Source organism: Micromonospora sp. NPDC005197, assembly GCF_040608295.1.
In the GTDB taxonomy this organism is placed as follows: Bacteria; Actinomycetota; Actinomycetes; order Mycobacteriales; family Micromonosporaceae; genus Micromonospora.
The window spans coordinates 57,026-113,467 of record NZ_JBEXHY010000003.1; the positions used below are offsets into that span (position 1 = coordinate 57,026).

Annotated in this window: 52 protein-coding genes (2 of these 52 only partly in view); 22 read left to right on the forward strand and 30 right to left on the reverse strand. The window is 71.6% G+C overall.

Annotated features, from left to right (window positions below; translation table 11 throughout):
- Both ABZU46_RS02270 and ABZU46_RS02275 read right to left on the reverse strand, forming a co-directional pair.
- A protein-coding gene (locus ABZU46_RS02270) for a hypothetical protein (protein WP_354854400.1) crosses the window boundary here: on the reverse strand, positions 1-543 show its 5' portion. Its footprint begins 483 nt before the window's first position; the window shows 543 of its 1,026 coding nt (coding positions 1-543); the start codon lies at positions 541-543; its stop codon lies off the left edge, out of view.
- A 316-nt stretch (positions 544-859) separates the two neighbouring features.
- Complete coding sequence (locus ABZU46_RS02275) at positions 860-1,303, reverse strand: hypothetical protein (RefSeq protein ID WP_354854402.1); 444 nt, start codon at positions 1,301-1,303, stop codon at positions 860-862.
- 241 nt (positions 1,304-1,544) lie between these two features.
- Between ABZU46_RS02275 and ABZU46_RS02280 the strand changes: the two genes are divergently transcribed.
- Positions 1,545-1,961, forward strand: coding sequence for a helix-turn-helix transcriptional regulator (locus tag ABZU46_RS02280; RefSeq protein WP_354854403.1), 417 nt, complete (start codon positions 1,545-1,547; stop codon positions 1,959-1,961).
- A gap of 137 nt (positions 1,962-2,098) precedes the next feature.
- Here the strand turns inward: ABZU46_RS02280 and ABZU46_RS02285 are convergent, their stop codons facing one another.
- The 4 genes from ABZU46_RS02285 to ABZU46_RS02300 all read right to left on the reverse strand — a co-directional run bounded on the left by ABZU46_RS02285 (position 2,099) and on the right by ABZU46_RS02300 (position 7,296).
- A complete protein-coding gene (locus tag ABZU46_RS02285) occupies positions 2,099-3,034 on the reverse strand; it encodes a hypothetical protein (RefSeq protein WP_354854405.1) in 936 nt (311 codons plus the stop codon).
- The gene (locus ABZU46_RS02290) at positions 3,027-3,257 is read right to left on the reverse strand and encodes a heavy metal-associated domain-containing protein (protein WP_354854407.1); all 231 of its coding nucleotides are present in this window, start codon (positions 3,255-3,257) and stop codon (positions 3,027-3,029) included. The genes ABZU46_RS02285 and ABZU46_RS02290 overlap by 8 nt, the downstream gene beginning before the upstream one ends.
- 133 nt (positions 3,258-3,390) lie before the next feature.
- On the reverse strand, positions 3,391-5,520 hold the full coding sequence (locus ABZU46_RS02295) for a DEAD/DEAH box helicase (protein WP_354854409.1): 2,130 nt from the start codon (positions 5,518-5,520) through the stop codon (positions 3,391-3,393).
- 9 nt (positions 5,521-5,529) lie between these two features.
- On the reverse strand, positions 5,530-7,296 hold the full coding sequence (locus ABZU46_RS02300; protein ID WP_354854411.1) for a BTAD domain-containing putative transcriptional regulator: 1,767 nt from the start codon (positions 7,294-7,296) through the stop codon (positions 5,530-5,532).
- 142 nt (positions 7,297-7,438) lie between these two features.
- Between ABZU46_RS02300 and ABZU46_RS02305 the strand changes: the two genes are divergently transcribed.
- On the forward strand, positions 7,439-8,260 hold the full coding sequence (locus ABZU46_RS02305; RefSeq protein WP_354854412.1) for a hypothetical protein: 822 nt from the start codon (positions 7,439-7,441) through the stop codon (positions 8,258-8,260).
- A 226-nt stretch (positions 8,261-8,486) separates the two neighbouring features.
- Here the strand turns inward: ABZU46_RS02305 and ABZU46_RS02310 are convergent, their stop codons facing one another.
- The 6 genes from ABZU46_RS02310 to ABZU46_RS02335 form a co-directional block, all read right to left on the reverse strand.
- The gene (locus ABZU46_RS02310) at positions 8,487-9,590 is read right to left on the reverse strand and encodes a branched-chain amino acid ABC transporter permease (RefSeq protein ID WP_354854414.1); all 1,104 of its coding nucleotides are present in this window, start codon (positions 9,588-9,590) and stop codon (positions 8,487-8,489) included.
- Entirely contained in the window at positions 9,587-10,477 is an 891-nt protein-coding gene (locus ABZU46_RS02315; RefSeq protein ID WP_354854416.1) for a branched-chain amino acid ABC transporter permease, read from the reverse strand. The genes ABZU46_RS02310 and ABZU46_RS02315 overlap by 4 nt, the downstream gene beginning before the upstream one ends.
- Positions 10,477-11,202, reverse strand: coding sequence for an ABC transporter ATP-binding protein (locus tag ABZU46_RS02320; RefSeq protein ID WP_354854418.1), 726 nt, complete (start codon positions 11,200-11,202; stop codon positions 10,477-10,479). The genes ABZU46_RS02315 and ABZU46_RS02320 overlap by 1 nt, the downstream gene beginning before the upstream one ends.
- Positions 11,202-11,945, reverse strand: a complete 744-nt coding sequence (locus ABZU46_RS02325; RefSeq protein WP_354854420.1) for an ABC transporter ATP-binding protein — start codon at positions 11,943-11,945, stop codon at positions 11,202-11,204. Before ABZU46_RS02325 ends, ABZU46_RS02320 begins: the two co-directional genes overlap by 1 nt.
- A gap of 3 nt (positions 11,946-11,948) precedes the next feature.
- A complete protein-coding gene (locus tag ABZU46_RS02330; protein ID WP_266246453.1) occupies positions 11,949-13,148 on the reverse strand; it encodes a substrate-binding domain-containing protein in 1,200 nt (399 codons plus the stop codon).
- A gap of 209 nt (positions 13,149-13,357) precedes the next feature.
- Positions 13,358-13,603 carry a hypothetical protein gene (locus ABZU46_RS02335; RefSeq protein WP_354854422.1) on the reverse strand — a complete coding sequence of 82 codons (246 nt, stop codon included), beginning with the start codon at positions 13,601-13,603 and terminating at the stop codon, positions 13,358-13,360.
- Between the two features lie 290 nt (positions 13,604-13,893).
- On the opposite strand from ABZU46_RS02335, the gene ABZU46_RS02340 reads away from it, so the two are divergent.
- Positions 13,894-14,124: a winged helix-turn-helix domain-containing protein gene (locus tag ABZU46_RS02340; protein ID WP_139586398.1), complete on the forward strand. Its 231-nt coding sequence runs from the start codon at positions 13,894-13,896 to the stop codon at positions 14,122-14,124.
- Between the two features lie 581 nt (positions 14,125-14,705).
- Here the strand turns inward: ABZU46_RS02340 and ABZU46_RS02345 are convergent.
- A complete protein-coding gene (locus ABZU46_RS02345) occupies positions 14,706-15,836 on the reverse strand; it encodes a glycerophosphodiester phosphodiesterase (RefSeq protein WP_354854423.1) in 1,131 nt (376 codons plus the stop codon).
- Between the two features lie 142 nt (positions 15,837-15,978).
- Between ABZU46_RS02345 and ABZU46_RS02350 the strand changes: the two genes are divergently transcribed.
- Together ABZU46_RS02350 and ABZU46_RS02355 are read left to right on the forward strand one after the other, a co-directional pair.
- On the forward strand, positions 15,979-17,313 hold the full coding sequence (locus ABZU46_RS02350) for a potassium transporter TrkG (protein WP_354854425.1): 1,335 nt from the start codon (positions 15,979-15,981) through the stop codon (positions 17,311-17,313).
- A 17-nt stretch (positions 17,314-17,330) separates the two neighbouring features.
- Positions 17,331-17,999 carry a TrkA family potassium uptake protein gene (locus tag ABZU46_RS02355; protein WP_354854427.1) on the forward strand — a complete coding sequence of 223 codons (669 nt, stop codon included), beginning with the start codon at positions 17,331-17,333 and terminating at the stop codon, positions 17,997-17,999.
- Positions 18,000-18,038: 39 nt separating this feature from the next.
- On the opposite strand, the gene ABZU46_RS02360 is transcribed toward ABZU46_RS02355, so the two are convergent.
- From ABZU46_RS02360 to ABZU46_RS02390, 7 genes are all read right to left on the reverse strand, one after another.
- Positions 18,039-19,703 carry a serine/threonine-protein kinase gene (locus ABZU46_RS02360; RefSeq protein WP_354854428.1) on the reverse strand — a complete coding sequence of 555 codons (1,665 nt, stop codon included), beginning with the start codon at positions 19,701-19,703 and terminating at the stop codon, positions 18,039-18,041.
- Between the two features lie 71 nt (positions 19,704-19,774).
- The gene (locus ABZU46_RS02365) at positions 19,775-21,337 is read right to left on the reverse strand and encodes a fused MFS/spermidine synthase (RefSeq protein WP_354854430.1); all 1,563 of its coding nucleotides are present in this window, start codon (positions 21,335-21,337) and stop codon (positions 19,775-19,777) included.
- A 36-nt stretch (positions 21,338-21,373) separates the two neighbouring features.
- The gene (locus ABZU46_RS02370; protein WP_354854432.1) at positions 21,374-22,387 is read right to left on the reverse strand and encodes a hypothetical protein; all 1,014 of its coding nucleotides are present in this window, start codon (positions 22,385-22,387) and stop codon (positions 21,374-21,376) included.
- Between the two features lie 314 nt (positions 22,388-22,701).
- Positions 22,702-23,511: an inositol monophosphatase gene (locus ABZU46_RS02375; protein ID WP_354854434.1), complete on the reverse strand. Its 810-nt coding sequence runs from the start codon at positions 23,509-23,511 to the stop codon at positions 22,702-22,704.
- Positions 23,504-23,956, reverse strand: a complete 453-nt coding sequence (locus tag ABZU46_RS02380) for a response regulator (protein ID WP_354854435.1) — start codon at positions 23,954-23,956, stop codon at positions 23,504-23,506. The genes ABZU46_RS02375 and ABZU46_RS02380 overlap by 8 nt, the downstream gene beginning before the upstream one ends.
- On the reverse strand, positions 23,953-25,686 hold the full coding sequence (locus ABZU46_RS02385; RefSeq protein ID WP_354854437.1) for a CHASE3 domain-containing protein: 1,734 nt from the start codon (positions 25,684-25,686) through the stop codon (positions 23,953-23,955). The genes ABZU46_RS02380 and ABZU46_RS02385 overlap by 4 nt, the downstream gene beginning before the upstream one ends.
- The gene (locus ABZU46_RS02390) at positions 25,683-26,882 is read right to left on the reverse strand and encodes a fused response regulator/phosphatase (RefSeq protein ID WP_354854439.1); all 1,200 of its coding nucleotides are present in this window, start codon (positions 26,880-26,882) and stop codon (positions 25,683-25,685) included. Before ABZU46_RS02390 ends, ABZU46_RS02385 begins: the two co-directional genes overlap by 4 nt.
- A gap of 326 nt (positions 26,883-27,208) precedes the next feature.
- On the opposite strand from ABZU46_RS02390, the gene ABZU46_RS02395 reads away from it, so the two are divergent.
- Complete coding sequence (locus ABZU46_RS02395; protein ID WP_354854440.1) at positions 27,209-29,629, forward strand: M28 family peptidase; 2,421 nt, start codon at positions 27,209-27,211, stop codon at positions 29,627-29,629.
- A 68-nt stretch (positions 29,630-29,697) separates the two neighbouring features.
- Here the strand turns inward: ABZU46_RS02395 and ABZU46_RS02400 are convergent, their stop codons facing one another.
- The gene (locus ABZU46_RS02400; RefSeq protein ID WP_354854442.1) at positions 29,698-30,189 is read right to left on the reverse strand and encodes a hypothetical protein; all 492 of its coding nucleotides are present in this window, start codon (positions 30,187-30,189) and stop codon (positions 29,698-29,700) included.
- Between the two features lie 284 nt (positions 30,190-30,473).
- On the opposite strand from ABZU46_RS02400, the gene ABZU46_RS02405 reads away from it, so the two are divergent.
- On the forward strand, positions 30,474-32,624 hold the full coding sequence (locus ABZU46_RS02405; RefSeq protein ID WP_354854443.1) for a tetratricopeptide repeat protein: 2,151 nt from the start codon (positions 30,474-30,476) through the stop codon (positions 32,622-32,624).
- Positions 32,625-32,628: 4 nt separating this feature from the next.
- Here the strand turns inward: ABZU46_RS02405 and ABZU46_RS02410 are convergent, their stop codons facing one another.
- Positions 32,629-33,570: a threonine/serine dehydratase gene (locus tag ABZU46_RS02410; protein ID WP_354854444.1), complete on the reverse strand. Its 942-nt coding sequence runs from the start codon at positions 33,568-33,570 to the stop codon at positions 32,629-32,631.
- Between the two features lie 16 nt (positions 33,571-33,586).
- Positions 33,587-34,354 carry a hypothetical protein gene (locus tag ABZU46_RS02415; protein WP_354854446.1) on the reverse strand — a complete coding sequence of 256 codons (768 nt, stop codon included), beginning with the start codon at positions 34,352-34,354 and terminating at the stop codon, positions 33,587-33,589.
- Between the two features lie 326 nt (positions 34,355-34,680).
- On the opposite strand from ABZU46_RS02415, the gene ABZU46_RS02420 reads away from it, so the two are divergent.
- From ABZU46_RS02420 to ABZU46_RS02435, 4 genes are all read left to right on the forward strand, one after another.
- A complete protein-coding gene (locus ABZU46_RS02420; RefSeq protein ID WP_354854448.1) occupies positions 34,681-34,857 on the forward strand; it encodes a hypothetical protein in 177 nt (58 codons plus the stop codon).
- 45 nt (positions 34,858-34,902) lie between these two features.
- Entirely contained in the window at positions 34,903-35,706 is an 804-nt protein-coding gene (locus tag ABZU46_RS02425; RefSeq protein ID WP_354854449.1) for a hypothetical protein, read from the forward strand.
- A gap of 434 nt (positions 35,707-36,140) precedes the next feature.
- Entirely contained in the window at positions 36,141-36,386 is a 246-nt protein-coding gene (locus ABZU46_RS02430; RefSeq protein ID WP_354854451.1) for a toxin HicA, read from the forward strand.
- Positions 36,386-36,730 carry a toxin-antitoxin system HicB family antitoxin gene (locus ABZU46_RS02435; RefSeq protein WP_334498534.1) on the forward strand — a complete coding sequence of 115 codons (345 nt, stop codon included), beginning with the start codon at positions 36,386-36,388 and terminating at the stop codon, positions 36,728-36,730. Before ABZU46_RS02430 ends, ABZU46_RS02435 begins: the two co-directional genes overlap by 1 nt.
- A 321-nt stretch (positions 36,731-37,051) precedes the next feature.
- Here the strand turns inward: ABZU46_RS02435 and ABZU46_RS02440 are convergent, their stop codons facing one another.
- The 3 genes from ABZU46_RS02440 to ABZU46_RS02450 form a co-directional block, all read right to left on the reverse strand.
- Complete coding sequence (locus ABZU46_RS02440) at positions 37,052-37,306, reverse strand: Smr/MutS family protein (protein ID WP_088987488.1); 255 nt, start codon at positions 37,304-37,306, stop codon at positions 37,052-37,054.
- A gap of 121 nt (positions 37,307-37,427) precedes the next feature.
- Complete coding sequence (locus ABZU46_RS02445; protein ID WP_354854452.1) at positions 37,428-37,796, reverse strand: tetratricopeptide repeat protein; 369 nt, start codon at positions 37,794-37,796, stop codon at positions 37,428-37,430.
- 89 nt (positions 37,797-37,885) lie between these two features.
- Positions 37,886-38,656, reverse strand: a complete 771-nt coding sequence (locus tag ABZU46_RS02450; protein WP_354854454.1) for an ROK family protein — start codon at positions 38,654-38,656, stop codon at positions 37,886-37,888.
- 62 nt (positions 38,657-38,718) lie between these two features.
- Between ABZU46_RS02450 and ABZU46_RS02455 the strand changes: the two genes are divergently transcribed.
- The 3 genes from ABZU46_RS02455 (at position 38,719) to ABZU46_RS02465 (ending at position 41,572) form a co-directional block, all read left to right on the forward strand.
- On the forward strand, positions 38,719-40,356 hold the full coding sequence (locus ABZU46_RS02455; RefSeq protein WP_354854456.1) for an ABC-F family ATP-binding cassette domain-containing protein: 1,638 nt from the start codon (positions 38,719-38,721) through the stop codon (positions 40,354-40,356).
- Between the two features lie 38 nt (positions 40,357-40,394).
- Complete coding sequence (locus ABZU46_RS02460) at positions 40,395-40,703, forward strand: hypothetical protein (protein ID WP_354854457.1); 309 nt, start codon at positions 40,395-40,397, stop codon at positions 40,701-40,703.
- Positions 40,704-40,846: 143 nt separating this feature from the next.
- Positions 40,847-41,572: a methyltransferase domain-containing protein gene (locus ABZU46_RS02465; RefSeq protein WP_354854459.1), complete on the forward strand. Its 726-nt coding sequence runs from the start codon at positions 40,847-40,849 to the stop codon at positions 41,570-41,572.
- Here ABZU46_RS02465 and ABZU46_RS02470 read toward each other — a convergent pair.
- Positions 41,569-42,573, reverse strand: coding sequence for a LacI family DNA-binding transcriptional regulator (locus ABZU46_RS02470; protein ID WP_354854461.1), 1,005 nt, complete (start codon positions 42,571-42,573; stop codon positions 41,569-41,571). The genes ABZU46_RS02465 and ABZU46_RS02470 overlap by 4 nt on opposite strands.
- 146 nt (positions 42,574-42,719) lie before the next feature.
- Here ABZU46_RS02470 and ABZU46_RS02475 point away from each other — a divergent pair, with 146 nt between their 5' ends.
- Genes ABZU46_RS02475 through ABZU46_RS02495 form a run of 5 tightly spaced genes read left to right on the forward strand, consistent with a single transcriptional unit; the run spans position 42,720 to position 48,485 of the window.
- Entirely contained in the window at positions 42,720-44,234 is a 1,515-nt protein-coding gene (locus ABZU46_RS02475; protein WP_354854462.1) for an alpha-N-arabinofuranosidase, read from the forward strand.
- A 60-nt stretch (positions 44,235-44,294) separates the two neighbouring features.
- Positions 44,295-45,623, forward strand: coding sequence for an ABC transporter substrate-binding protein (locus ABZU46_RS02480; protein ID WP_354854464.1), 1,329 nt, complete (start codon positions 44,295-44,297; stop codon positions 45,621-45,623).
- 6 nt (positions 45,624-45,629) lie between these two features.
- Positions 45,630-46,595, forward strand: a complete 966-nt coding sequence (locus tag ABZU46_RS02485; RefSeq protein ID WP_354854466.1) for a sugar ABC transporter permease — start codon at positions 45,630-45,632, stop codon at positions 46,593-46,595.
- A gap of 10 nt (positions 46,596-46,605) precedes the next feature.
- Positions 46,606-47,463, forward strand: coding sequence for a carbohydrate ABC transporter permease (locus ABZU46_RS02490; protein ID WP_354854467.1), 858 nt, complete (start codon positions 46,606-46,608; stop codon positions 47,461-47,463).
- Positions 47,460-48,485 carry a glycoside hydrolase family 43 protein gene (locus tag ABZU46_RS02495; RefSeq protein ID WP_354854469.1) on the forward strand — a complete coding sequence of 342 codons (1,026 nt, stop codon included), beginning with the start codon at positions 47,460-47,462 and terminating at the stop codon, positions 48,483-48,485. The genes ABZU46_RS02490 and ABZU46_RS02495 overlap by 4 nt, the downstream gene beginning before the upstream one ends.
- Before the next feature lie 52 nt (positions 48,486-48,537).
- Here the strand turns inward: ABZU46_RS02495 and ABZU46_RS02500 are convergent, their stop codons facing one another.
- Positions 48,538-50,034, reverse strand: a complete 1,497-nt coding sequence (locus tag ABZU46_RS02500; protein ID WP_354854471.1) for an amino acid permease — start codon at positions 50,032-50,034, stop codon at positions 48,538-48,540.
- 317 nt (positions 50,035-50,351) lie between these two features.
- On the opposite strand from ABZU46_RS02500, the gene ABZU46_RS02505 reads away from it, so the two are divergent.
- Both ABZU46_RS02505 and ABZU46_RS02510 read left to right on the forward strand, forming a co-directional pair.
- Positions 50,352-52,013 carry a family 10 glycosylhydrolase gene (locus ABZU46_RS02505; protein ID WP_354854472.1) on the forward strand — a complete coding sequence of 554 codons (1,662 nt, stop codon included), beginning with the start codon at positions 50,352-50,354 and terminating at the stop codon, positions 52,011-52,013.
- Between the two features lie 178 nt (positions 52,014-52,191).
- Positions 52,192-52,728, forward strand: a complete 537-nt coding sequence (locus ABZU46_RS02510; RefSeq protein ID WP_354854474.1) for a phospholipase — start codon at positions 52,192-52,194, stop codon at positions 52,726-52,728.
- A gap of 118 nt (positions 52,729-52,846) precedes the next feature.
- Here ABZU46_RS02510 and ABZU46_RS02515 read toward each other — a convergent pair whose 3' ends face one another.
- Positions 52,847-55,690, reverse strand: coding sequence for an adenylate/guanylate cyclase domain-containing protein (locus tag ABZU46_RS02515; protein WP_354854476.1), 2,844 nt, complete (start codon positions 55,688-55,690; stop codon positions 52,847-52,849).
- Positions 55,691-55,843: 153 nt separating this feature from the next.
- Entirely contained in the window at positions 55,844-56,056 is a 213-nt protein-coding gene (locus ABZU46_RS02520) for a zinc ribbon domain-containing protein (RefSeq protein WP_354854477.1), read from the reverse strand.
- Positions 56,057-56,094: 38 nt separating this feature from the next.
- Between ABZU46_RS02520 and ABZU46_RS02525 the strand changes: the two genes are divergently transcribed.
- A protein-coding gene (locus ABZU46_RS02525) for a lytic murein transglycosylase (protein WP_354854479.1) crosses the window boundary here: on the forward strand, positions 56,095-56,442 show its start. 1,167 nt of this gene lie beyond the right edge of the window; 348 of the gene's 1,515 nt are visible here — the first part of the coding sequence; it begins with the start codon at positions 56,095-56,097; its stop codon lies off the right edge, out of view.

The following is a 56,442-nucleotide window of genomic DNA, read 5'->3' on the forward strand; positions in this document are numbered from 1 at the left end:
GACAAGCGCTTCGCGCTGAAGGAAGTCAACAACTCGATATGTCGCTCCTGTTGACGCGCCCGACAGGCGTACCAAGTCTGGAACGCTCATCTCTGCAGCGGTGTCCACCAAGGCGCGTACGACACGCGCCGCTGGCGGCCCTTGCAAAGTGCCGCGGGGCCTGCCTGGCCCGCGCCAGGGATCTCGATCGGCGCCCCTGTCGCGCAGGTACATCGCCGGACGTTCAAGCGATATCTGCATATTGCCCGTAGCGTCACCGTAGGAGACCTTGCGCTCTTCCAGCCATGCGCGAGCCGAAGGCCCGAGGTATCGGGCGGCGATCATAGGCAACGGACGATCGACGTTAGGCAGCCTGTGGGAGCGAAGTTGGTCGAGGGCGGAGGCAAGATCGCTGGTGACCACCGAGCGCTTTGCCTCGATGACGAAGACCGCCGTCGCCCCATCAGGACCGGTCAGCTCAGCTACACCGTCGATCCGGCCCGGCACTTGCTCAGCAAGGCGCATCGACCATCCAGGCGGCAGCCGATCCACCACGAGCGCCACGACACGGCGGAGAACATCGGCCTCCCGCTCCGGCGGCCCATCAAGGGCGGGTTTGCCTGAGGCCGGCACGCCTCACCCCCTCGCCTGTTCGGGTAATTAGCGAATTCCGCCGCGAACGGAACCAGCCTATATCCAGAACTCCGCTCCGCCGAACATCTCGCCCCGCCCGGCGTGCCACCGCCCGCGACTCTTCGGGGACGCCCATCGGTGGTCAGAGCAGGAGCGTGGCGCGATCACCGGTGCGAGCCGTACCTCTGCTTGTCAACGACACATTGAACCGCCAGGTACGCGGAAACCGTCGCCCGTGGACTCGGTTTCAGCGTCGGCGGTCGCCGTTGTTGCCCCGGTCCCGGACGCCGGAGCGGTCGAAGACCGACACCCGGTCCCCGCCGTGGCGCAGGGTCGGGTGGTCGTCCTCACCGGCGCTGCTCGGGAAGGGCACCACCTTTCCCGAGCTCTCGGCGTTGCCGGCGGCCGTGAACGCGTTCCAGGAGATGTCGACGAGCAGCTTCTTCGTCTCGGCGTGCCGGATGGCGGCGTTGCGTTGCAGCGCCATCCGGGCGCCCAGCACCACCGCGACCAGCGTGGTGGTGATCGCGCCGGTGGCGGCCAGCACGTGGGCGCCGGTCGCCGCGTTGGTGCGCAGCACCAGGACCAGCAACCAGATCCAGAACCCGGCGGCGAAGACGCCGGCCTTGGCGACGAAGAAGAGGCTCACCGCACCGGGCTGGTACGGCAGCGGACGGCTCGATTCGGCCATGGTGCTCCTCGGCGGTGGTCCGGGCGATCGGCGGCACGCGCGCGTGCGCCGTGCCGGGACGGGCACCGAGCTTAGTGGAAGAACGACGATGATCGCTGGGTGCCGGTACGAATACTGCCCGGGTTGGAGTCTCATCGGTGGGACAGTTTGTGCGGTCAGTCAGTGGTTTCCGGTTCCCGGCGTACTACGCTCGGGAGGCACATCTTCCCAGTGCTCGGCCGGGAGGGAAAGACATACCGGAATGGGTTCCGCAGACGTGTCACCGCAGATGGCGTTCGCCCGCTTCGTCCGGCGCGCCATCGACGACGCTCGCAACGAGCGCGGATGGACCGTGACTGATCTTGCCTCGCACACGGGCGTGGGCCGTTCCACAGTGTTCCGTTGGCTCGCCGGTGACTGGCAGGATTACCCCGAGTTGGCCAAGGTACGCGGCTTCTGCGCCGCGCTGGATCTGCCGGTGGCTGCCGCGTTCCGGGCGCTCGGGCTGCCCGACGCGGGCTCGGTGCCCCGGCGCCGCAGCGATGACGGCCCGGTCGAGGCCGACGTCCGGGCCATCCTCGACCGCCTGGCCGATCCCACCGTCCCAGCCGAGGAAAAGCACCACATCCGCGACCTCCTCCGCTACCTGGCCCGCCGCCCCACCCGCCGAGCCGGCTAACCCCCCACCCCCACCCCCCACCTCCCTCCCCCTCCGCGCGTCGATCATGAAGTTATTGCCGTGACACGCCGACGCGAGTGGCAATAACTTCATGATCAACGGGGGTGGCCCCCGGGGGGCGGGCGGGAGGCCGGGGGTCAGGGGACCGTCAGGGTGAACTCGGCGGTGTGGACCTGGTTGGCTACCTGGAAGTCGAGGTAGAGGCGGTAGCGGCCCGGGCCCGGGGTGGTCAGCCAGAACTTCACCTGGCCGTCGGCCAGCTCCGGTTCGGGGTGCACGTGCAGGTAGCCCAGGTCGCCCTCGCGCAGCGCCACCAGGTGGCCGTACGCCCCGAGGTAGCGCTCCAGCACCGCGTCACCGTCCGCGCCGTCGATCCGGAAGGTCAGCGGCACCGTGACACCGGCCTGCGGGCTGCCCTGGTAGGCGACGCTGAACCCGTCCACCGTCGTCGAGGTCGCCGGGACGGGCAGCAAACGCGGCTCGTACGTGCCCGGCACGACCAGGTCCACCCCGAGGGTCAGCGCGCTCTGGCCGCCGTTGTCGGCGACCACCGTGAAGTCGGCGTACGCCCGCCAGACGCCGGGCTGCGCGAGGGTCACCGGCACCGTCCAGGTGCCGTCCGCCGCCATGGTCGGGTGCAGATGCTGGTAGCCCGTCAGGTCCCGACGGACCACGATGAGGTGCATCGGCTTGTCGTGCACGACGGCGAACCGGGTGACCGGGCGGCGTTGCACGTCGCGTACCTGAAAACGGAACTGCCCGGGGCGGCCGGCCGGAAACTCGGTGGCCAGGGGAACGAGCGTGTATCCGGCCGAGCTGACCGACAGACCGCCGGGGTCGGCGGCAGCGCCCTGGTCGGCGCCCGTCACGGACCCGTGGTCGTGGGCCCCGGTGCCCGGCGGGTGGGTGTGGTCGGCGGTCAGTGCCGCAGCGCTGCTGCCGCCGGTGGTGGTGGTGGTGCCGTTCATGCGACCGAGGCCGAACCCGAGCAGCACGGCGAGCACCAGCCCGCCGACCACCAGCGCCAGCCGGACCGTGCTCCGGTCCGGCACGGTGGCGGCCTGCTCAGGCACCGCCAGCGTCCAGCACGTAGCCGGCCTCGTCAACGGCCGCCCGCACCGACTCGTCGGGCAGCGGGCTGTCGCTGGTCACCGTCGCGGTGCCGGAGGCCAGGTCGACCTGGACCTGCCGCACACCGGGCAGCGCCGACAGCTCGTCGGTGACCGCACGCACGCAGTGCGCGCAGGTCATGCCGGTGACGGCGTACGCGCGGGTGACGGGCTGCTGATCGGTCATGCGGCCACCGTACCGCCGCGCCCGGCCAGCCCTGACCGACGCCGGGGCGGCGTGGCGACCGTCGCAATCCGCGCGGCCCGGGAACTTTCCGCCCCGCAGCCGCCCACCGACCTCCGCGATCGCGAACGGCGGCTCAGCCGGCCACGGCCAGAGCGAGCGGGAGCACATCGGGAGCACCGGCCCGCCGCAGCGCGCGGGTCACCATCGTCATCGTCCAACCCGAGTCGACCAGGTCGTCGACGAGCAGCACCGGCCCCTCCAGCGCGGCCAGCGCGTCGGCCAGGTCGGCCGGCACGGTGAAGGCGTCGTGCAGCGCGCGTACCCGCTGGGCGCTGTTGCCGCGCGGCCCGCCGGGGCCGTCCGGGCCGGTCGGGGTGACCGCGCCGAGCAGCGGCAGCCGGCCCACGGCGGCGATCCGCTCGGCCAGCGAGCCGACCAGCCGGGGCCGCCGGCGGGAGCCCACCGCGACCACGCCGACCGGGCGGCGGGGCCACGGATCGTCGCCGTGCGCCCACGCCTTCAGCACCTCGACCACCGCGCCGGCGACGTCGTCGGGCACCGGCACGTCGGGCGCCTCCGGGCCCACCAGCTCCCGCAGCCGGCCACCCCAGCCCAGGTCGGAGAGGCGCCCGACCGCACGGCCGGGCAGCGCCTGCTCCGCGGGGGCGATCCGGCCCTTCAGGGGTACGCCCACCGCGTCCAGCCCGGTCGGCCAGAGCTTCTTCGGGGCGATCTCCACGCCGGGGCGACCGAGGAAGGTCTGCGCGGCGGCGAGCGCTGCCGTCGACACGTCGGCGGCGAAGAGCGGGTCGGCGCACCTGTCGCACCGGCCGCAGTCGGTCGCGGCGGTGTCGTCGAGGCGTTCGCGTAGATACCGCATCCGGCAGTCGGACGTCGACGCGTACTCCCGCATGGCCTGTTGCTCGACGGTGCGCGCCTCGGCGACGCGGCGCAACCGGGCCTCGTCGTAGACCCAGGGCTCGCCGGTGGCGAGCCAGCCACCGCGCACCCGGCGGACCGCGCCGTCCACGTCGAGCACCTTGAGCATCAGCTCCAGGCGGGCCCGGCGCAGGTCGACGAGGGGTTCGAGGGCCTGGGTGGAGAGCGGACGGTCGGTGTGCAGGGCGGCCAGCACGGCGCGGACCTGCTGCTCCGGCGGGAACGCCAGCGAGGCGAAGTAGCGCCAGATCGCGGCGTCCTCGACACCGGGCAGCAGCAGCACCTCGGCGTGCTCGACGGCGCGGCCGGCCCGGCCGACCTGCTGGTAGTACGCGATCGGCGAGGGTGGTGCGCCGAGGTGGACGACGAAGCCCAGGTCGGGCTTGTCGAAGCCCATGCCGAGCGCGCTGGTCGCGACCAGCGCCTTGATCTTGTTGTCGAGCAGGTCCTGCTCGGCGGCCCGCCGGTCGGCGTCGTCGGTCTGCCCCGAGTACGAGGCGACCGGATAGCCCCGCGACCGCAGGAACTCGGCCGTCTCCCCCGCTGCCGCGACGGTCAGCGTGTAGACGATGCCGGACCCGGGCAGCTCGTCCAGGTGGTCGGCGAGCCAGGCCAGCCGGTGCGCCGGGCTGGGCAGGTCGAGGACGCCGAGGCGCAGCGACTCGCGGTCCAGCGTGCCGCGCAGGACGAGCGCGTCGCCCAACTGCTCGGCCACGTCCTGGGTGACCCGGGCGTTGGCGGTGGCGGTGGTGGCCAGCACGGGCGTGCGCTCGGGCAGGTTGGCGAGGAACGTGCGCAGCCGCCGGTAGTCCGGTCGGAAGTCGTGCCCCCAGTCGGAGACGCAGTGCGCCTCGTCGACCACCAGCAGCCCGGTGGTCGCGGCCAGCTTCGGCAGCACGCCGTCGCGGAAGTCCGGGTTGTTGAGCCGCTCCGGGCTGATCAGCAGCACGTCCACCGCGCCGGCCTGGATCTCGGCGGTGATCTCGTCCCACTCGTCGAGGTTCGCCGAGTTGATCGTGCGAGCCCGGATGCCGGCCCGCGCGGCGGCCTCCACCTGGTTGCGCATGAGCGCCAGCAGCGGCGACACGATGACGGTGGGGCCGGCCTGGTCGGCCTGCCCGCTGTCGCGCAGCAGGGCGGTGGCCACGAAGTAGACGGCTGATTTGCCCCAACCGGTGCGCTGCACGCAGAGCACCCGTCGCCGGTCGACGACCAACGCCTCGATGGCCCGCCACTGATCCTCGCGCAGTCGGGCGTGCTCACCGGCCAGCCGGCGCAGCACCGCCTCGGCCCGCTCCCGTACCGCCGCCCGTTCGTCGCCCATCCGGCATTTCTACCAGCTGGGGCGGACATCCCCTCCGGCCTGTTGCGGCGGAGAGCTGGTCTGCTGGGGCGGAGAGCTGGTCTGCTGGGGCGGAGGGCTGGTCTGCTGCGGGAGCACGGTCGTCGGGCCCGGCGTCGGGGCAAGGAAGACGAGGTGGTCGCGGAGGGAGTCGGTGAGCAGCAGCGGGAGCAGACAGCGAGCGGCCAGGTCCTCCATCGAACCGAACGGGCCACGCAGCCAGCGGTCCACCACCACCTGCCGGGCCTGCTCGGCGGTGATCCCGGGCAGCTCGGCGATCGTCGTCTCGGGGACCGCGTTGACGTCCACCAGGCCCCCGTCGTCGAAGGTACGGGGCAGGTCGGGCCGGCCGATGCGCAACTCATGCCGCGCCGCCGGGTAGTGGTACAGCAGGTAGCGGGCCTGCTCACGGCGGACCCGGCGCTCGTCGGCGACCGCCCCGGCCGGCGCCGCGCCCCGGCCGGTGATCGCTGACCAGATCGCACCGTTGAGCAGGAGCGTGTGCAGGACGCCGAGCAGCCAGGTGAGCAGCCAGGTGATGATCGCGACGACGTCGACGGCGGTCACGTCGTCCGAGTCACCGGAGCCGACCACGCCGATGAACGCGACCATCACCGACAGGTAGCCGAGGGCGGCGAGCCCGTGTCGCCAGCTCCGGCGCCACACCGCGTAGACCAGCACCACCAGCCACGTGAGCAGGCCGAAGGAGAGCACCCCGATCAGCGCGGCGACGATCGCCGTGCTGACGCTGACCCACCGCCGCGCCCGCCGGGGTGGGGTGCCGCGCACCGGGTACTCGTCCCGCGGCATCGGCGGGAACGCAGCCGGCGGCGAGAACGCGGCCGGCGGCGGAGCAGGCGGCGGAACGGCGGATTCCGGGTCGGCTGGGTGGCCTGGCTCGGCTGCCCGCTCCTGGGCCGGCACCACCGCGACGGATCCCGCGGTCGCGGGCAGGGGTGACTCCGGCTCGTTCGCCGGCTTTTCCACCACCAGTGTCGGGTCGGCGCGCAGTATCCGCCCGTGCAACACGCGGAGCGCCTCACCCGGCTCGATGCCGTACTCCTCGCGGAGCAGGTCCGCGAATTCCCGGTACGCGGCGAGTGCCTCCGCCTGCCGCCCACTGCGGTAGAGCGCCAGCATGAGCTGGTGCCGTAGCCGTTCCCGAACCGGGAACTCGGCCACCAGCTCCACCAGCTCCCCGGCCATCTCGCGGTGCCGCCCGAGGTCCACCATCAGCTCGGCCCGGGTCTCCAGCGCCACGGCCCGCAGCTCCACCAACCGCTGCCGGGCCGCCTCGAAGACCGGCCCGGTGAAGCCGGCGAACGGTTCCCCCTGCCACAGGGCCAGGGCTGCGGCCAGCTCGGTCACCGCGTCGGTGGCACGGCCCTCCGCGCGGCGTTGTCGGGCGCGGTGCACCAACCGCTCGAAGCGGACCGCGTCCACCGCCTCGGGGCTGACCCGGAGCAGGTAGCCGGCGTCGGTGAGGCTGAGCACCTGTCCCGGCGTACGCGGCGACCGGTCCGGTTCCAGCACCCGGCGCAGACCGGCCACGTACTTCTGCACCACGTTCGGGCCGTTGGCGGGCGGGTCCTCCGGCCAGACCGCCTCGACGATCTGCCCGGTGGAGACCGAGCGGCCGGCGGAGAGCAGCAGTACGGCGAGCACCGCGCGCTGCTTGCCGGGACCGAGGTCGATCTCCCGGTCGGCGTACCAGGCCCGCTGAGGCCCGAGGATCTCGAAACGCAGCTGTCCTGACATGCGAGTTTCCGCTCCTGACACCCCCGCGAGCGCCGGACGGCAGTGCCCGGCAGCCGGACGGCAGCATATCGGCAGCCGAACCGCCGTGCCGGCCGGCAGCATCGTCGTCGGCAGAAGCCAGGCAGCGAGAAAGAGAAGTGCGATGACACAGGCAACGGGCACCGCCGGCACCATCCGACGGACGGTCGGTACGGCCGCCGCCGTGCTGGCCGCGACCACCCTGCTCGCGGGTTGCGGGTCGAAGAGCGAACCGGCCGCGGCGCCACAGAGCAGCCCGTCCGCCAGCCCGAGCGTCAGTCCGAAGGAGGCGCTCCTCGACGCCGTCCCGGACGGCACCGAGGGGGCGTTCCGGTTGAGCGGCAAGGACGCGTCGAGCACCGTCGACGGCCGGGTCGACCCGGCGGCGAAGGGACTCGAACTCAACATGGTCATGCCGCCGGACTCCGACGGCATCGCGTTGAAGATGTCGTTCCTGGTGATCGAGGAGCAGTACTGGGTGAAGGTGAAGCTCAGCGGCCGTCCCGGCCTGCCGAAGTTCCCCGACAAGTGGATGAAGCTGGACCGCGCGAAGCTGACCGACGCCGAGAGCGTCCCGTCCTACGACGGTGTGGACCAGGGCAACGCCGGTCCGCTGATCCAGGCGGCCACCTCGGTCGAGGAGAAGAGCCCCGGTCAGTACGTCGGGTTCATCGACGTGAGCGAGCCGGAGGCGTCGAAGGCGCTGGAGGAGGGCGAGGCGGCGGCCCTCGGGGAGGCCGCCAAGAAGGTGCCGTTCACCGCGGTGGTCGGCGCGGACAAGCACCTGGCCTCGCTGACGTTGAAGATGCCGGCCGCCGGCAAGGCGAAGGCGTACGACTACGTCGTCAAGTACGCCGACTACGGCAGCGCGCCGAAGATCAGCATGCCGACCGGCGCCGCCGCCACGAAGGCGCCGGCGATGGCGTACGAGTTGTTGAACGGCTGATCGGCTGACCCACGACGCAGAGGGCGGCGGCCACACGGGGGGCCGCCGCCCTGTCGTCGTCCGCGGACGGTGGCGTGCTCAGTGCGCTGCGGGTCGGCGTGGCGTGCTCAGCGGCCGAGGACCGAGCCGCCGTGCCCCTCGGCCATCCACAGAACCCCGTCGATCATGAAGTTATCGCCATCCGCGACGGCGTGTCGTGGCAATAACTTCATGATCGACAGAGGGGTCAGCGTGGGGGGCGGAGGGATCTGGTCAGGTGGGCCAGGCGGGGGGCGAGGCTTGTGATGCCTCCGGGGAAGAAGTAGACGGCCAGGATGAAGACCGTGCCCAGGACGAACAGGGGCTGGCTCAGCGGGTGACTGAGGACGGCCGGCAGGTTGTCGACCGCGTCGCTCGTGCCGAACGCGGTGAGCCGGTGGTCCAGGTACATGTAGAGGACCCCACCGAGCACCGGCCCCCACCGGGTGCCCGGCCCGCCGAGCACCACCATGACCAGCAGCGACAGGGTCAGCTCGGACGAGGTGATGTGCGGCGACGCGCCGCCGACGATCAGGACGTAGACCACCCCGCCCGTCGACGCCAGCCCGCCGGCCAGGGTGAACGCCACCAGCTTGTAGCGGTACGGGTCCAGCCCGAGCACGCCGATCCGCCGCTCGTCGTCACGCAGCCCGGCGAGCACCCGACCGGTCGGCGACCCGCTCACCCGGTGCACCACGAACACCACAAGCGTCAGGTACGCGAGCGCCAACCAGTACAGGTTGACCGTGTTGGTCACCCCGACCAGCCCGGCGGGCAGCCCGGACACGTCCAGCGGCAGACCCTCCTCGCCGCCGGTGAGCCCGCCGAAGTCCCGGGCCACCAGGATCGCGCCGACCTGGGCGAAGGCGAGGGTGACCATGGCGAAGGCGATGCCCACGGTCCGCAGCGCCACCGCGCCGAGCAGCGCCGCGAGGATGGTTCCCCCGGTGATGGTCAGCAGCGCCGCCTGCCACAGCGGCAGACCGGCCCGGGTGATGAGGATGTCGGTGCCGTAGACACCGGCGGCGAAGTACAGGGCGTGCCCGAAGGAGAGCATCCCGGTCCGACCGAAGAGCAGGTCGTACCCGGCCGCCAGCCCGCCGAAGATCAGGCAGATGGCGAGCAGTTGCAGGGTGCCGGGTGAGTTGACCGGCCCTTCGAAGATCCCCGGCAGGGAGATCGTCGAGTACGGCAGGATCGCCAGCACGGCCAGCGCGACCAGCGGCAGGAACGGGCGGACCCGGTGCCACCGCCCCCGCTGCGGGGTCAACTCGTCGGGTACCTGCGCGGGAGGCGCGTCGATCACCGTCATGCCGTTGCCACCTTTCCGGCGATGCCCTGCGGGCGCAGCAGCAGCACCACGGCCAGCAGGCCGACCACGCAGATGTCGCCCAGCCCGGACGTGCCGTAGTAGTTGACGAACTGCTGCACCAGCCCGACCACGACCGCCGCGTACGCGGAGCCGACCACCGAGCCCATCCCGCCGATCACCACCACGATGAACGCGAAGATCAGCAGCGAGCCGCCTTGCCCGGGCGAGACGGTGCCGAAGTAGACCCCGCCGAGCGCACCGGCGAGCGCGGCGGCCGCCCCACCGATCGCGAAGACCAGGGTGAACGCCTTGCGGACGTCGATGCCGAGCGCGGTCACCATCTCGCGGTTCTCCACCCCGGCCCGGATCACCAGGCCGTAGCGGGTCCACCGCAGGAACGCCAGGATCGCGCCGAGCACCAGCACCGCCGCGACGATCAGCAGCAGGCCACCGTTGGGCACCTGCGCGCCGAGGATCCCGGTCACCTGCCGGGTCCAGTCCGGCCGTGGAAACGGCCGGGCGTCCGCACCCCAGGTGGCCTGGAGCAACGCCACCCCGGCCAGCGACAGCCCGACGGTGACCAGCACCTGCTCGATGGTGCGGGAGTACAGCGGGCGGATCAGCACCAGCTCGACCAGGATCGCCACCAGCGTGCCGGCGGCCACCCCGAAGGCGACCGCGAACACGAAGCCGAACCCGTCGCCGCCGGCACCGGGCAGATTGCCCGCCGCCCACCAGGTGCCGTACGCGCCGACGCCGAGGAACAGGCCGTGCGCGAAGTTGAGCACGTCGGCCAGGCCGAAGACGAGGGACAGGCCGGACGCGACGAGGAAGTACAGCGCCGCCAGGCCCAGCCCGGTCAGCGTCAAGAGGATCACGGTGCCCATCAGTGGTTCACCTCCGCCGAGCCCACACCCAGCAGCGACTTGGTCAGCGCCGTCTCCAACAGCAGCTCCCGGGCGTCGCCGGTCCAGGCCACCTTGCCGGCGGCCAGCACCACCGCGTCGCGGGCCAGCCGGCGTACGACCGCCAGGTTCTGCTCGACGAGCAGCACCGGCACCGACTCCGCGACCCGTTCCAACACCTCGGCCACCTCGGTCACCACCTTCGGCGCCAACCCCTTGGTCGGCTCGTCGACCAGCAGCAGCCGGTTGTCATTGAGCAGCACCCGCCCGATCGCGAGCATCTGCTGCTGCCCGCCGGAGAGCGAACCGGCCCGTTGGCGTCCGCGCCGGTCCAGCTCCGGAAAGAGCGCGAAGACCTTGTCGTACGCCGGGGTGGTGCCGCGCCGCTCGGCGAGCCGCAGGTTCTCCGCGACGGTGAGGCCGGCGAAGACGCAGCGGTCCTCGGGCACGTAACCGAGACCGCCGCGGACCAGCCGGTGCGTGGGGCGGGCCAGCAGACTCTGCGCGCCCATCCGGATGGTGCCGCGGACCTCGCCGGCGGGCGGGGTGAGGCCGACGATCGCGCGCAGCGTGGTGGTCTTGCCGACCCCGTTGCGGCCGAGCAGGACGGTCACCCCGGTCGGGGCGACAGTGAAGGACACCCCCTGGAGGATGTGCAGCCCGGAGATCCGGACCGACAGGTCCTCCACGCTGAGGATCGGTTCCATCAGAGCGACTCCCCCAGGTAGGCCTCTTGCACGGTGGGGTTCGCCATCACCGTCTCCGGGGTGTCGCAGGCGAGCAGCGCGCCGTGGTGCATGACGGCGATCCGGTCGGCCAGTTCGAGGATCACGTCCATGTGGTGTTCGACCATCAGCACCGCCCGACCGCTGTCCCCGGTCAACGACTTGATGACGGCGACCAGCTCGGGCACGTCCTCGGCGCTGACGCCGGCCATCGGCTCGTCGAGCAGCATCACCCGCGGCTCACCGGCGAGCAGCAGAGCGATCTCCAACTTGCGCTTCTCGCCGTGTGCCAGGGTGCCGGCCATCGCCGTACCCCGGTGGGCGAGGCCGACCCGGTCGAGCGCCGCGTCGGCGGCGGCGGCGACCTCCCGGTCGGCCGCCGCCCGCCGCCACAGCGCCATCGAGCCCCCGCGGTGCGCCTGCACGGCGAGCCGGACGTTCTCCCGCACGCTGAGCGAGCCGAAGACCGACGACGCCTGGAAGGTACGGCCCAGACCGAGGCGGGCCCGCCGGTGCGGCGCAAGCCCACCGATGTCCTGCCCGTCCAGGGTGATCCGACCCTCCGTGGCCCGGCGCAGGCCGGTGATCAGGTTGAACAGTGAGGTCTTGCCGGCGCCGTTCGGCCCGATCACGCCCAGGAACTCCCCGGGCGCCAGGTCGAGGTAGACGCTGTCGACGATGGCGACCTCACCGATCCGCCAGGTCAGACCGCGGGTGGCGAGCATGAATCAGCCCTTCATCGCCACGGCCGGCGGCGCGGTCTCGTCACCGGTGAGGCTCTTCTGCGCGGTCGCCGTGAAGGCGGTGCCGCTGCCGGTCAGCTTGGCCTGGAACATCGGCTGGAGCAGCGCGTGGTCGGCGGCCCGGATGGTCATCTTGCCCTTGACCCCGTCGAAGCTCCAGCCCTCCAGCGCGGTGACCATCTTGTCGACGTCGTCGCCGCCCTCCTGCACCGCGCGGACCACCATCTGGGCGGCGGCGAAGCCGTCCGGGTGGAACAGGTCGATGGTGTTCACCTTGGCCTTGAGCGCCTTGCTGGCCTCGGTGTCGGACGCACCGTCGAAGTAGTGCGACAGGAAGGAGATCTTCGCGCCGGCCGCCCCGAACGTCGGCCAGGAGGCCCGGATGTCCAGGCCGGTGACGACCGTGGTGGAGGAAAGCACACCCTGCTGGTCGAGCGTCTGCCACATGGCCGGGGCGGTCGTGCCGGCCCAGGCCACGAAGAGCAGATCCGGCTTGGCGGCCTTGATCTGGCTGGCGAACGGCGTGAACTCGGTGGCACTGGCCGGCGCCCGGACGCTGCTCACGGTGGCGCCCGCGCTACCGATGACCGCCTTGACGGCCGCCTCGTTGGCGTCACCGAACGCGCCGTCCTGGGCGAAGACCACGACCTTCTTGCCGGCCGGGTCGCCGATGAACGACTTGGCGGTCACCACGTCCTGGTAGGACTGCCGGCCGGAGCGGAACGTGTACTTGTTCGCCCCGGTCACCGCGTCGGTCGCGGCCGGGCCGGAGATGAAGAGAACCTTGTTCTGCGCCGCGATCGGCGCGACCTGGAGCGCCACACCGGACGCGGTCGAGCCGGCAATGATCTTCGTACCCTTGCCGATCAGGTCCTTCGCGGCGGAGACCGCCTTGGCCGGGTCACCGGCGTCGTCGACCTCGGTCAGCTCGATCTTCCGGTCACCCACCTTGCCGGTGCCCTTGGTGGCGAAGTCCAACCCCGCCTTGAACCCCTCGACGTACTGCTTTCCATAGCTGGCCAGGGCTCCCGACTGGGAGTACACCAGGCCGACCTTGACCGGGGCGGCGCTGTCGCCGCCGCCGGTGGCGGTGTCCTGCGGGCTACCACAGGCCGTTGCGGCGAGCGCCGCAGCCATCATCGTGGCGGCGGAGAGGAACGCCCGCCGCGTGTGCCGGACCGTCATCGCGACTCCAGGTGAGGACAGGATGCTGTGTTGTCGGCTCACGCTAGAAGTGACGTCACCCACGAGCTATGTGGCGGAAACACACAAGTAACAGGAAGGGGGTGGCCGGGGGTTACAGCGGACCGCACTACCATCCTCGACCCGGACCCCCCGATGGCCCGAAGCGCCACGGATGGATCGACAGGTGTGTCGCCCCGAGCCATCCGGGCTCAGCCGCACGGCCCGTCGTGGTCCGCCGGGCGCGGGCACCGCCGACGACCGGCCAGCAGGTGGTCACAGAAAACCCGATGTCGTACGCACTGAGCGTCCTCCTCCGACACCGTCGTCTCCGCCCGGTCCACGTCGGCGAGGAAACCCAGCGCTCGCGTGATCGCCCGAGCGAACCGCAGCGCCCCCGGCAGATCAGCGGCCACGACCGGCAGATGCACCACGAAGCGCTCCCTCGCACTACTCACGACCACCACCCTCGACTCGTCGACCTGGAGGGCGGCCCGGTGTGCGGGTAGGGGACGTCCACCGGACCGCCCGGCCCCACGCCCGCAGCCTTCGACGGCGGCGGTACGAACGCGGAGCCAACCAGTGGCCCAAACTCCGAGGTTTGCCGAACCAACCGGAGCCGGACATCCAGCAACCTACCCCAAATACTTGTGTAGGTCGACGGTTCGCGGCGGCGACATTGCAGCTTGTTGCAGATATTGGTGTAGGCCGGCATGATCGAGGAGCCGAACCAACCGGAGTCCTCACCATGCCCACAGCAGAAGCGCCCTATCGGCGCATCGCCAACGAGATCGCCGCGAAGATCAAGAGCGGCGAGCTGAAGCCGGGCGACAAGCTGCCCTCCACTCGGGAACTCGCCGAGAGCTACGCCGTCCACATGAACACCGCGTCGCGGGCGCTCTCACTGCTGCACGACCGTGAGCTGATTACCGGCCAGCCGGGGCGTGGCACCTACGTCGCCGAGCATCCCGGACGCTGACGCCCCGCCACCGTCCCCGCGCCCCCCGCGCCTCCTCGTCGTCGGCGCTCGCCACTTCCACAGTCGCCGACCGCCGTCAAAGGCGGGTCGAGCACGAGAAGATCCGCACAACTTCCCCGTTGTTGCTGCGTCCGCCAGCCCTGATGCAGCAACGTCCCCGTTGTTGCTGCATCAGGCCGCTTAGCCCTCGCAAGATCGTGCTCGATCGTTGATGTAGTGGCCTCGGGGGCACGGCGAGGCCACTACTTCCTGGATCGAGCGCGACCTTGGGGAGTGTCGCCGTTGGGCGAGCCATCTCCTGTTGAGCGGTATACCTGTGAGTCATAAAAATGACTCACAGGTATACCGCTCAACACAGCAAGTGGCTCCGGTCGAGTGGGGCGTCCCGCACAGGAGGTCGGCAGGTCTTGGGCCTGCGGGCTGTGTCGGAGACGCCGCTGGCCCGGCGTCCGAGGTGGCGGACGACGGGCCAGCGGGTGTGCCGGGCGTGATCGGCCCGGTGGTCGGCTCGGAGCGGGTCAGCTCCGGGCCGAGGCTCGCGATGGGTCAGCGGCTCGCAGGGGTCAGCGGCTCGCAGGGGGTCAGCGGCTCGCAGGGGGTGAGAGGCCGGCGCGGGCGGCGACGGCGGTGTCCGGGTGGTCGCTGAAGACGCCGTCCAGACCCAGGCCGAGGAAGAGTTCGTACTCGGCCGTGATGTCGCCGCGCGCGTTCGGGTCGGTGCCGATCCGGAAGTCCACGGGGAGGAACTGGTTCTCCGCGCGGAACGTCCAGGCGTGCACGAGCAGCCGCTCGCGGTGCGCGTCACGCACCACGTTCGTCGGGGCGAGCAGCTTGCCGGCGGCGTCGCGGGGCACGATCAGGTTCTTGTTCGCCCCGATGCCGTCGGCGTACCCGGCGATCCACTTCAGGCCGGCCGCCGTGGCGAGGTCCTGGTAGCTGCGGGTGTCGCCGGCGGCGGTGAAGTCGTACGGGCGGCCGGTGGCGTCGAGCAGCTGGACGAGCTTCACGTCGGTCAGCCGGCTCAGGCGACGCAGGTTGGCCGTCTCGAACGACTGGATGAAGACCGGCGAGTTCTTCCGGTCCAGCTTGTTCTGCCGCAACACCTTCAGCAGCGGCTCCTCCAGCGGCAGTCCGATCGACGTGAAGTAGGTCGGGTGCTTGGTCTCCGGGTAGATGCCGATGGTGCGGCCCCGTGCCCGCCCCTCGGTGCGCGCGAGGTCGATGACCTCCTGAAGGGTGGGCACCTCGAAGCGTCCGTCGAAGGCGGTGTTCGCCACGCGGACCTGCGGCAGCCGCTCCTTGGCCCGCAGCGTCTTCAGCTCGGCCAGGGTGAAGTCCTCGGTGAACCAGCCGGTCACGGCGACACCGTCGATTGTCTTCGTCGTCTTCCGGGCGGCGAACTCCGGGTGCGTCGACACGTCGGTGGTCCCGGAGATCTCGTTCTCGTGTCGGGCGACCAGGACACCGTCGGAGGTGGACACCAGGTCCGGCTCGACGTAGTCGGCGCCCATCCGGATCGCCAGCCGGTATGCCTCCAGGGTGTGCTCCGGCCGGTAGCCGCTGGCGCCCCGGTGACCGATGACGATCGGCCGGTCGTTGCCGCGGGCGCGGTCGACCCCGGTCGAGGGGTCGGCGGCGGCCATCGTGGGCACGGCCACGGCGGCGGCGAGCAGCGCGCCGGCCACGCCGAAGGTCGAGAGAGTACGTCGCAACGCCGTCTCCTGTCATCGAGGGATGTCGCAGACAGCAGACCGCCCGAGATTGACCGGAAGTTGGTCGATGACTGGCCGGCAGGTGAATCTCCGGAATGGGCGTTCCCACTCGGGCTGCCACCCGGAAAAGGAAGATTGTCTGGTGCGCCGGTTACTCCGCAACCCCGTGCGGCTGGTGCCGCTGGGGTTCCTGGTGCCGATCCTGCTCGGCACCGCGCTGCTGCTGGCGCGCTGGTCGACCATCCAGCACCAGCGTCCGCCCCTGGTCACCGCCTTGTTCACCGCCACCTCGGCGGTGTCCGTCACCGGCCTGGCGGTCACTGACACCCCCAACTACTGGTCCGGTTGGGGCCTGGTGGTGATCACCCTGCTCACCCAGCTCGGCGGTCTCGGCATCCTCACCGTCGCGGCGCTGGTCATCCTCGTGGTCTCCCGCCAGCTCGGGCTGCGCAACCGGCTGCTGGTGCAGGCCGAGACGGCGGAGTTCGGGGTCGGTGACGTGGCCCGGCTGCTGCGCCGGATCGCGGTCACCGTCTTCGCGTGCGAGGCGGTGATGACCGCGCTGGTCGCCGGCCGCCTCTGGTGGGCGTACGACTACACGCCCGGTCGGGCCCTCTGGTCCGGCGTGTTCCACGCCGTCCAGGCGTTCAACAATGGCGGCTTCTCGCTCTACTCGGAAGGGCTGCTGGCCTTCGACCGCGATCCGTGGGTGTCGTTGCCGCTGGCGTTCGGCGCCATCGTCGGCGGGCTCGGGTTTCCGGCCCTGTTCGAGGCCGTGCGCGAGTGGCGCAGGCCGGCGGGCTGGGCGGTGGCGACCAAGCTGACCATCTGGGGCAGCGTGGCGCTGCTGATCCTCGGCGTCGTCGGCCTGCTCGCCGCCGAGTGGACCAACGTCAGCACCATCGGCTTGTACGACGCCGAGGGCAAGGTGCTCGCGTCCTTCACCCAGATCGCGTTGAGCCGTACCGGTGGCTTCAACGTGCTGAACATCACGGACCTGCAGGAGGAGAGCTACCCGCTGCTGATCGTGCTGATGTTCATCGGCGGCGGCAGCGCCAGCACCGCCGGTGGCATCAAGGTGTCCACGTTCTTCCTCCTGGCGTTCACCATCTGGGCGGAGCTGCGCGGCGAGCCCGACGTGACGGTCGGGCACCGCCGGGTGGCCACCGCCAGCCAGCGGCAGGCCATCACCGTGGCCCTGCTCAGCGTCGCGCTGGTCACGGCCGGAACGATGCTCCTGTTGCTGCTCACCGAGGGCGTGCGGTTCATCGCCGCCCTGTTCGAGGTCACCTCCGCGTTCAGCACCACCGGGCTGACCATCGGTCTGGCCAGCGAGTTGCCGCCCAGCGGCCAGGTGGTGTTGACCGTGCTGATGTTCATCGGCCGGGTCGGGCCGCTGACCCTCGGGTCGGCGATCGCCCTGAACACCCGGCGCAGGCTCTATCGCTATCCCCAGGAACAACCCATTGTCGGCTGACGAGAAGGAGGGTCGAGGTGTCGGCGAGACGATCGGACGGCAGCGGCATCGTGGTGATCGGGCTGGGTCGGTTCGGGTGCCACCTGGCCGGCGCTCTCACCCGGATGGACCGTGAGGTGCTGGCCATCGACCGCGACCCGGATCAGGTGCAGCGCTTCTCGACCCAACTCGACAGAGTGGTCCAGGCGGACACGACCGAGGAGGGCGCCCTGCGGCAGCTCGGCGTCACCAGCTTCGGCCGGGCCGTGGTGGCCATCGGGGCCTCGGTGGAGGCGAGCGTGCTCACCGTGCTGGCGCTGGTCGAGCTGGGTCTGCCGCAGATCTGGGCCCGCGCCACCTCGCAGAAGCACGCCAAGATCCTGTCGTCGGTGGGCGCGCACCACGTGATCTTTCCGGAGGCGGAGACCGGGGACCGGGTGGCCCACCTGATCGTCAGCCGGCTGCTCGACTTCATCGAGTTCGACGACGACTTCGCGATCGCCACCGTCCGCGTGCCACAGTCGCTGGCCGGTCGCACCCTGCTCGACCTGCGCCCGGAGGAGCGCTACGGGGTCCGGGTGATCGGCGCGAAGGTGCCCGGTGAACGCTTCCGGTACGCCTCGGACGACACGGCGCTGCCGCGGGACGGGGTGCTGGTCGTGGAGGGTGGGATCGACCAGGTGCAGCGGTTCGCGGGGCGACGCTGACGCCTCATTTGTGGTGCGCGGCGCGCTTATGGGGCGCCTTCACCCTTTTCCCGGACCACCCGGCCCCTTGGCGTCGGTCGGCTTCGCGTGCTCCTTCGCGGGGGCCTTGGCGGGCTTCGGGGGCTTGGGCTTCGGCGCGGCACCGCCGGAGCCGCTGCGTACCGTCGTCTTCTTGGTCGGTGCCTTCGTCGGGGCCTTCGTCGGGGCAGCCTTGCTCGGCGGGGCCGTGGACGGGGTCGTCCCGGCCACGCCGGAGACGCGTACCCTGCAGGTCGCGTCGCCGAGCCGGAACTCCACCGGCAACGGGTTAGCCCCCTTGTACGTCCCGGCGAGGGTGAGCTTCTCGGCCGCGCCCGGCGCCAGAATCGTCCGCTGCGCAGCGGGCCGGATCTGCACCGATCCGCCCTGCTGCTGCACCGGGGCGGGCTCCGCCTTCGTCACCGTCTGCTGCCCGGGGAACGTGAAGTTCATCGTCCAGTCGCGCAGCTCGCGGTCACCGGTGTTGGTCAGGGTCAGCTCGGCGGTGAAGTCCTTGCCGGAGTCGGTGCGCAGCGCGTACGCCACCTCGCAGGGCGCCGTCTCGGGCAGGCCCATCCGCGCCTCGGTCGTGGGCCGGTCCTCGCCGCTTGCCGGGCTGCGGGAGGTGAACCCCCACATCGCCCCGGTGACCGCGATCAGCCCGACGGCTGCCACCCCGGCCTCCACCCCCCGCCGCCGCCGGTTCACCCGTCGGTCGCGGCTGCGCCGGGTACGCGAGAGCGGGAGCGCGTCCGTCTCCGCCGACCAGGGCAGGATCGTGGTGCCGGCGTTGGCCAGCTCGGCGGGATCCAGCGGACCGGCCGCCGGCGACACCGGCACCGCCGCCAGCATGCCGGCCGCCTCGGCGAGGGTGCGGGCCAGCTCGGCGGTGGTCGGCCGGTCGGCGGGGCGCTTGGCCAGGCAGCGCCGCACCAGGTCGGTCACCGCGTCGGGCAGTCCGGGCACCGCCGGCATCGGGTCCGGGTCGCTGTACATGTGCGCACGCAGCATCTGCGTGGTCGTGTTCGCCTCCCACGGCAGCCGGCCGGTGAGCATCCGGTAGAGCAGCAGCCCCACGGCGTACACGTCGGTGGCCGGGGAGACCTGGCCGTTGTCCAGCCGCTCCGGCGCGAGGTACGCGGGCGTGCCGAGCAGCGCGCCGTCCGGCCCCTTCTCGCTCTCCCCGACCAGCGCGGAGATGCCGAAGTCGACCACCTTCACCCCGGTCGAGGTGAGCATGACGTTGCCCGGGGTGACGTCGCGGTGCACGACCCCGCGAGCGTGCGCGGTGGCCAGCGCCGAGCTGACCTCCGCGCCGATGGTCACCGCCGCACGCCACGGCAGCCGCACCTCGCGGCCCAGTCGGCCGGCCAGCGAACCGCCGTCGACAAGCTCCATCACCACGTACGGCACGGTGATGCCGACCTGGTGGGACTCGCCGTAGTCGTACACGTTGGTGATGTTGGGGTGGCAGAGCCGCGCGGCGGCCTGCGCCTCGATGCGGATCCGGTGCCGGAAGGCCCGGTCGCTGGCCAGCCGCGAGGCCAGCACCTTCACCGCGACCTGGCGGCCCAGCACCTCGTCGTAACCGCGCCAGACCACCGACATGCCGCCCGCGCCGAGCTGCTCGATGAGCCGGTACCGCTCATCGAGGAGTTGTGCGCCGTTCCGGTCCCCACCGCCCATGGTGGCCGTTGTTGCCCACAGGAGACCGGGCTACACCTGAAGGATCGGAATCGGTCAGGAATATCACCCGTTCAGGCGGTCGCCAGCAGTTGGTCCACCGGGGCGTAGTCGTCGGTCAGCACCGTCGCCTCCCCGACGAATTCCGTGAGGCCCGCGCCGGAGAGCAGGCTGACGCTCCGGTCGACCTCGTCGAGGCGGGCGCGGACGGCGGCGAGCGGCAACGGGGCGTCGGAGCCGACGATGAGGAAGTTGCTGCCCCGCTCCTCGGCGAGCGCCTCCGGCGGGGCGATCAACGCGACGTGGGTGAACTCGGCGGCCACCGTGGCCAGCTCGGCGCGGATGAACCGCAGCGGCGGGTAGTCGATGACGTTCTGCACGTACACGCCGCCGGGGCGGGTCACCCGCCGGATCTCGGCGGCCATCTCCCGGGTCGCCAGGTGCCAGGGCACCACCAGGTGACCGAACGCGTCGCCGACGACCAGGTCGCGGCTGTCCGCCGGCTCACCGGCGACCAGCATGCGGGCGTCGCCCACCACCGTTCGCAGGCCCGGCCCCGGGCGTACGCCCAGTTCCCGCTCGCCCAGCTCGACGAGCCCGCCGTCGATCTCGAACACCACGTTGTCGGTGCCCGGTCGGGTGGCGCTCAGGTACGTCGGCACGGTGAACCCGCCGCCGCCCAGGTGCAGCGCGTCCAACCGCTGCCCGGCCGGCGCGACCACGTCGGCGACCGCGCCGATCCACTTGGTGTACGCGTACTCCAGGTGTTTCGGGTCGGCCAGGTCGACGTACGAGTGCTGGGCCGAGTTGAGCAGCAGCGTCCGGCCGCTGGGCCGGAGCGGGTCGGTGGTGACCCGGGCGCAGTGGTACGCGGTCTCGATGTCGCACGGGTTCGGCGCGATGGTGGTCAGCCCCGCCCCGAGCAGGCCGAGGACGGCCAGCGCGGCCCGGGTACGGGCCGGACCGGGCAGGTCGGTGCGCGCCTGCCGCCGCAGATACCACCCCAGGCCGATGCCGGCCAGCCCGAGCGCCACCGCCAGCGACAGCAGGATGACCGTGCTGGGCAGGGCGGCGACCAGCACGAACCCGGTGAGCAGGGTGGCGGTGATGCCGCCCAGGGTGCCGATGCCGGACAGCCGGCCGACCACCTGGCCGGTACGACGCAGGTCGGCGAGCTGGAGCTTCACCACCAGCGGGGTGACCGCGGCCAGCAGCGCCGCCGGCACGAACACGGCGAGCGCCACCAGCAGCAGGATGGCGCTGGCCGCCCCGCCCCGCAGGACCTCCCCGGCGTAGCGCACCACGGGCAGGGTCACTGCGGTGGCGATCCCGGCCAGCACCAGGGCGGGCGCCAGCAGACCGCGTGGGTCACGCCGGTCGGCGAGCCAGCCGCCGGCCCAGGCCCCGTACGCGATCGCGGCCAGCGCGATGCCGATGACCGAGCTGGTCACCTGGAGGGTCACCCCGACGTACGGGCCGACCAGGCGCAGCGCGACCGTCTCCAGCACCAGCACGGCGCCGCTTGCGAAGAAGACCAGGAAGGCAGCCAGGCCGCCGGGCAGCGCCCGGCCGGTGACCGGCACGGACGGGCCCGAGGAGACCGGCGTGGTCGCGACGTCGGACGGTGGGGAGCTCATCGTCGCGATGGTACGCAGCGAAGCGGGCGCTTTGGGTCAGTACATCGAAAGATGAACATGGTTTGTGTGGCTGGCGGCCGGGCTGCCGCTGCCGCTGTACGACCGCCAGCCCGTGCCCGGATGCCAGATCTGCCGGTACCAGATCACGTAGAGCACACCCAGCCGGTCGGCGTTGCGCACGTGCCAGGCGGCCAGGCTGTCCCCGTACGCCTTGTCGCCGCCGGTCGCGTTCTTGTCCTCGAAGCCGTTCGTGGCGGCCGAGAAGTCGCAGGCCCGCCCCTTCGGGTGCTCGCCGCCGCCGCCCTCACGCTTGCAGGAGACGTGCCGCTTGTAGCCGGCGGCCTGGGTCTGCTTGAGCGCGTTGAGGGTGCGCGGGGTGATGCAGCCCGAGGTCGTCGGGTCCTTCACCGAGCAGGACTCCGACGGCCAGGACCCGTCGGAGTTGCGCGGCGCGGGCTTCGCCGACGTGGAGCTGCCGCCGCTGAAACCGTTGCTGCTGCCCGAGCTGACCTCGGCGAGAGCCGCCTCGGCCTCCTTCTTCTTCTTCGCCATCACGGCGAGCTGCTTCTGCTGCTCACGGACCTCGGTGTCGATGGCGATCTTGGCCTGCTGGGCCTGCTGCCGGGCCTCGGTGAGATCGCGCAGCCGCTTGCTGTCCCGCTGGGCCATCAGGTCGAGGTCGGCGGCCCGTTGCAGGAACGCCTGCGGGGTGGCGGTGTTGAGCAGCATCGCCGTCGGGGTGAGCCGACCGGCCCGGTACGACTGCGCGGCCACCTCGCCGACCTGGGCGGTGAGCCCGACCAGCCGAACCTCGACGGCCTTCAGCTCGCCGGTCAACGCCGTCTGCCGGCGCTTGGAGTTGTCCAGCTTGGCCTTGGCCTCGATGTGACCCTTGGCGGTCAGCTCCAGCGCGTCCTGCAACTTCTTGGTGCCGCCCTCACCGGGCTCCGCGTACGCGGGCACCCCGCCGGCGAGCACCAGCGCGACGGCGGTGAGCAGAGGGAGCAGTACGCGGCGAACGCGCCGCTGGCTGAGCCTGGTCCTGGGCACGACAGCGTCCTTCCGTCGACCGCCGGCCCCCGGTGAACTCTGCGCGGCGGCGTCCCCGCCGGCGCCGGTCGGCGGCCTGCTGGCGGAGACCGCCGGTCACAATACCGGAACGCGCGCCGGTGACCAGCCCCGCGACCGCCCGCCGGCCCCAGTGTCGACACAGCGTGCCGCCGTCGTCGCGCACTGCGCGCCGATGCCGCGCTGGCCGTCGTCGCACACCGGGCGGAGACGCCCCACGGCCGTCGTCGTCGACGGCCTGGAGTCGCGGCGCGGACGTCCGTCACACGGTCTGGAGACGTCGCGCGGTGTGCGGATCAGGAGCCGAGCAGGGCCTCGTGCACCTCGGCCCAGACCTGCTCGTTGGCCGCGACCAGCAGCCCGCGGCCATCGTCGGCCGGGTGGTAGTCGACGCCGTCGAACCGGCGGGCGACACCCCCCGCGGCGCGGACCAGCAGGGTGCCCGGCGCATGGTCCCACGGCAGGGTGCGCCAGAAGAGGGTGAACTGCTGCTCGCCGGTGAGGATGTCGAGGTATTCCCGGCCGGCACAGTGCTGGCCGGGCAGCAGCTCGCCGAGCCGCCGACCGCCGGCGCGGACCCGGTCGCGGGCCTCCGCCGGCAGGAACCGCGTCATCGCCGCGCCGCGCAGGTCGCCCAGTGGCGGCACGGCGTCGGCGACGTCGACCGGCTGGCCGTTGACCAGGGTGCCCTCGTCGGCCCGACCGGCGGCCAGCGTCCCGGCCAACGGGTCGAGAATCCAGCCGGCGGTCGGGCGGCCGTCGGTCAGCAGGGCCACCATCAGGGCAAACGGCCGGCGGCCGGCGGCGAAGTTGGCGGTGCCGTCGACCGGGTCGACCAGCCACACGTCTCCGCTGTCGCGCAGGTGCCGCAGCAGCCCCGGATCGTCGGCGACACCCTCCTCCCCCACCACCGTCGAGCCCGGCCGCAGCCTGCGCAGCCCAGCGGAGATCAACTCTTCGGCGCGGCGGTCGGCGACGGTGACCACCTCGCCGGGCGCCTTCTCCGACACGTCGGCGTCGTCGAGCTTGCGGAACAGCGGCAGCACGACCTGGTCGGCGGCCTCCAGGAGCAGGTCACCGACGTCGTCGAGCAGGGTGTCAGCCACGAGGCGGCAGCTTGACCACGCTGACGAAGAACTCGTCGATCTGCCGGACCACGGCGATGAAGCGCTCGAAGTCCACCGGCTTGGTCACGTAGGCGTTGGCGTGCAGCTGGTAGCTGCGCAGGATGTCCTCGTCGGCCTGGGAGGTGGTGAGCACGACCACCGGAATCCGGCGCAGCTCGTCATCCTTCTTGATCTCTTCGAGCACCTCGCGGCCGTCGCGGCGGGGCAGGTTGAGGTCGAGCAGGATCAGGTCGGGCGCCAGCGCGTCGGCGTACTGGCCCTCCCGCCGCAGGTAGGCGAGCGCCTCGGCGCCGTCGGAGACGACGGTCAGCCGGTTGCGCAGCTTGTGCTCCTCGAACGCCTCCTGGGTCATCAACACGTCACCCGGATCGTCCTCCACGAGCAGGACCTCGATCGGGCTCTTGCCGTCCGCCGGCGCGGTCATCCCACCGTCTCCCTCATGTCACCCGTTCTACCGCTTTCCGGCGACCCGTCGGCCCGGTCCGGCTGGTCCGCTCCGGCGGAGTGCTCCGGCAGCGCGGACGACGCCTCGTCCGCGGGCGTCGTGTCCCCCGGCGTGGCCGGCTGCGGCTGCTCGGCGGGGTCGGTGGCGGCAGCCGCCTCCACGTCCTCGGGACGTGCCGGGAGGGTGAACCGGATGGCCGTGCCCTCCGGTACGTCGGTGTCCACCCAGACCCGGCCGCCGTGATATTCCGCGATCTTCTTGACGATCGCCAACCCGATGCCGGTGCCCGGGTACGCGTCCTTCGAGTGCAGCCGCTGGAAGATCACGAAGATCTTGTCGGCGAACTCCGGCTCGATGCCGATGCCGTTGTCCTGGCAGCTGATCTCCCACTCGGCCCCGACCAGCCGGGCCGAGATGTGCACCTTCGGCGGCACGTCGGGACGGCGGAACTTGATCGAGTTGCTGACCAGGTTGGCCAGCAGGTTGGTGAGCAGCGGCTCCTCGCCACGGATCACCGGCAGCTCGGTCCAGGTCAGCTCGGCGTCGGCGTACTGCCGGGCAGCCTCGGTCTGACCGGCCACGTCGCCCATCACCTTGTTGAGGTCGACGTCGACGAAGCCGGTGGTGAGCCGGCCGATCCGGGAGAACGCGAGCAGGTCGTTGATCAGGCGCTGCATCCGCTGCGCGCCGTCCACCGCGAAGGCGATGTACTGGTCGGCCCGCTCGTCGAGCTGCCCGGCGTAGCGGCGCTGGAGCAGCTGGCAGAAGCTGGCCACCTTGCGCAGCGGCTCCTGCAGATCGTGGGAGGCCACGTACGCGAACTGCTCCAGGTCGCGGTTGGACCGGGTGAGCTCCTCGGCCTGCTTCTGGAGCTGGCTGTTGACCCACTCGATGCGCTCGCGGGCCTCCCGCACCTCGGCCAGGTCGGAGGCGATCTTCTGGCGCATCGCGTCCACGTCGTCGCCGAGCCGGATGAACTCCGGTGGGCCGACGGTGGCGATGCGGTGCTGGTAGTCGCCCTCGGCGACCTCGCGGACCTGGGTGGCCAGCCCGGTCAGCGGCCGGATCACCATCCGGTCCAGCGAGAGCAGCAGCACCGTGCCGGCCACGACCACCACCACGGCCGCGATGATCAACAGGATGACCAGCACGTTGCTGCTGTTGCGGACGTTCGCCGCGGACTGCTCCCGGGCGGCCAGGATCTCCTGCTGGAGGTCGTCGACGGCCGAGCGCACCTCGTCGAACCGCTGCCGGGCCTGCTCGGTGACCAACGCCTGGCCGGCGCGGGTGCCATCCTGTTCGGTCGTGGCGATGACCGGCTCGGCCACGGCCCCCCGCCACTGCTCGGCCCTCTCCTCGACGACCCGCAACTCCTGGCCGATCTGCGGGTAGTCGTCGAGCAGCGCCCGCATCGCGCTGATGGTGGCCTTCTCCTGCTCGAGCCCCGCCTCGTACGGACTCAGATCAGCCGGGTCACCGCTGACCGCGTACCCGCGAACCGCCGTCTCCTGGTCGAGCACCGCGTTGAGCAGCTCCTGCGACTGCACCCGCAGCGGGCCGGTCTGGTTCAGGATGGCGTCGATCTGGGTGCGGTTGCGGGCGGCCATCGCCGCCTCCGCGGTGGCCAGGCCGATCAGCAGCACGCCCACGACGGTGAGCAGGGTGATGACCCGGCGGCGCAGACTCCAGCCGCCGCTCACCGGCTTCACCGGCCACCGCCCCGGCTGACCAGCAGCATGGCCACGTCGTCGGCGAGCGGGCCGCCGTTGATCTGCTCGGCCCGACCGACCAGCCAGGCCGGCAGTTCGGGCAGCGACACCTCCCGGTTGGCCGGCTCGTCGAGCAGCCCGCTCAGGCCCGGCACGTCGAGCCGTTCGTTGCCGGCGCCCACCCGCCCCTCGATCAGGCCGTCGGTGTACATCAGCAGGGACCAGTCATCGGTGTCGAACTCCAGGTCGTAGGCGATCGGCCGGCGAGGTCGTACGCCCAGCAGCAGGCCGCCGGGCGCGGGCACCGGGACGACCCGGCCACCGGAGAGCAGCAGCGGCGGCGGATGCCCGGCGAGTCGGACGGTGGCCCGGTTGGCGTCCAGGTCGAGTCGGGTGGTGGCCACCGTCGCGAAGATCTCCTGAAGTCGGCGCTCACTCATCAGCACCTGCTCCAGTGCGGGCAGCACCTCGTCGTCCGGCACCCCGGCGAGCACCAGGGCCCGCCAGGCCACCCGCAGTTCCACACCGAGCGCGGCCTCGTCCACCCCGTGCCCGCAGACGTCCCCGACGATCAGGTCGAGACGGTCCGGACGGGTCTGCACCACGTCGAAGAAATCTCCGCCGATCAGCGCGGCGTGTCGACCCGGCCGGTAGAAGGTGTGCACCGCCACCTGGTCGGTCGTCATCAACGGTTGGGGCAGCAGGCCACGTTCGAGTCGGGCCGACTCGGCCTGGCGCAACTCGACCTCACGCAGCCGGCGGGCGTTCACGTCGGCGCGCTTGCGCTCGACCGCGTAGCGCAGCGCCCGCGTCAGCAGCACCCCGTCGACCTGGCCCTTGACCAGGTAGTCCTGTGCGCCCTCGGCGACGGCCACGATGCCCATGTGCTCGTCCGAGCGGCCGGTCAGCACACAGACGGCGGCCCCACTGGGCATCTCCAGCACCTGGCGCAGCCCGTCCAGCCCCTGCGCGTCGGGCAGGCCCAGGTCGAGCAGGACGCAGTCGACGCCGGTGATCCGCTGCCGCGCCTCGCTGAGGCTGGTGGCGACCACCAGGTCGATCATCGAGTTCGTCTCGGCGAGCAGCTCACCGACCAGGAAGGCGTCACCCTCGTCGTCCTCCACCAGCAGCACCCGCAACCGCTCGCCGGGCGGCAGGTTGGCGTGCCGCGCCAGGCCACCGTGCGGGTACGGCACAACTGGGGACGCGGCCAGGCCGCCTCCCCGGTGCGGCCGGGTCACCGCCGCGAGACGCGGGAGTTCGCTGGTGATGTCGGGCTCCTTCCGAGTGCCCTGCTGATCCTGTATTAGACAACGGTCGCACACAACACGATGGGCGCGGCACGGGCGGGGATGGGCCGGATCACTGCCCGCCGGGGGACAAAACGGACGGCCGGTCGGTGCCCGGTGGCCGAGCGCCCCGCCGACGGGCGGGAGATCGGTGGACGCCCGGCCATCCCGTCCCGGGCCACCGGAGGGCAGGATGGTGCCACCCCAGGCCCCACCACCTTCGAGGAGTTCGGATGGGCGCACCCCCCACCCCCGTCACGGCGGGCGTACCGCTCCGGCCGGGTCCGGGCGTACCCCCGGCCGACCGTGCGCTGACCCGACCGCGCCGGCGGCTCCTGGCCGCCGCGGCGGCGCTGGTCGCGCTGGCGGCCGTCGGTGCCGGCAGCCTGCTCGACCTGCGCACCCCGGCGCCGAGGCCGGCGGACGCGCCGGCGGGCGAGTTCAGCGCCACCCGGGCGTACGAGGACGTCCAGGTGATCGCGGCCCGGTCGCACGTCGCCGGGAGCCCGGCCAACGACCAGGTTCGCGCGCACGTCGAGCAGCAGTTGCGCGGCCTGGGCCTGGAGACGGAGGTGCAGGACACCATCGCGCCGGAGGCCGGCCAGCTCAGTGGCGCGGCCGGCGGGGCGACAGTGGCCCGGGTGCGCAACGTGGTGGCCCGACTGCCCGGCACCGACCCGACGGGTCGGGTGTTCCTGGTCGCCCACTACGACTCGGTGCAGACCGGGCCGGGCGGCAACGACGACGCGGCCGGCACCTCGGCCATCCTGGAGGTGGCCCGCGCGCTGACCACCGGCCCCCGGCCCCGCAACGACATCGTCTTCGTGCTGACCGACGCCGAGGAGGCGTGTCTCTGCGGGGCGGCCGCGTTCGCCGCGAGCCACCCGCTCGCCGCCGACGGCGGTGTGGTGCTCAACCTGGAGGCGCGCGGCTCCACCGGCCCGGTGATCATGTTCGAGACGTCGAAGAACAACGCGAAGCTGGTGGACGTCTTCGGCCGGGCCGCCCCGCACCCGGTCGGCACCTCGTTCGCGGTGGAGATCTACCGGGCGCTGCCCAACGACACCGACTTCACCGCCTTCCTGGATCAGAAGTTCGTCGGGCTGAACTCGGCGTACATCGACGGCGGCGCGATCTACCACACGCCGCTGGACACCCCGGCCGCGATGGATCGGAGCAGCCTCCAGCAGCACGGGGACAACGCGCTGGGCCTGGCCCGGGAGTTCGGCCGCACCGATCTCACCGACCTGCGCTCCGGGTACGACGCCACCTACTTCCCGGTCCCGGGTGGGCTGGTCCGCTACCCGGGCTGGCTCGTCCTGCCGCTGGCCCTGCTCGCGGTACTCGCCGTCGCGGCCCTGGGTTGGCTGACCCGCCGCAGCGGTCGGGCCAGCACGGGACAGCTCGCCGCCGGTTTCGGCCTCGCTCTCGGGCCGATCGTGGCCGCGCCGGTCGCCGCCCAACTGCTCTGGCTGGCGATCACCGCGATCCGTCCGGGGTACGCGGAACTGCTCGACCCGTACCGGCCGATCTGGTACCGGATGGCCGTGCTGGCGCTCGCCGCCGCCATCCTGTTCACCTGGTACGCGCTGGTCCGCCGCCGGATCGGCCCGGCCGCGCTCGCCGTCGGCGGGCTGGCCTGGCTGGCCCTGCTCGGGGTGCTGCTCGCCGTGGCGGTGCCCGGCGGGGCGTACCTCACCACCCTGCCGGCCCTGGCCGGCGCCCTCGGCGGGCTGGTCGCGCTGCGGACCCGGCAGACCGGGCCGTGGCCGGTGGTGGCGGTGACGGCCGCCGCCGCGGTCGGCGTGGTGATCCTGCTGCCGACAGTGGTGCTGCTCTTTCCCGCGTTGGGCATGGCGATGGGTGGGGTGGCCGCGCTGGTCGCGGTGCTGCTCGGCCTGACCGCGCTGCCGGTGGTCGACCTGCTGCACCCGCAGGCCGGCGGGCAGCGCGGCCTGGTGGCGCTGCGGGCCCGACGACTCGCGGTGCTGCCGGCCGGGGCCGCCGCCCTGGCGGCGGTGGTGCTCGCCGGGGTCGGGCTGGCCGTGGACCGGTTCGACGCCGCCCACCCCGCGCCCACCCACCTGATGTACGCCCTGGACGCCGGCACCGGGCAGGCCCGCTGGCTGAGCCACGAGACTGACCCGCAGCCGTGGACGGACGGCTACGTGGACGGGGTGGCCAGCGTGGCGGACGACTTCCCCGGCCTGGGCGACGCGGAGCTGCGCGCCGGCCCGGCGCAGGCGGCGAACCTGCCGGCGCCGAAGCTCGACGTGCTGGCCGACACCAGCGCCGGCGGTGAGCGCACGCTGCGGCTGCGGCTCACCCCGCAGCGGGCGGTCCGGCTCGCCACCCTGCACGTCGACACGGCGACCGCCACCGTGGTGCGCGCCGAGGTGGCCGGCCGTCCAGTGCCCGTGGAGCCCCGCGCGGGCAGGTGGGGCTTCGGACTGGTCTTCCACGCCCCACCGTCGGAGGGCGTCGAGGTCACGTTGACGCTGCGGCCGATCGCCGCGCAGGTGGCGCTGCGGGCGATGGACGCCAGTGACGGGCTGGACGCGCTGCCCGGCTTCCGGCCCCGGCCGCCGGCCGTCGGCGTCGTCGGATCACACAGCTCCGAGATGCTGGCGGTCGCCCGCACGTATCCCCTCTGAGAAGAAAAACCGGTGGTCCGGCGGCACGAATCAGCCGCCGGACCACAGTCGTTGGAATTGCGTTTCGGTCAGCTCACCGGCTCGGGTTGACCGGAGCCGATACGCCGCCAGCGGTTTCCGTCATGATCGGTGAAGGTGAGCTCCACCAGAACGGTGTCGGTCGCCGCTTGTAGCCGATGCTCCGCCGTGACGGTGACGAACAGATCCGAACTTTCCCGGCCGTGGATCCGGCGGACCTGTTTCGCACCGGCCAGGTCCACGGGGGTGCCCTCCGGATCGTCGGACGGGACCAGTCGCGGCAGCGCCGTCACGTCCAGGACCGGCGCGTCACTCTCGTTGGCCACGGTCACCCGCAGCACCGACTTGCCCCGGATCTCGGCCACCGCCGAGACCAGCCGGGCCTGGGTGGCGCGGAACCGCAGCTCGTCGGTGCGCCGGGCGCGGATCTCCCGGCGCAGCCCGAGATAGACGAAGAGCACACTCGCGATGGAGCCGAGCGCGCCGAACCAGTCCGGCACCGAACCCCAGTCGGCCACATCGTCGTACGGCAACCAGTTCATGCGTCCATCGTGGAACCGCCGCGCGAGGAACGAGCACGGCGGATCGGCCCGAATGGACGGCGAATTGGAATTCGCGGCGCCGATTCCGGTCAGCCGGGCGACCTAAACGGAGAGTGTGCAAGCCAGTACGGTGGTGGATACCCTTGCGGTTGACGTAGGGCGGGTGACTATCCCTCCGAATGTCCACTCAGTGGACATGATCTTTTCTGCCACCCGCCGCGCCGCAATTTCGCCACCGAAGGGGGACCGCATTGACTGCGGACGTTCCACCCGAGGATGCGGGCGTGCGCCGGCCGGCCTACGACCGACCGAGTCGCGTCTCCGTCGACCCGCCACTCGGGCGCCTGGACAGCCCGCTGCACGGCCGGGACGACCTGATCGACGAGATCATGCATCCGGCAGACGCCGACGGCGAACAGCCGTCGGTGCACATCCTGTGCGGCATGGGCGGCTCCGGCAAGAGCCACGTGGCCCTGGAGATCGCCCGCCGGGCCCGAGCGGACGGCCGGACCGTCTGGTGGGTGCAGGCCGGTCGGCTCAACTCCGGAATGCGCGAGGTGGTCAGTCAGCTCGGCGCCTCGGAGAGCCAGGTCGACCAGGCGTGGGCCGGCATGATCAGCGCGACCGACCTGGTCTGGCGCTACCTCAACCAGGCCCAGCAGCCCTGGCTGCTGATCTTCGACAGCGTGGACGAGCCCGGCACGCTCGGCCCCACCGACGGGGTGCTCGCCGACGGCACCGGCTGGCTGCGCAGGCCGGAGGCCGAGGACGGGATGGTCCTGGTGACCACCCGGGACGGCAACCGGGCGACCTGGGGCACCTGGTCGATTCTGCACCAGGTGCGCCCGCTCGACGCCGACGCCGGGGCGCAGGTGCTCATCGACCGGGCCGGCGCGCAGGCCGGCGGCCTCGACGACGCCCGCGAACTGGCCCGCGAGCTGGGCGGGTTGCCGCTGGCGCTGCGGGCGGCCGGCAACTACCTCCGCTCGGTCAACGCCAGCCCGGTCTGGCGCGGCTCGTCCACCATCACCACCTTCGCCGACTACCGCTGGGCGGTGCAACGCCGGTTCCGCTCGCCGCGCGACGCCGCCGACGTCGACCTCGACGAGTCGCTCGGTCTGGAGATCGTCCGCGAGGTCGACGACATCTCACTGGACCTGCTGGCCCGCCGCCAGCTCCAGCAGAGCCGACCGCTGCTCAACGTGCTGGCCTGCCTCAGCATCTCCCCGGTGCCCTACGAGGTGGTGCTCAAGCCGGCCATCCTGGCCGGGTCGCCCCTGTTCGAAGGGCTTACCGCCCGGCAGCGGGTGAAGGTGCTGGAGGGCATCGGCGACCTCGCCCTGGTCGACTTCGACGTCCAGGAGGACGTCACCGACCCGGCCTTCGCGCACGTGCTGTCGCTGCACCCGCTGGTGCACGCGATGTTCCGCGACCGCGACGAGGTTCGCGAGCAGATCGCCGAATACCACGGCGTGGTCATGAAGCTGCTGCTCGCCGCCACCGAGGGGCAGAGCCCGGACGACTCGGCGGTCTGGGCCAACTGGGACGTGCTGGTGCCGCACCTCGTCGAGGCGGTACGCGAATACCTCGTGCCGCAGCGGCAGAAGCACGACCCCGAGACCGTACGCCGGGCGCTGGAGCTGACCCGGCTCACCGCCCGCTACCTCATCGCGATCGGCCTGCCGGGCTCGGCCTTCGACATCCTCGACCCGATCGTGCGGGGCTGCGCCGCGTACGACCACGACCTGGACCGGCCCCAGGTGCTGGCGCTGCGCCACGAGCTGGGCCGCACCTGGCTGGAGCGCAACCAACCGGAGATGGCCGACCGGGTGCTGCGCGACGTGATCGCCGACCGCACCCGCGTGCTGGGCAGCGACGACCCCGACACCCTCGCCAGCCGGCACAAGCTCACCAAGGCGATCATGGCGCAGCGCCAGTGGCCGGAGGCCGAGTCGGAGCTGCGGCAGATCGTCGCCGCCGAGGACCAGGTCCGTGGGCCCGAGCACTGGGACACGATGATCGTGCGGCACAGCCTCGCGCTGGCCGTCCTCGCCCAGCACCGGGCCCCCGAGGCGGAGGAGATGCTGCACGCCATCCTGGAGGTCCGCTACCGGCTGTGGCCGCTCAACCAGCCCGAGACGTGGCAGGCCCGGCACACGCTGGCCCGGTGCATGCAGGAGCAGGGCCGCCTCGCCGAGGCGGAGGCGGAGCTGCGGGCCACCCTGGCCACCGTGGAGCCCCGGCACGCCGACCGCAGCGAGGTGCTCGCCATCCGGGCCACGCTCGCCGTGGTGCTGCTGCTCGACGGGCAGGTCGACGCGGCGATCGGGGTGTACGAGCACCTGCTGGCCGACCGGCGGCGGCTGCTCGGGGACACCCACCTGGACACCCTCCAGGTGGAGCACGCCCTGCGCCGCCTGCGCAACGGCGGCTGACCCGTCAGTGCGGCGCCGCCGGGCCCAGGTCGCTCGGGTCGGTGTTGCCACCGCAGACGATCAGCGCCACGCGCTCCCCCGCCTGCGGCACGTACGCCCCGCCGACCAGCGCGGCCAACGCGGCGGCGCCGCCCAGCTCGGCGGCGACCCGCAGCTCCGACCAGAGCAGCCGACGCGCCCGCACCAGGTCCTCGTCGCGCACCAGCACGGACACCACGCCGGTACGACGGGCGGTGTCGAACGCGATGTCGCCGATCCGGCGAGCGCCCAGCGAGTCCGTGGCGATGCCGCCCACCTCGATGTCGACCGGTCGGCCCGCCTTGAGGGCGGCGTGCAGGGTGGGGATCTGCTCCGGCTCGACGGCGACGACGCGTACCGACCCGTCGAACCAGGTCGCGATGCCCGACACCAGCCCGCCGCCGCCGACCGCCACCAGCACGGTGTCGATCCCGTCGAGCTGGCGTTCCAACTCCCGACCCACGGTGCCCTGACCGGCCACCACCTCCGGCTGGTCGTACGCGTGCACCACCAGCGCCCCGGTCTCGCCGGCCCGCTCGGTGCTGGCCGCCAACGCCTCGGCGTAGTGCTGGCCCACCTGCCGCACCTGCGCGCCCAGGCCGGCCAGCCGCTGCACCTTGACCGGCGAGGCGGTGACCGGCACGAAGACCTCCGCCGGCACGCCCAGCGACCGGGCCGCGTACGCGACCGCGAGGCCGTGATTGCCCCCCGAGGCGGCGATCACCCCGGCCGACGGCAGCGAACCCTGGAGCATCCGGTTGAACGCGCCGCGCGGCTTGAACGAGCCGGTGTGCTGGTGCAGCTCCAGCTTGAGGCTCAGCAGACCGGGCACGCCCAGGTCGGCGCCGTCGACGGAGATGACCGGCGTCTGCCGGACCCGACCCTGCACCAGCGCCGCAGCCGCCTCGACGTCGCTCTTGTCCACCATGGGGAAACGCCCTTCGCTACGACCAGAGAGCCAGTCGACCGTCGTCGGTGAGCCCGACGAAGCATCCTATGGAGATTCGCCGGCCATCCGTCGCCGGACGCACCGTGTGATAGTGACGCGGGTCAAACAGAAATCCCTCTCCCAGTTCGGGCCGCAACGTCAACGACTGCGCGCCGTCGGCCACCGACTCGTGATAGCCGTACCCGCCGGGAATCCGCAGGTCCTCGTCGCTCGGCTGCCACCGGCGACGCCACAGCACCGTCTCACCGCCGACGGGCGGCACCCGGACGTAGATGTTGAACGCCAACTGGGCCACCACCTCCGCGTCGAGCAGCCGGCCGGCGTACTCCCGGACCGCGTCGTCGAAGTGCATCTGCAGGCCGGCGTTGATCTCGCGGACGATGCCGACGTGCATCTCCCGCCGCTGCCGCCGCCCGGGTGCCACATCCGGCCAGGCCGACCGGAACGCGGCCAGGCACAGCTCGCGCGGCGCGTCCGGCAGACCCAGCGCGGACCAGCCCTTCTCGGCGGCACGAGCCGCCTCCCAGTAGTCGTCGCGCAGGTCACCGCCGTCCCGGTGATCGTTGATGGCCGGGCCGAACTTGGCGACGACGGGAAACACCCGGCTCTCGTCGTAACGGTCCATCTCCGCGTCGGCGAGTGCCGCGGTGATCGCGTGGCAGCGGGCGGCGGGCAGCAGCCCCGGCACCCGGACGGCGGCGATCCGCCCCGCCACGAGCCCGGCGACGTCTGACCGGGTGATCACCGCGGACTCGACGGCCACGAACAACGGATCGGTTCTGCTCGGTTGCCGCACGGCGGTCCTCCCGTACCGAAGATCCCTCACCGGACAAGTCGCGCCCCCCGACCCGCGCACGGTGCAATGTAGCCACCGGCGGCAAACCCGCACCGCACCATTGACCGCAGCGCATGTCGTGAACACTTCCGCAGTTCAAGGGCGGGGTGGCGGATGCGCCGTTACCATCGGCCCCACCAGGGGTACGTCACACCGAGCCGTACGGCGGGTCGATTCCACCGATCGGGGAATGGTGACGACTTCCGGCCCGGTGGATGATGCGAGTAGTTCGAATGCGGACGAGGAGTTCGATTATGGCTGGCGCCGGCCCGACCGATCTTGACGCGTACGTCGACCGCCTGGAGATGGCGCGTCGAATAGCCCGGGAAATGATCGAGTCCGACCACCTCGCTCTGGAGCTGGCCGTACGGCAGCGCCCACAGTGCTGGTCCCGTCGCCCGGTCGTGCACACCTCCCGCACCGACGCCTGACTCGCGGGGCCACCAAATGTGGCACGGCCGGGCAGAATGCCACCCATGCGCCGGCTCGCCACCGTTCTCTGCCTGCTGACTGCCGCGGTGCCGGGAGTGGTTGCCTGCGCGGCTCCCCAGACAAGGCCCGGAGACGGCTCCGCCGTGTGGGGCACCTACGAGGCCGAGGTGAGCGGCGTGACCCCCGGTCCGGGCGACCGGGCGGTCACCGTGCACGTCAAGGCGCTCGCCGGTCGCGACGGCTGCTCGCGCAACGTCCAGGTCGGCCACCACGAGGAGGAGAACGGCGTCATCTTCGCCAACATCGTGCAGGAGTCGGCCGAGTCGGACACGTTCGGCGCCTGCCCGACCTTCGCGCCCGCCGAGGTGACCCTCACGTCGGCGGAGCCGATCGGCGACCGTCCGCTGTCGCTCAACCAGAAGACGTGGGCGCTGAAGAACGGCGCCTACACCCGGTGTGACGAGAACCTGGGTTGCAACCCACCGAAGGACCGCTGCGACCCGACCTGGACGCGCGCGGCCGTACGCGGGATGGACGTGTCCCGCCACTCGCAGGGTCACGTCGAAGCCTGCGACGGGACGTGGCTGGTCATGACGGTGGCCGACGACCCGACATCGTGCGGCGCCGAGCCACGCCCTGGGTGCGAGGTGAACACCGCCGTGCGGCGCTACTTCCTGCGTAACGAGCCGGCCGGATGGTCGATTGTCGCCCGAACCACGTCGGGTGGGTGCGACGCGGTCCGCGAGGCCGCGCCTGCCTTCCCCCGGAATCTCTGTGCCAACCTGGAACCGACGGCCCGGCTCGTCACCGTGGCACCAACGCCGCCGCCCGATCGGCCGGGCGGCTGATCAGACGACAGCCGCTACTTCCAGCGGCATTGATCTTTGCCGGGGATGCTTCCGAAGGACGAGATTGCGATTGGCATTCCGACAGAGGAAAGCTTGTTTGGCAGGCTACGCACAGCGGTCAAAGTTGAGTCAAACCAGCATCAAGTTGCCCCAACTCAGCGTCCTCGGCCGTCCAGTCCAGCCACCCCGGCCACATCCGATCGCCCCTGGCCATCCCGTCGGCCTTCGTCCGCGCCTCGGTGGAGTGGGTGGGGCCTGCCCGGACGGAGGTGGTCGGGATGGCGTCACATCCCGGAGTGCCCGAGGACCCCGCCAGAGGCCCCGCCCTCCCTGGCACAGCCGGAAGAACTGGCCGCAGCATGCCTAGGCGTGCTGCGGGTAGGCGTGCACGCGGCAGCGTTGCCACCTGGTACCACAGGTAGTACCATCGAGGCGTGCCCTCGGTAAACAAGATCATAGAAGCGATGCGAAGCAACCCGCAGAACATCGCCTACAACGATCTCAAGAGGGTCTGCAAGCACTACTTCGGGGAGCCCCGACAAGACGGGACTTCCCACGCGGTTTTCAAGATGCCGTGGGCGGGGGACCCGCGCGTGAATATTCAAGACGATAGAGGCAAGGCAAAGGCATACCAGGTACGGCAAGTGCTAAAGGCGATCGAGAAGAAGGAGGCCATGTGATGCAGACCGTTGCCGATCCAGAGGTAACTCACTATACCTACCGCGTTACATGGTCGGCCCAGGACAACGAGTTCGTCGCCACCTGCGCCGAGTTTCCTTCCCTTTCGTGGCTGGCTTCCTCTCAAATCGAGGCCCTGCAGGGACTCGAACAGCTACTGCGTGAGGTGATCGCGGACATGGAGCAGCAAGGCGAGGAGGTGCCGGAGCCATTCGCCGAACGTAGCTACTCAGGCAAGTTCAATGTCCGCGTCGGAGAAAGCCTGCACCGCGAGCTGGCAACCCATGCCGCCGAGGATGGACTGAGCCTCAACCAATATGTCGTACGGAAGCTGACAGCAGCCTGATCAACGCGAAAGGCCCGGCTCCCGCAAGGAAGCCGGGCCGCGTCGGATACCACTTCAGCCGATGCAGGGCGAGCCCCGACGCCGGAAACCGTGGTCAATGCGAAGCCGCACTGATTGGTGGATCTGCAGATCCTCTAGTTCGTCGTGAGCCACCTGCTGCCGACGAGCGAGGACCGCACCCGCCGCGTCATCGACAAGGCGCTAGGCGAGGACCAGGACCCGGAGGACGCTCCCGAGCCCGGCAACGGCCTGGAGACGGCATGATCTTGTTTCGGACCCGCCGCCAAAGACCTCAGCCGCAGGTCAGGGCGCATGCCGTCGCTACTTCCAGCGGAAGTGGACGAAGAGGCGGCCGAAGTTCTTCGAGTCCTTCTCGACGCGGTGGTAGAGCTGTTTGACGTCCTTCTGGTCGAGGAACCGCAGCACCCGCTTCTTGAGCTGCCCCGACCCCTTGCCCGGGATGATCTCCACGAGGGTGGCCTTCTTCGCCACCGCCTCGTCCATGATCCCGCGCAGCGCGCGGTCGATGTCCTGGCCCTTGTTGAAGATGTCGTGCAGGTCCAGCTTGAGCTTCATGCCGCAGCCCCCGGCCGGTCAGGTCCCATGTCCGCCATCCTAGGCACGCCCGTCGGCCCGTCCGCCGGACGACGAAGGGGCGGTCCTGCGGACCGCCCCTTCGTCATCACCAGGTCTCCGCTCAGCGCGTGCCGCCCACTCGGGTCTCCACCCGCTGCAGCGCGATCCGGTAGTCGTCGTTGGCCGCGTACATCGCTGCGGCGATCCGCAGGTGCCGCAGCGCGTCGGTGTGCCGGTTCAGCCGCTCCAGCGTCCGGCCCAGCACGTGGTGCGCGTAGTGGTCGCTCGGGTCCCGGTCGACGAGCTCCCGCAGCTGCTCCTCGGCCCGGTTGAGCTGGGCAGACTGGAAGTACGCCCGGGCCAGCAGCTGCCGGACAGCGGCGTTGCCGGGTTCGGCGTCGACGATCGGCTCCAGCAGTCGGGCCGCTCGGCTCGGGTCACCGGTTTCGAAGAACATGGTCGCCCGCCGGTAGTCCGCCAGAAGATCCATCTGCCCACCTCCTCGGGTCGCGCCGTCACCTGTTCCGACGCTGGCACAACACTCGACGTTTGGCGACTGTTCCCCGGGTGGAAATAGGGTCAGGCGCGAGCGTCCCGGCGGCCGGCGGCCAGCTCCCAGGCGCGGACGCCGCCGACGATCCCGGCCGTGTTCGGCACCACCACCACATCGTCGCCCATCCGGGCCAGCTGCTCCGGCCGGATCAGCCGGGAGTTGCCCCCGCCCAGGTAGAGCCGGTCCCACCGGAACACCGGGCGCAGCCCGTCCACCACCTGCCGGATCCGCCGGGACCAGAAGGCGTCGCCGAGCCGCCGACGCTCCGGCTCACCCACGTACGTGTCGTAGGTGGTGCCCCAGCGCACCGGCGCGTGCGACAGCTCCAGGTGCGGTGCGAGCACGCCGCCGTCGAAGAGGGCGCTGCCCAGCCCGGTTCCCAGGGTCAACACCAGTTCACAGCCGGTGCCGGCGACCACACCCGCTCCGTGCACCTCGGCGTCGTTGAGCACCAGCGCGGGCACCCCGAACGCGTCGGCCAGCGCGCCTCGCGCGTCCCAGCCGGACCACTCGGCCAGCAGGTCCGGGTCGATGCGGGAGCGGGGGCCGCTGCGGGTGACGTAGTGCGGGGTGGCCACCACCACGCCGTGCCGGATCATCCCGGGTACGCCGACCGTCAGCCGGTCCGCCGTGGGCAGCCGCCCGCCCAGCTCCAGCAGGGTCCGGACGAACAGGGCGGGAGGCAGCGGGTACGGGGTCGGCACCCGCAGCGGGCGGGCGCGCATCGTGCCGGCCTCGTCGAGGACCGACGCCTTGATGCCCCCGCCACCGCAGTCGATCGCCAGAGTGGTCACCACGCCGTTGAGTCTGCCCGCTGCCGTCGGCTCTTATGCGAGCAGCCGGATAGGCTGCCGTCCTGATGAGCGCCACGATGATCGTCAAGGACCTGGCCGCCGGGCACGGGGACCGCCCACTCTTCTCCGGGTTGGACCTGGTCGTCGCCCCGGGCGACGTGGTCGGCCTGGTCGGGCCGAACGGGGCCGGCAAGTCGACGCTGCTGCGTACCCTCGCCGGATTGTTGCCGGTCGAGGCCGGCAGCGTGCGACTCAGCCCGCCCACCGCGAGCGTCGGGCACCTGCCGCAGGAGCCGGAACGGCGACCGGGCGAGACCGTACGCGACTTCCTGGCCCGCCGGACCGGGGTGACCGCCGCCCAGGCGGCGCTGGACGCGGCCACCGAGGCGCTGACCGCCGGGACGGCGGGCGCCGACGACGCGTACGCCGACGCGCTGGAGCGCTGGCTCGCCCTCGGCGGCGCGGACCTGGACGAACGCGCCGAGCAGGTGAGCGCCGACCTCGGGCTCGCGGTCGACCTGGACCACCCGACGACCGGGCTCTCCGGCGGTCAGGCCGCCCGCGCCGGGCTGGCGTCGCTGCTGCTCAGCCGGTACGACGTGTTCCTGCTCGACGAGCCGACCAACGACCTGGACCTGGCCGGCCTGGAGCGGCTGGAGGAGTTCGTCACCGGGTTGCGGGCCGGCACGGTGCTGGTCAGCCACGACCGGGAGTTCCTCACCCGCACCGTGACCCGGGTGGTGGAGCTGGACCTGCCGCAGCAGCAGGTGCACCACTACGGCGGCGGTTACGCGGCCTATCTGGAGGAGCGCGAGGTGGCGCGGCGGCACGCCCGCGCCGACTTCGAGGAGTACGCCGACACCAAGGCCGGCCTGGAGGCGCGGGCCCGCACCCAGCGCGGCTGGATGGACAAGGGCGTGAAGAACGCCCGCCGCAAGGCCACCGACAACGACAAGATCGGCCGCAAGTTCCGCAGCGAGGCGAGCGAGAAGCAGGCCGCCAAGGCCAAGCAGACCGAGCGGCTGATCGAACGGCTCGACGTGGTCGAGGAGCCCCGCAAGGAGTGGGAGCTGCGGATGGAGATCGCCGCCGCGCCCCGCGCCGGCGCCGTCGTGGCCACCCTGCGACATGCGGTGGTACGCCGGGGAGGCTTCACCCTCGGGCCGGTCGACCTCCAGATCGACTGGGCGGACCGGGTCGCGGTGACCGGGGCGAACGGTTCGGGCAAGTCCACCCTGCTGGCCGCACTGCTCGGGCGGCTGCCGCTTGACGAGGGCACCGCCTCGCTCGGGCCGGGCGTAGTGGTCGGCGAGGTGGACCAGGCTCGGGGACTGTTCCTCGGCGACGCGCCGCTGATCGACGCGTTCCACGCGGCCGTACCGCATCTGTCGCCGGCGGACGCGCGGACCCTGCTGGCCAAGTTCGGGCTGCGGGCGGCGCACGTGCCGCGGCCGGCGGCGACCCTCTCCCCCGGCGAGCGGACCCGCGCGGCGCTGGCCCTGCTCCAGGGGCGCGGGGTCAACCTGCTGGTGCTCGACGAACCCACCAACCACCTCGACCTGCCCGCCATCGAGCAGCTCGAATCGGCGCTGGCCAGCTACCCCGGCACGCTGCTGCTGGTCACCCACGACCGGCGGATGCTGGCCGCCATCGAGACGAACCGTCGGCTGCGGGTCGACGCCGGGCGGATCGCCGAGGATTGATCCGTGCCGGAGGGCCGGGCCGGGGTGAGAATGACGCCATGCTCAAGTGGGAGTACGCGCTGCTGGTCCGCCGCCGCCAGGCGGCGACCAACGACCTCGGCTGGGAGGTCGTCTTCGTCTGGTACGGCCCGGACGGCTCGATGGTCGACGTGACGCCGTACGGCGACACGGCGCTGGCTCACCTGAACCGGGCCGGCGACCAGGGCTGGGAACTGGTCGCGATGAGCGAGGACCCGTCCCTGCCCGGCCACAACGAGTTGCACCGCTATCACCTGAAGCGGCCGAGGGCCGCCGCCCCGCAACCCCGCCAGCGGATGCGCGGCAGCCGGCGCACCCTGTCCGGCTGACCCGGCCGTCCGCCGGGCCGATGGCCCTGGTGGCCGCCGTGGGCTGCGACACGCCTGCGACGAGGCGGCGGCCCTACGGCGTGGTGGACGAGCGGGGCATACCGGGCGCGAATGCGGGTAACGCGCGGCGGGAGGTGGCCCGAATGGTCGCTTTGGCACAGACTCCGCCCTCGGCCGACCGGCTGCGGTTGATCGACGAATCCCTCGCGCAGGCGTGGGCGGACCAGGCCCGGCACGACGACCGGCTGCGTGCTCTGGCGGTCGAGGTGCGGTTCGACCGGGGGGTCGCCCATCTCACCGGAGAGGTGGCCGAGCCGGCCGAGCTGCGGCTGGTACGGGACCTGGTGGGACGGCTGGCCGGCGTCTACGGCGTCTGGTGCCGGGTCGGCGTCGGCGGGCGGGCACCGGTGGTGGTGGACCTCGGTTGCGGTCCGACCAAGCAGTGGTCGGGCAACCTGGGGCTGGACATCTACCCGGCGCCGGGGGTGGACGCGGTCGCGGATCTGTCCGGCTCGCTGCCGCTCGCCGACGATTCGGTGGACGTCCTCTTCGCGGTGCACATCCTGGAGCACCTGATCGACTTCCTGCCGCTGGTGGACGAGTGCCATCGGGTCCTCCGTCCGGGTGGCATGCTGCACGTGATGAGCCCCTGGTGGGGGCACGTGAACGCGGTTGCCGACCCGACTCACGTCCGGCTGATGGATGTGCAGACGTTCAAGGGGATCTGCCAGCTCCGGCCGCCGGGCACCCCGCGGTGGTACCCGCTGCACGCGGGCTGCGACGGCGCCTCGATCTTCGCCGATCTGACCCCCCTCCCCCCAGAGGCCGACCCGGCACCCCGGTCCCACCTGGCCCGCTTCTTCGACTAGGGCCTGGTGGACTCGCGGATCTCCAGGCGGTACGGGGCGGAGAGTTCCTTTGCCGGGGCGGTGCGGTCGCCGTCCAGGCGGTGGGCCAGGAGTTCGACGGCCAGTTGGGCGATCCGCTCCTTGTCCGGGGCGACCGTGCTCAGTGTCGGGATCGAGAACCTGCCGTCCTCGATGTCGTCGAAGCCGACCACCGCCACGTCCTCGGGCACCCGCAGGCCGGCCTCGTGCAGGGCGCGCAGGGCGCCCAGGGCGAGCGTGTCGTTGAAGCAGAAGACGGCGTCGGGGCGTACCCCCGCGGTGAGCAGGCCGCGCATCGCGGCCGCGCCGTCGGCGCGGTGCCAGGCCGGCGCGGGCGCCACGAGGGCTTCGTCGTAGGCCAGGCCGGCGGCGCGCAGCGCCTCGGCGTAGCCGGCCAGGCGCAGGCGGGCGCTGGCGCCCTCGTCGGTGCGCTGCGAGCCGATCGCCGCGATCCGGCGGCGGCCGAGCTGGATCAGGTGGTCGGTGATCTCGCGGGCGGCGGTCACGTTGTCGATCACCACGCGATCGGCGGGGCCGTGGTCGACCCGCTCACCGAGCAGCACCATCGGGGTGCCGTCCAGACCGGCCAGGTCCTCGGCGGTGAGCGCCAGCGGGCTGAAGATCAGCCCGTCGATCAGGTGGTCGGTGATGCCGGAGGCGACCACCCGTTCCTGCTCGCGCCGGCCGCCGGTCTGGTCGATGAGCACCGTCCAGCCGTAGTCGGCGGCGGCGGTGACCACGTAGCGGGCGAGTTCCGCGAAGTACGGGATGTCCAGTTCCGGCACCGCCAGGGCGATCACCCCGGTACGTCCCTTGCGCAGGTGGCGGGCGGAGAGGTTGGGCCGGTAGTTCAGTTCGGCGATGGCCTCCTCGACCCGGGCGCGGGTGTCCGGACGTACGTGCACGTAGCCGTTCACCACGTTGGAGACGGTCTTCACCGAGACGCCCGCCCGTTCGGCCACGTCCTTGAGCCTGTTTCGCACGCCGCAACCTCCCCGATGCAACCCAGCGCACCATACCTCGTCATCAGCTCTTTACAACGTTGACTACAACGTTGTAGAAACGAGGGACGCCGGGTGGGCGGTGACTGCGGTCACCCGGTTCCGGCACTGAGGAAAGGTGGCATCCCTTGCGGACCGCGCAGCTCACGATCGACCCGGCCTTCTCGATCGGGCCGGCCGACCGACGTCTCTTCGGCTCGTTCGTCGAGCACATGGGGCGGTGCGTCTACGGCGGCATCTACGAGCCCGGCCACCCCAACGCCGACTCCCGCGGCCTGCGCCGCGACGTGCTGGACCTGACCCGCGAGCTGGGCGTCTCGGTGGTCCGCTACCCGGGCGGCAACTTCGTCTCCGGCTACCGCTGGGAGGACGGCGTCGGCCCGGTCGGGAACCGGCCGCGCCGGCTCGACCTGGCGTGGAAGACGATCGAGACCAACGCGTTCGGGCTGGACGAGTTCATGACCTGGGCCGCCGAGGCCGGTGTCGAGCCGATGATGGCGGTCAACCTGGGCACCCGGGGCGTCCAGGAGGCGCTCGACCTGCTGGAGTACGCGAACCACCCGGGCGGCACCGAGCTGTCCGACCTGCGCCGCAAGCACGGCGCGGAGGACCCGTACGGCGTGCAGCTGTGGTGCCTGGGCAACGAGATGGACGGCCCGTGGCAGGTCGGCCACAAGACCGCCGACGAGTACGGGCGGCTGGCCGCCGAGGCGGCCCGCGCGATGAAGATGATCGACCCGTCGATCAGCCTGGTCGCCTGCGGCAGCTCCAACCGGCGGATGCCCACGTTCGCCGCGTGGGAGGCGACCGTGCTGGAGCACACCTACGAGCACGTCGACTACATCTCGGCGCACACCTACTACGACCCGTCCGACGGCGACCAGGCAAGCATCCTGGCGTCGGCCGTCGACATGGACAACTTCATCACCGAGGTCGTCGCGACGGCCGACCACGTGGCCGCCAAGCGGCGGCAGAAGCGCAAGCTGAAGATCTCGTTCGACGAGTGGAACGTCTGGTACGAGTCCCGCCTCCAGGCCGACCTGGACCGGCGTGGCTGGGTCGAGGCGCCCGCGCTGATCGAGGACGACTTCACGGCGGTGGACGCGGTGGTGGTCGGCGACCTGCTGATCACCCTGCTCCGGCACGCCGACCGGGTCGGGGTCGCCGCCCAAGCCCAGTTGGCCAACGTGATCGCGCCGATCCGCACCCGCAACGGCGGCCCGGCCTGGCGGCAGAGCATCTTCCACCCGTTCGCGCTGACCGCCCGGTACGCCCGGGGCACCGTGCTGCGCACCGAGCCGGTGTCGCCGCGCTACGACACGAAGAAGTACGGGGACGTGCCGGTGCTCGACACGGTCGCCGTGCACGACGAGGAGACCGGCGAGCTGACCATCTTCGCGACGAACCGTGACACGACGGACCTCGCATTGGACATCGACCTGCGCGGCCTGCCGGGACTATCCGGTCAATCTTTCCAGAGCATCGCTGCCGGGTCCGACCCGTCGGCGACGAACACCGAGGCCGAGCCCGACCGGGTGACGCCGCGGGAACTGCCCACCCCCACCCCCGACGGCGGCCGGTGCACCGTGCGCCTGCCCGCCGTGTCGTGGAGCGTGCTGCGCTTCGGCCCGACCGGCGTCTGAAGTCGTAACGGTTCTGCGCAGGCACAATTCATCCCGTCCCCCTCCAAGGAGAGATACAGCATGATCCAGAACGACATGAGCCGGCGACGCCTGCTCGGCCTCGGTCTCGGAATCGGTGCCGCGGCCTCGCTGACCCTCGCCGGCTGCGGCGGCGACGACAGCACCTCCGGGCCGGCCGTCGGTAACGGCGGCAAGGAGTACACCGGCCCGAAGGTCGACCTGAAGCTGTGGAACGGGTTCACCGGCGGCGACGGCGACATCTTCAAGGCGCTGGTCAACCAGTTCAACACCGAGCACAAGAACATCGCGGTGTCGGTGGCCACGTACCAGTGGGAGGACTACTACAACAAGCTCCCCGGTGCTGCCTCCAGCGGCAACGGCCCGGACATCGCGGTCATGCACATGGACCAGCTCGCCACCTTCGCCGCTCGTGGCGTGATCACCGAGCTGGACGACGTGGCCAAGAACCTGGAGCTCTCCGAGGGCGACTTCGCCCCGACCGTCTGGAAGGGCGGGATCTACAACAACAAGCGGTACGGCATCCCGCTGGACATGCACCCGCTGGGCTTCTACTACAACAAGGCCGTCATGCAGAAGGCCGGCCTCGACCCGAACAAGCCGCCGACGACGAAGGACGACTACACGGCGGCCCTGGTCGAGCTGAAGAAGGCCGGTGTGCAGGGCTTCTGGGTCAGCCCGTTCCAGTTCACCGGCGGCATGACGTTCTACTCGCTGCTTAACCAGTGGGGCGCCACCCTCTTCGACGCCGAGGTGGCCAAGGCGACGTTCAACTCCGACCCGGCGGTCGAGGCGTGCACCTGGCTGGTCGACGTGATCAAGCAGGGCTACTCGCCGGCCAACGTCGGACAGGACGCCGACTACCTGGCGTTCAAGAGCGGCAAGAACGCCTTCACCTGGAACGGCATCTGGCAGATCAACGACCTCAAGAAGAGCCCCGAGGTCCAGTGGGGTGTCGCCCCGCTCCCCCAGATCGGCAGCAAGCCGTCCGCCTGGGCCAACTCGCACAACTTCACGATCGTGAAGCAGCGGGCCAACGACGCCAACAAGGTCTCCGGGGCGAAGGTCTTCATCAACTGGCTGAGCCAGCACTCGCTGGACTGGGCCAAGGGCGGGCAGATCCCGGCCCGCAAGGAGGTCCGTGAGGGCGCCGAGTTCAAGGCGCTGCCGGAGATCTCGTCGCTCGCTCCCGAGCTGGAGTACGCGGCCTTCCCGCCGGCGGCCCCGGGTCTGGGCGAGGTCATGACGACCTTCTACAACTCGTTCAACGAGGCCGCGCTGGGCAAGAAGTCGCCCAAGCAGGCGCTCGACGACGGGGTGTCCAAGGCCAACAAGCAGCTTGAGGACAACCGCAAGAAGTACGGGAGCTGATCACCCGTGGCGGACGTGATCGAGGTCGGGGCGGCGCGCGGTGACGCGCCGCCCCCGGCGGCCAACGCAGCCCGCCGGGGCGCCTCGGCGCGCCGGACCGGACGGGCGACGCCATACCTGTTCCTCGCCCCGTACCTGGTCCTGTTCGGGGTCTTCGGCCTGCTGCCGATCATCCTCGGCCTCTGGCTGAGCGTGCACCAGTGGGACTTCCAGCTGCCCAACCGACCCTTCGTCGGATTCGACAACTACAAGCAGCTGTTCTCCAGCGACTCCGCCGTCTACGGCGACTGGTGGCAGAGCGTCCGGGCCACCGCGATCTTCACGGTGCTGTCGGTGCCGCTGCTGGTGGTCGTACCCCTCGGGCTGGCGCTGCTGTTGAACCGCTCCTTCCCGGGCCGCACCTTCTTCCGGGCGATCTACTTCGCCCCGTACGTGCTGGGCGTGGCGGTGATCGGCCTGCTCTGGCGGTTCCTGCTCGACGCCAACCTGGGCCTGGTCAACCGGCTCCTCGGAGTCGTCGGGCTGCCGTCGGACACCCCGTGGGTGACCAACATGCCGTGGGCGTGGATCTCCCTGGTCGGGGTGACCGTCTGGTGGACCTCCGGCTTCAACGCGGTGATCTACCTGGCCGGTCTGCAGGACATCTCGCCGGAGCTGTACGAGGCGGCGCGGATGGACGGCGCCAACGCGTGGCAGCGGTTCCGCAACGTCACCCTGCCCGGGCTGCGGCCGGTGCTGCTCTTCGTGATCACCACGACGGTGCTCGCCTCGGCGAACATGTTCGGTCAGTCGTTCCTGATCACCCAGGGAGCGCCGGGCACGGAGACCCGCACTGTGGTGTGGTTCATCGTCGAGGAGGGCCTGCGCAACAACAACGCCGGTCGAGCCGCCGCGATGAGCATCGTGTTCGCCCTGCTGCTGGCGGTCGTGAGCATCGCCAACTTCCGCCTCTTCCGCTACCGGGAAGACTGAGGGGACCGCCATGACGACGCCCACGCCGACCACCAACGGCTCCGCCCCCGGGCTGCGCCGGGTCGTCTTCTACGCCACTCTGGTCGCACTCACCCTGATCTTCCTGACCCCGCTGGTGTGGATGGTCATCACCTCGCTGAAGACCTACACCGCCGCCCAGCAGATCCCGCCGAGCTGGCTGCCGAACCCGCTGGCGGGGTACGGCTACGAGCAGATCATCAGCAACTCGGCGAACCCGGTGCTGCGCTGGTTCCTCAACAGCATGGTGGCCGCCACGCTGCACTCGCTGCTGGTGCTGGTGACGGCCTCGATGGCCGCGTACTCGCTGGCTCGCCTGCGGTTCCGCGGACGCGGGGTGACCTTCGCGTTGATCGTCGGGACGCTGTTCATCCCGCCGACCTCGCTGATCATCCCGAACTTCCTGATCGTCGACCAGCTCAACTGGATCGACACCCTCGCCGTGGTGGTGGTGCCCGGCGCGGCGAGCGCGTTCGGGGTGTTCTTCCTGCGGCAGTTCTTCCTGTCGCTGCCGAGCGAGCTGGAGGAGGCCGCCACCCTCGACGGCGCCAACCAGTGGCAGATCTTCTTCAAGGTGGTGCTGCCGCTGTCCAAGCCGGCGCTGGCCACCCTGGCCGTGTTGTCGTTCCTGACCAACTGGAACGACTTCCTGTGGCCGATCTTCGTGCTGTTCAGCCCGGAGAAGTTGACGCTGCCTCCGGGCCTGGGCCTGCTCCAGGGCTCGTACGTCACCGACTACCCGGTGATCATGGCGGGTGCGGTGCTGGCCAGCCTGCCGGTGCTGATCCTCTTCGTGCTCGCGCAGCGGCACATCATCCAGGGCGTCTCCCGCAGCGGTCTGAAGGGATGACGCGGGCGACAACTCGGCGAGTCGGCGCGGCGGCGGTCACCCTCGCCGCCGCGCTGCTCGTCACGGGCTGTTCCGACGGCGACGAACCCACCTACACGAGCAACGGGAGCGGCACCAGGATGTTCACCAACCCCGTCGTCAGCACCGACGCCCCGGACCCGCAGGCCATCCAGGTGGGCGACACCTGGTACCTGTTCCACACCAACTCGCAGGGCCGCAACGTCCCGGTGCGCACCTCGACGAATCTGGTCGACTGGACCGAGGCGGAGGACGCCCTGCCGACGCTGCCGGACTGGGCGGACCCCGGCAAGACCTGGGCGCCGGAGGCGATCGAGCTGGCACCGGAGAAGTTCCTGCTCTACTACACCGTCGCGGGCCGGGAGTCGGGCCGGCAGTGCGTCGGGCGGGCGGTGGCCAGCGCGCCGCAGGGGCCGTACTCCGACGACGCGACCGGCCCGCTGATCTGCCAGGCCGAGTTGGGCGGGGCGATCGACGCCAGCCCGTACCGGGACACCGACGGCAGCCTCTGGCTGCTGTGGAAGAACGACGGCAACGCCATCGGGGTGGACACCTGGCTCTGGTCGCAGCGCCTCGCCGACGACGGCCTGACCCTCGTCGGTGAGCCGACGAAGCTGCTCAAGCAGACCGAGCCGTGGGAGGGCACCCTGATCGAGGGGCCGTTCTTCCACCGCCAGGACGGTCGGCTGCTGCTGTTCTTCGCCGCCAACGCCTATGACCGGGCCGAGTACGCCGAGGGCTACGCGGTCTGCGAGAGCCCGAGCGGGCCGTGCGTGAAGGCCGCCGAGAACCCGATCCTGAAGAGCAACGAGGCCGCCTCCGGCCCGGGCCACGCCTCGATGGTGGTCAAGGACGGCCGCACCTGGCTGCTGTACCACGCCTGGCCTCCCGGCCAGGAGGGCAGCACCGACCCCGGTCGTCAGGTGTGGCTCGACGAGGTGACCTGGGTCGACGGCAAGCCGGTCGTCAAGGGTCCGACGGCCACGCCGCAGACCCGCCCCTGACCTGGTCAGACGGAAGGGCCCCCGGATCGGGGGCCCTTCCGGCGTTCGTGGGTCAGGCGCTCGGTTCGCGCGGCGCCGGGGCGACGGCGGGTTCGTGCCGGGCCAGCCGGTTGCGGCGGTAGCCGTAGCCGAAGTAGATGACCGCGCCGAGCAGCATCCAGGCCAGGAACCGCAGCCAGGTCTCCACCGACAGGTTGAGCATCAGGTAGAAGCAGGCCAGCGCCGAGACGACCGGCAGCACCGGGGAGAACGGCACCCGGAACGGCCGCTCCAGGTCGGGGCGCTTGCGGCGCAGGATCGGCACCGCGATCGAGACCAGCACGAACGCGCAGAGCGCGCCGATGCTGACCAGGTCGGCCAGGGCGGAGAGCGGCAGGAAGCCGGCCAGCAGCGCGACCGCCACCGTCATGATCGCCGAGATCCGGTACGGGGTGCCCCAGCGCGGGTGCACGGCCGCGATCGAGGGCGGGATCAGGCCGTCCCGGGCGATGGCGAAGCCGATCCGGCCCATCGCCACCAGGTCGACCAGGATGACGCTGGTCAGGCCGGCAACCGCGGCGATGGAGACGAGCGTCGCCGCCCAGCCGGCGCCCACCGACTCGAACGCCGAGGCGATCGGGGCGCCCCGGTCGATCTCGGTGTACGGCACCATGCCGACGAGCACCAGCGAGACGCCGATGTAGAGCACGGTGGAGATCAGCAGCGTGCCGAGCAGGCCCAGGGTGAGGTCCCGCTTGGGCTTGCGCGTCTCCTCGCCCAGGTTGGCGACGGCCTCGAAGCCGGTGTACGCGAAGAAGACCACCGCGGCGGCGCTGAGCACCCCGACGAAACCGAAGACCGACGGCTCCAACCCGAACAGCGCCTGCGTCACCGGCTGCTTGATGCCATCGTCGCCACTGCCGGCGGGCTCGGCCGGCGGGATGAACGGGGTGAGGTTGGCGGCCTTGACGAAGAACAGGCCAGCGACCACCACGAAGACGCAGATCGACACCTTGACCAGCACCAGCAGGTTGGTGATCCGGGCGGACTCCCGGATGCCGACGATCGCCACGATGCCGAGGATCAGCACGATGGCGATCGCGCCGATGTTGACCGTGCTGCCCTCCTCGCCGAACCACCGGGTCGGCAGGTCGAGCAGCTCGGCGAGGTAGCCCGACCAGCCGCGGGCCACCACCGCCGCGCCGAGCGCGAACTCCAGCAGCAGGTCCCACCCGATGATCCAGGCGACGATCTCGCCCATCGTGGCGTACGCGTAGGTGTAGGCGCTGCCGGCGGTCGGCACGCTGGAGGCCAGCTCGGCGTAGCAGAGGGCGGCGAGCAGGGCGACCACGCCGGCGATGGCGAAGGAGATCACCACGCCCGGACCGGCGCTGTCGCGGGCCTCGATCCCGGTGAGCGTGAAGATGCCCGTGCCGATCACGATGCCGATGCCGAAGCCGGTGAGGTCGATCGCGCCGAGCCGCCGCTTGAGCCCCAGTCGGCCGTCGGTGCCGTCGGCGTCGCCCTGGGCTATGACGTCCTTGATTGGTTTGGTTCGCAGCACGGACATGCGCTCACCCCTCCCACCGTGCGACCACCACCATGGCGGCCGGTGACCGGCGTTGCTACCCACCCCGGATCCCGGCCAACCGCCACGGATCATGCCGATCAGGTCACGACGCGGCGTGCGGTCCCGATCACTACCCGCAATCGGGCGCTCGGCGCGAATCGTCCGATCCGGTGACCGGGGAATCGATCAGGCCCGGCCCCTTGCGGGACCGTGCCGAGTGTGGAAATTTCCTACCAGCGGCACATTGCCCACGGCGAATCTTGCCGGGACGCCGCGAGAACCCCTGACACGGGAGCCCCAACGAAGGGACACACCGCATGAAGGCACCTCGACTCGGAGCGGCCGGGCTGGTCGCAGCCCTGCTCGGCACGCTGGTCGCCGCCACCCCCGCCCACCCCGCGAGCGCCGCGACCGATGCCGCCACCACCACCACCTGCGTCACCGACCCGGCCACGCCGAAACGACAGTTCCGGGCGATGTGGATCTCGTCGGTGGTCAACATCGACTGGCCCAGCAAGGCGTCCCAGACCAGCCCGGACCGGATCGCGGCCCAGCAGGCCGAGTACCGGGAACTGCTCGACCTCGCCGAACGGCTGCACCACAACGCCGTCGTGGTGCAGGTCCGACCGACCGCCGACGCGCTCTGGCCCTCGCCGTACGAGCCGTGGTCGGAGTACCTGACCGGCGTACGCGGCCAGGACCCGGGCTGGGACCCGCTGGCCTTCCTGGTCGACGAGTCGCACAAGCGCAACCTGGAGTTCCACGCCTGGTTCAACCCGTACCGCGTCTCCATGCCGGCCCCCGGCGGCGCCGGCGCCGACCTCAACCTGCTCGCCCCCGGCCACCCGGCCCGGGCGCACCCCGACTGGACCTTCGCCTACCCACCGGCCGGCGTGGCCGGCAGCCGGCTCTACTACAACCCCGGCATTCCCGAGGTCCGCGAGTTCGTCCAGACCGCGATGATGGACGCGGTCAAGCGGTACGACATCGACGGCGTGCACTTCGACGACTACTTCTACCCCTACCCCAGCGGCACCTACCAGGTGCCCGACGATGCCGCCTTCGCGGCGTACAACCGGGGCTTCACGGACCGGGCAGACTGGCGGCGGGACAACATCAACCTGCTGATCCAGGAGATGAACGGCAAGATCAAGGCGGCGAAGCCGTGGGTGAAGTTCGGCGTCAGCCCGTTCGGCATCTGGCGCAACAAGAGCGCCGACCCGCTCGGCTCGGACACCACCGGCAGCCAGTCGTACGACATCATCTCCGCCGACACCCGCAAGTGGGTCAAGCAGGAGTGGATCGACTACGTGGTGCCGCAGCTCTACTGGTACATCGGCCAGTACCCGGCGGCCGACTACGCGCGGCTGGTCCCGTGGTGGGCCGAGACCGTGCGCGGCACCCGTGTCCAGCTCTACATCGGCCAGGCCGACTACAAGAGCGGCGATCCGGCGTACGGGCCGTACTGGCAGAACCCGCGTGAGCTGTCCGACCACCTGACGCTCAACCGGTCGTACCCCGAGGTACAGGGCAACGTGCACTTCTCGGCCGTCCAGGTGCGGGCCAACCGGCTCGGCGCCACCGACATCTACGCGGCCGAGCACTACTCCCGCCCAGCCCTCGTGCCGGCCATGCCGCACCTGCCGTCGAAGCCGTTGCTCCTCCCGGTGGTCACCAGGGTCGCCCGGGAGGCCGACGGGGTGCGGCTGACCTGGCGCCAGCCCGCCGACGGCGTGGGCCCGCTGGGCACGGCCACCTCGTACGCGATCTACCGGTTCGACGGCACCACGCTGCCCGGGCGGTGCGCCACGGCGGACGCCACGCACCTGGTCGACACCGTCCGGGCCACCGCCGGCGGCACCCAGTCCTGGGTGGACACGTCGGCCGAGCCCGGCCGGCGCTACACCTACCGGGTGACCGCGCTGGACCGTACCGCCAACGAGAGCCCGGCCAGCCCGCCGGCGTTCCTGCTGCACTGACCCGTTCCGCGGAATGCCCCGGGTGCCTCGCGCACCCGGGGCATTCGTCTGTTTGAACGTATGTCACCAATAGTTGGCGGCGCACATACCGCCCAGTTGATCAGCTGATCGACACTCATCGACATCCGGTAACCCGCCGGTAACTTCCGTCCCACCGCTCACCCCGCGGAGGTAAACCGTGCCCCGACGTCTCGCCACCCTGTTCGCCTCGGGCGCGCTAGCGCTGCTCGCCACCCTCGCCGTCGCCTCCCCCGCCGCCGCCGTCACCCCCGCGGAGCGACTGTCCGTGCTGTCGAGCTGGACCCAGACCAGCGCGTCCAGCTACAACTCCTGGAACAGCGCCCGCGTCAACCGGGCCCCCTGGGCCGAGTACAACTTCGACTGGTCCACCGACTACTGCTCGTCCAGCCCGGACAACCCGCTCGGGTTCACCTTCAACCTGAGCTGCTACCGACACGACTTCGGCTACCGCAACTACAAGGCGGTCGGCCAGTTCTCCGCCAACAAGTCCCGCCTGGACAGCGCCTTCTACGAGGACCTGAAGCGGGTCTGCGCCACGTACAACTCGGTCGTCCGCCCGGCCTGCTACAGCCTGGCCTGGACGTACTACCAGGCGGTCCACATCTTCGGCTCGGTGGCCGCCGTCCAGCAGGCCGACATCGACCGAGCCGCCCGCATGAAGGCCCAAGCCGAAGCCAAGGCCGCAACCCACTAACCCCACCCACCTCCACCCGGCCCACCCACCCCACCCCACCCCCGTCGCGGTGATCATGAAGTTATTGCCCGTCCGCCCGGCGTGTCGTGGCAATAACTTCATGATCAACAAGCAGGGGTCAGGCGCGTTCCGTTCGCGTTGCGGGGTGGCGGTTGGGGTCGGCGGGGCGCGGGGGCGGCGCGTGTTGGGACAGGTCGGTGCTGAAGCGGGTCGAATCCGCTGCCAGGTCCGGGTGTTCCACGTCGAGCGCCAGTGCCACGGCCTCGTCCAGGCCCATCTCGGCACCCTCCCCGTACGCGTCGTCGAACGCCGCGTCACCCGCCATGGACCGCAGTTCCGCCTGCTGGTCGGCCCAGTAGCCGCCGTAGATACCCGGCGTCGCTCGCATGCTCGCCCGGGTGGCCTGGGCCGCCCCGAACAGCCGCGCGGCCGTCAACCGGTCTCCACCGAGAGCGCAGCGCACCGCGATCGCGTTCAGCGTGTCGCAGGCCCGGCCGTGGTAGCCGTGACCCATCCGTGAGCGCAGCGCCACCAGCAGGTGCTCGTGCGCGGCGATCACGTCGCCCCGGGCCAGCGCGACCATCCCGAGCAGCATGTCCACCGAACGCCGGCCCCGCTCGACCGGCCGGGCGGCCTCCACCGGACGCGCCGCTCCCAGCAGCTCGGCCGCCTCCTCCAGCGCGCCGCGCCGCCACAGCAGCTCGGCCAGGCTGAACACCGCGAACAGCGCCTCGCCGACCACGTCCTGCCCGTGGGCCCAGTCGATGACCTCCCGACAGACCCGCTCGGCCTCGAAGAACTGGCCCATGTCCACCAACGGCGCGGCCCTGCCGGCGAGCACCCGGGCCAGCAGCCCGGCGTCGCCGGCCTGTCGGGCGGCTGCCTCCGCCCGCTGCGAGTAGCGCAGCTCCTCGGCGAACTCGCCGTCGGCGCCGGCATGCAGCGAGTGCATGTGGTACGCCGCCGCCAGCTCCGCGTCCGGGATCCGCTCGCCGGTCTCGGCGATCCGTCCGTACAGCCGGAACAGCCAGAGTCGACCCTCCCGGGCCAGCCCGCGCTCGCGCCACCACTGGTCCAGCCCACCGGCCAGGCGGAGACCGGCACGGGCGCTGCCGCCGGTGGCGCACCAGCGCAGCGCGGCGCGCAGCTCGTCGGCCAGCGGGTCGAGGGTGTAGAGCGACAACGTCACCGGCCGGCCGTCCGGCCCCAGGTGGGCCCGCTCCAGCGCGTGCGCCGACCAGGCCACGTGCCGGTCCCGGGCAGCCTGCTCCTCACCCGCCTCGGCCAACCGCCGTGCCGCGTACGCCCGAATCGGGTCGAGCATCCGGTACGAACTGCCGGCGGCGCGCGGCTCGGCCAACACCATCGACTTGTCCACCAGCACCGACAGTGGATCCAGCGGATCGTCGCCCAGCAGCCACTCCACAGTCGGCAGATCCACCGGCCCCGCGAAGACCGCCAGCCAGCGCAGCAGCCGCGCGGCCCGCGGCCCCAACGTGCGGTACGACCACGTGACGGTCGCCTGCATGGTCAGGTGCCGTTCGGTGGCCGAGCGCTGCACGGCCCTGCTCGCCGGGGTCGGCGGCGGTGTCCCGATCGCCGCGGCCACCAGGTCCACGGTGTCCTGCTGGTTGCCGGACCAGCCCCGCTCGACCGGCGGTGGATCCGGATCCTCCCGGCCGGCGTCCAGCGTGCCGAGGACGTCGTCCAACCGCTCGGCCAGCTGACCCACGGAGAGCACCCGCAGCCGGGCGGCCGCCAACTCGATGGCGAGGGGCAGCCCGTCCAGCCGCTGCACCACCCGGCGCAGGTCGGCCGACTCGGACGGGTCGGGCCGCCGACCGCCGCGGGCCGCCGCCGTACGGTCCAGCAGCAGCGCGACCGCGTCGCTCTCCGCGCCGTCCGGGCGGGGATCGACCGAGAGCGGCGGGATCCGCCAGACCACCTCGCCGGGCAGGCTGAACGACTCGCGGCTGGTCGCCAGCACCCGCACGCCACCCCCGCCGGAGAGCAGCCGCGAAATGACCTCGCCGCAGGCCGCCGGTTGCGTGTCGCAGGTGTCCAGCACGACCAGCATCCGGCGGGCGGCCGCGTACTCGACGAGGGTGTCCAGCATCGGACGGCCCGGCTCGGGCCGCAGCCCGAGCACCGCGGCGATGGCGAACGCCACCAACCCCGGGTCGGTCACCGCGGCGATGTCGACGAACCAGACCCCGTCCGGGTACGCCTCGACGACGCCACCGGCCAACTCCACGGCGAGCCGGGTCTTCCCCGCGCCGCCCGCGCCCAGCACGGTGACCAGTCGGTGCCGCTCCACCAACCGGCCCAGCTCGGCCCGCTCGACCTCCCGCCCGACGAACGAGGTCACCTGGGTCGGTAGGTTGTGCGCCACCGCGTCGGCGGTGCGGGGGCGGGGGAACTGCCGCTCCAGGCCGGGCGCGACCAGTTGGAACAACCGCTCCCGGTCGTCGAAGCCACGCAGCCGGTGCAGGCCCAGGTCCAGCAGGGTGGCGCCCGGGGGCAGCGGATCGGCCCGGCGGGCGGTGGACGCCGAACAGAGCACCTGTCCGCCGTGCGCGGCCGCGGCCACCCGGGCGGCCCGATGCACCTCGGGGCTCGCGTACTCCCCGTCGCGGGGCTCGGCGTACCCGGTGTGCAAGCCCATCCGCACCCGGGGCGCGGCCTCCTCGGTGGGCCAGTCGTGGCTCGCCAACGCCCGCTGGGCGGTCAGGCAGGCGGTCAGCGCCGCCGCCGCGTCGTCGAAGGCCAGGAAGAACGAGTCGCCCTCGGTCAGCAGCTCCGCGCCACCGGTGGCGGCCAGGGTGCGACGCAGCAACCGGCGGTGCTCGGCGAGCACCGGGCGGTAGTCCGCGCCGAGCAGTTGGGCCAGCCGGGTCGAGCCCTCGATGTCGGTGAACACGAAGGTCACCCAACCGCTCGGGAGCTGGATCCGTGGCGACATGCGTGGAACCTCCGCCCGTGACGTCGGGTTCATGCTGCCTGACTCCGAGCGGTCACGCATCGTGAGAACGGCCGGGCACGTGCCGCCTCAAGGTGCCACTCGAACCCGCTCCCGGCAAGGCCAGCCCACCGGCCGGTCACCGGAACGCCCGGCTCAGCAGCCGCAGGCACCCCCGCAGCAGCCACCGCCACCAGCGGGAGCTTGCGCGCCACCAGCGCCCCGACCGGTGACCGACACCGCCGAGAGCAGCTTGACCGTGTCGACATGGCCCTGCGGGCAGGTGGCCGGCGCGCCGGCCTCCGCCATCGGACGGTTGACCTCGAAAGTGTCGCCGCAGGCGCGGCAGCGGAACTCGTACCGGGGCATGGCGATCAGGGTACGTGGGCCTGACGGTCGCCGGGGACATGAGTGATACTCGACGGGTGGTGGACGGCGAGGACAAGACGCGTGTGCAACCGCTTCGGCCGGCCGCGCCGCTGGACGGGCCGCTGGCCGAGTCGGGCGCCGCGCCGGATCCGGTGCCCGCGGCCGTGCCCCGCCCCCGCCGGCCCTGGCTCAGCATCCGCACGACCGACGCGAAGGCGAAAACCCCCGCGACGCCCGTGACCGCACCCCTACCCCCGAGCGTCGATGCCGCGACCGGTGACCAGCTGGGGGACACCGCCACCGGCGACCCCGCCGCGGCGAAGCCCACTTCGGACACCACCGCCGCCCCGCCGACCACCCCAGCCGCCACCGCCACCCCAGCCGCC

Excerpts from the sequence above, each read along its gene's own strand:
- ABZU46_RS02290 (WP_354854407.1), bottom strand. The coding sequence starts at position 3,257 with ATGACCGATCAGCAGCCCGTCACCCGCGCGTACGCCGTCACCGGCATG.
- ABZU46_RS02340 (WP_139586398.1), top strand. The coding sequence starts at position 13,894 with ATGCCCACAGCAGAAGCGCCCTATCGGCGCATCGCCAACGAGATCGCC.
- ABZU46_RS02330 (WP_266246453.1), bottom strand. The coding sequence starts at position 13,148 with ATGACGGTCCGGCACACGCGGCGGGCGTTCCTCTCCGCCGCCACGATG.
- ABZU46_RS02310 (WP_354854414.1), bottom strand. The coding sequence starts at position 9,590 with ATGACGGTGATCGACGCGCCTCCCGCGCAGGTACCCGACGAGTTGACC.
- ABZU46_RS02495 (WP_354854469.1), top strand. The coding sequence starts at position 47,460 with ATGACGCGGGCGACAACTCGGCGAGTCGGCGCGGCGGCGGTCACCCTC.
- ABZU46_RS02500 (WP_354854471.1), bottom strand. The coding sequence starts at position 50,034 with ATGTCCGTGCTGCGAACCAAACCAATCAAGGACGTCATAGCCCAGGGC.
- ABZU46_RS02300 (WP_354854411.1), bottom strand. The coding sequence starts at position 7,296 with ATGTCAGGACAGCTGCGTTTCGAGATCCTCGGGCCTCAGCGGGCCTGG.
- ABZU46_RS02320 (WP_354854418.1), bottom strand. The coding sequence starts at position 11,202 with ATGGAACCGATCCTCAGCGTGGAGGACCTGTCGGTCCGGATCTCCGGG.
- ABZU46_RS02515 (WP_354854476.1), bottom strand. The coding sequence starts at position 55,690 with ATGTCGCCACGGATCCAGCTCCCGAGCGGTTGGGTGACCTTCGTGTTC.
- ABZU46_RS02315 (WP_354854416.1), bottom strand. The coding sequence starts at position 10,477 with ATGGGCACCGTGATCCTCTTGACGCTGACCGGGCTGGGCCTGGCGGCG.
- ABZU46_RS02520 (WP_354854477.1), bottom strand. The coding sequence starts at position 56,056 with ATGCCCCGGTACGAGTTCCGCTGCCGCGCCTGCGGCGACACTTTCGAG.
- ABZU46_RS02420 (WP_354854448.1), top strand. The coding sequence starts at position 34,681 with ATGGCTGGCGCCGGCCCGACCGATCTTGACGCGTACGTCGACCGCCTG.
- ABZU46_RS02365 (WP_354854430.1), bottom strand. The coding sequence starts at position 21,337 with ATGAGCTCCCCACCGTCCGACGTCGCGACCACGCCGGTCTCCTCGGGC.
- ABZU46_RS02505 (WP_354854472.1), top strand. The coding sequence starts at position 50,352 with ATGAAGGCACCTCGACTCGGAGCGGCCGGGCTGGTCGCAGCCCTGCTC.
- ABZU46_RS02490 (WP_354854467.1), top strand. The coding sequence starts at position 46,606 with ATGACGACGCCCACGCCGACCACCAACGGCTCCGCCCCCGGGCTGCGC.
- ABZU46_RS02380 (WP_354854435.1), bottom strand. The coding sequence starts at position 23,956 with ATGACCGCGCCGGCGGACGGCAAGAGCCCGATCGAGGTCCTGCTCGTG.
- ABZU46_RS02275 (WP_354854402.1), bottom strand. The coding sequence starts at position 1,303 with ATGGCCGAATCGAGCCGTCCGCTGCCGTACCAGCCCGGTGCGGTGAGC.
- ABZU46_RS02280 (WP_354854403.1), top strand. The coding sequence starts at position 1,545 with ATGGGTTCCGCAGACGTGTCACCGCAGATGGCGTTCGCCCGCTTCGTC.
- ABZU46_RS02465 (WP_354854459.1), top strand. The coding sequence starts at position 40,847 with ATGGTCGCTTTGGCACAGACTCCGCCCTCGGCCGACCGGCTGCGGTTG.
- ABZU46_RS02435 (WP_334498534.1), top strand. The coding sequence starts at position 36,386 with ATGCAGACCGTTGCCGATCCAGAGGTAACTCACTATACCTACCGCGTT.
- ABZU46_RS02395 (WP_354854440.1), top strand. The coding sequence starts at position 27,209 with ATGGGCGCACCCCCCACCCCCGTCACGGCGGGCGTACCGCTCCGGCCG.
- ABZU46_RS02480 (WP_354854464.1), top strand. The coding sequence starts at position 44,295 with ATGATCCAGAACGACATGAGCCGGCGACGCCTGCTCGGCCTCGGTCTC.
- ABZU46_RS02305 (WP_354854412.1), top strand. The coding sequence starts at position 7,439 with ATGACACAGGCAACGGGCACCGCCGGCACCATCCGACGGACGGTCGGT.
- ABZU46_RS02445 (WP_354854452.1), bottom strand. The coding sequence starts at position 37,796 with ATGGATCTTCTGGCGGACTACCGGCGGGCGACCATGTTCTTCGAAACC.
- ABZU46_RS02400 (WP_354854442.1), bottom strand. The coding sequence starts at position 30,189 with ATGAACTGGTTGCCGTACGACGATGTGGCCGACTGGGGTTCGGTGCCG.
- ABZU46_RS02460 (WP_354854457.1), top strand. The coding sequence starts at position 40,395 with ATGCTCAAGTGGGAGTACGCGCTGCTGGTCCGCCGCCGCCAGGCGGCG.
- ABZU46_RS02360 (WP_354854428.1), bottom strand. The coding sequence starts at position 19,703 with ATGGGCGGTGGGGACCGGAACGGCGCACAACTCCTCGATGAGCGGTAC.
- ABZU46_RS02295 (WP_354854409.1), bottom strand. The coding sequence starts at position 5,520 with ATGGGCGACGAACGGGCGGCGGTACGGGAGCGGGCCGAGGCGGTGCTG.
- ABZU46_RS02425 (WP_354854449.1), top strand. The coding sequence starts at position 34,903 with ATGCGCCGGCTCGCCACCGTTCTCTGCCTGCTGACTGCCGCGGTGCCG.
- ABZU46_RS02455 (WP_354854456.1), top strand. The coding sequence starts at position 38,719 with ATGAGCGCCACGATGATCGTCAAGGACCTGGCCGCCGGGCACGGGGAC.
- ABZU46_RS02325 (WP_354854420.1), bottom strand. The coding sequence starts at position 11,945 with ATGCTCGCCACCCGCGGTCTGACCTGGCGGATCGGTGAGGTCGCCATC.
- ABZU46_RS02410 (WP_354854444.1), bottom strand. The coding sequence starts at position 33,570 with ATGGTGGACAAGAGCGACGTCGAGGCGGCTGCGGCGCTGGTGCAGGGT.
- ABZU46_RS02440 (WP_088987488.1), bottom strand. The coding sequence starts at position 37,306 with ATGAAGCTCAAGCTGGACCTGCACGACATCTTCAACAAGGGCCAGGAC.